Origin of the sequence: Cellulomonas pakistanensis (genome assembly GCF_016862755.1) — a bacterium.
Taxonomy (GTDB): Bacteria; Actinomycetota; Actinomycetes; order Actinomycetales; family Cellulomonadaceae; genus Cellulomonas; species Cellulomonas pakistanensis.
The window spans coordinates 112637-160230 of sequence record NZ_BONO01000006.1 but is presented as its reverse complement, the minus strand read 5'-3'; the positions used below and the strand labels follow the sequence as shown (position 1 = coordinate 160230).

Annotated in this window: 40 protein-coding genes, 2 tRNA genes and 1 pseudogene (1 of these 43 cut by a window edge); 22 read left to right on the top strand and 21 right to left on the bottom strand. The window is 75.8% G+C overall.

The annotated features are described in order from the left end of the window. Positions 1-463 (top strand): annotated as a pseudogene (locus Cpa01nite_RS06040) (hypothetical protein); the annotation flags it as partial. Positions 464-501: 38 nt separating this feature from the next. Here the strand turns inward: Cpa01nite_RS06040 and Cpa01nite_RS06035 are convergent. Both Cpa01nite_RS06035 and Cpa01nite_RS06030 read right to left on the bottom strand, forming a co-directional pair. Beyond that, the gene (locus Cpa01nite_RS06035; protein WP_203667833.1) at positions 502-1866 is read right to left on the bottom strand and encodes a M1 family metallopeptidase; all 1365 of its coding nucleotides are present in this window, start codon (positions 1864-1866) and stop codon (positions 502-504) included. Continuing rightward, positions 1863-5768: a Pls/PosA family non-ribosomal peptide synthetase gene (locus Cpa01nite_RS06030; protein WP_203667832.1), complete on the bottom strand. Its 3906-nt coding sequence runs from the start codon at positions 5766-5768 to the stop codon at positions 1863-1865. Before Cpa01nite_RS06030 ends, Cpa01nite_RS06035 begins: the two co-directional genes overlap by 4 nt. A gap of 182 nt (positions 5769-5950) precedes the next feature. On the opposite strand from Cpa01nite_RS06030, the gene valS reads away from it, so the two are divergent. The 5 genes from valS to Cpa01nite_RS06005 all read left to right on the top strand — a co-directional run bounded on the left by valS (position 5951) and on the right by Cpa01nite_RS06005 (position 13429). Next, positions 5951-8653, top strand: coding sequence for a valine--tRNA ligase (gene valS, locus Cpa01nite_RS06025; RefSeq protein ID WP_203667831.1), 2703 nt, complete (start codon positions 5951-5953; stop codon positions 8651-8653). 321 nt (positions 8654-8974) lie between these two features. After that, the gene (locus Cpa01nite_RS06020) at positions 8975-9799 is read left to right on the top strand and encodes a transporter substrate-binding domain-containing protein (protein WP_203667830.1); all 825 of its coding nucleotides are present in this window, start codon (positions 8975-8977) and stop codon (positions 9797-9799) included. A 37-nt stretch (positions 9800-9836) separates the two neighbouring features. Next, positions 9837-10646, top strand: coding sequence for an amino acid ABC transporter permease (locus tag Cpa01nite_RS06015; protein WP_373307338.1), 810 nt, complete (start codon positions 9837-9839; stop codon positions 10644-10646). Further along, positions 10643-11428 (top strand): amino acid ABC transporter ATP-binding protein, encoded by a 786-nt coding sequence (locus tag Cpa01nite_RS06010; RefSeq protein WP_203667828.1) that lies wholly within the window; start codon positions 10643-10645, stop codon positions 11426-11428. Before Cpa01nite_RS06015 ends, Cpa01nite_RS06010 begins: the two co-directional genes overlap by 4 nt. A gap of 186 nt (positions 11429-11614) precedes the next feature. Continuing rightward, positions 11615-13429: an AMP-dependent synthetase/ligase gene (locus Cpa01nite_RS06005; RefSeq protein WP_203667827.1), complete on the top strand. Its 1815-nt coding sequence runs from the start codon at positions 11615-11617 to the stop codon at positions 13427-13429. A 93-nt stretch (positions 13430-13522) separates the two neighbouring features. Here the strand turns inward: Cpa01nite_RS06005 and Cpa01nite_RS06000 are convergent, their stop codons facing one another. From Cpa01nite_RS06000 to Cpa01nite_RS05965, 8 genes are all read right to left on the bottom strand, one after another. Further along, the gene (locus Cpa01nite_RS06000; RefSeq protein ID WP_203667826.1) at positions 13523-14725 is read right to left on the bottom strand and encodes a baeRF2 domain-containing protein; all 1203 of its coding nucleotides are present in this window, start codon (positions 14723-14725) and stop codon (positions 13523-13525) included. Positions 14726-14879: 154 nt separating this feature from the next. Then, complete coding sequence (locus Cpa01nite_RS05995; protein WP_203667825.1) at positions 14880-15230, bottom strand: chorismate mutase; 351 nt, start codon at positions 15228-15230, stop codon at positions 14880-14882. A 31-nt stretch (positions 15231-15261) separates the two neighbouring features. Further along, positions 15262-16548 (bottom strand): ATP-dependent Clp protease ATP-binding subunit ClpX, encoded by a 1287-nt coding sequence (gene clpX / locus Cpa01nite_RS05990; protein ID WP_203667824.1) that lies wholly within the window; start codon positions 16546-16548, stop codon positions 15262-15264. A gap of 259 nt (positions 16549-16807) precedes the next feature. Continuing rightward, the gene (locus tag Cpa01nite_RS05985; protein ID WP_203667823.1) at positions 16808-17518 is read right to left on the bottom strand and encodes an ATP-dependent Clp protease proteolytic subunit; all 711 of its coding nucleotides are present in this window, start codon (positions 17516-17518) and stop codon (positions 16808-16810) included. A 40-nt stretch (positions 17519-17558) separates the two neighbouring features. Continuing rightward, on the bottom strand, positions 17559-18179 hold the full coding sequence (locus Cpa01nite_RS05980; RefSeq protein ID WP_147796218.1) for an ATP-dependent Clp protease proteolytic subunit: 621 nt from the start codon (positions 18177-18179) through the stop codon (positions 17559-17561). A gap of 180 nt (positions 18180-18359) precedes the next feature. Then, positions 18360-19790, bottom strand: a complete 1431-nt coding sequence (gene tig / locus Cpa01nite_RS05975) for a trigger factor (protein ID WP_203667822.1) — start codon at positions 19788-19790, stop codon at positions 18360-18362. A gap of 185 nt (positions 19791-19975) precedes the next feature. Then, positions 19976-20452: a DoxX family protein gene (locus Cpa01nite_RS05970; protein ID WP_203667821.1), complete on the bottom strand. Its 477-nt coding sequence runs from the start codon at positions 20450-20452 to the stop codon at positions 19976-19978. A 229-nt stretch (positions 20453-20681) separates the two neighbouring features. Beyond that, positions 20682-20755, bottom strand: a tRNA-Pro gene (locus tag Cpa01nite_RS05965). Positions 20756-20874: 119 nt separating this feature from the next. Here Cpa01nite_RS05965 and Cpa01nite_RS05960 point away from each other — a divergent pair. Then, a tRNA-Gly gene (locus Cpa01nite_RS05960) sits at positions 20875-20945 on the top strand. 31 nt (positions 20946-20976) lie between these two features. On the opposite strand, the gene Cpa01nite_RS05955 is transcribed toward Cpa01nite_RS05960, so the two are convergent. The 4 genes from Cpa01nite_RS05955 to Cpa01nite_RS05940 form a co-directional block, all read right to left on the bottom strand. Then, entirely contained in the window at positions 20977-21204 is a 228-nt protein-coding gene (locus tag Cpa01nite_RS05955) for a hypothetical protein (RefSeq protein ID WP_203667820.1), read from the bottom strand. Continuing rightward, entirely contained in the window at positions 21194-21610 is a 417-nt protein-coding gene (locus tag Cpa01nite_RS05950) for a hypothetical protein (RefSeq protein ID WP_203667819.1), read from the bottom strand. Before Cpa01nite_RS05950 ends, Cpa01nite_RS05955 begins: the two co-directional genes overlap by 11 nt. A gap of 110 nt (positions 21611-21720) precedes the next feature. Next, positions 21721-22953: a TIGR03862 family flavoprotein gene (locus Cpa01nite_RS05945; RefSeq protein ID WP_239068562.1), complete on the bottom strand. Its 1233-nt coding sequence runs from the start codon at positions 22951-22953 to the stop codon at positions 21721-21723. Positions 22954-22999: 46 nt separating this feature from the next. Further along, entirely contained in the window at positions 23000-25309 is a 2310-nt protein-coding gene (locus Cpa01nite_RS05940; RefSeq protein WP_203667817.1) for a putative bifunctional diguanylate cyclase/phosphodiesterase, read from the bottom strand. Between the two features lie 82 nt (positions 25310-25391). Here Cpa01nite_RS05940 and Cpa01nite_RS05935 point away from each other — a divergent pair, with 82 nt between their 5' ends. Genes Cpa01nite_RS05935 through Cpa01nite_RS05925 form a run of 3 tightly spaced genes read left to right on the top strand, consistent with a single transcriptional unit; the run spans position 25392 to position 27439 of the window. Continuing rightward, positions 25392-26111: an MSMEG_4193 family putative phosphomutase gene (locus tag Cpa01nite_RS05935; RefSeq protein WP_203667816.1), complete on the top strand. Its 720-nt coding sequence runs from the start codon at positions 25392-25394 to the stop codon at positions 26109-26111. Between the two features lie 9 nt (positions 26112-26120). Beyond that, positions 26121-26681 (top strand): DUF3090 domain-containing protein, encoded by a 561-nt coding sequence (locus tag Cpa01nite_RS05930; protein WP_203667815.1) that lies wholly within the window; start codon positions 26121-26123, stop codon positions 26679-26681. Beyond that, the gene (locus Cpa01nite_RS05925) at positions 26678-27439 is read left to right on the top strand and encodes an SCO1664 family protein (RefSeq protein ID WP_203667814.1); all 762 of its coding nucleotides are present in this window, start codon (positions 26678-26680) and stop codon (positions 27437-27439) included. The genes Cpa01nite_RS05930 and Cpa01nite_RS05925 overlap by 4 nt, the downstream gene beginning before the upstream one ends. Positions 27440-27515: 76 nt before the next feature. On the opposite strand, the gene Cpa01nite_RS05920 is transcribed toward Cpa01nite_RS05925, so the two are convergent. Together Cpa01nite_RS05920 and Cpa01nite_RS05915 are read right to left on the bottom strand one after the other, a co-directional pair. Next, complete coding sequence (locus tag Cpa01nite_RS05920) at positions 27516-29876, bottom strand: HAD-IC family P-type ATPase (RefSeq protein ID WP_203667813.1); 2361 nt, start codon at positions 29874-29876, stop codon at positions 27516-27518. 9 nt (positions 29877-29885) lie between these two features. Continuing rightward, positions 29886-30899 (bottom strand): alpha/beta hydrolase, encoded by a 1014-nt coding sequence (locus Cpa01nite_RS05915; protein ID WP_203667812.1) that lies wholly within the window; start codon positions 30897-30899, stop codon positions 29886-29888. A 530-nt stretch (positions 30900-31429) separates the two neighbouring features. Between Cpa01nite_RS05915 and cysK the strand changes: the two genes are divergently transcribed. Together cysK and epsC are read left to right on the top strand one after the other, a co-directional pair. Beyond that, positions 31430-32365, top strand: a complete 936-nt coding sequence (gene cysK / locus Cpa01nite_RS05910; RefSeq protein ID WP_203667811.1) for a cysteine synthase A — start codon at positions 31430-31432, stop codon at positions 32363-32365. 2 nt (positions 32366-32367) lie between these two features. Further along, positions 32368-33087: a serine O-acetyltransferase EpsC gene (gene epsC, locus Cpa01nite_RS05905; RefSeq protein WP_203667810.1), complete on the top strand. Its 720-nt coding sequence runs from the start codon at positions 32368-32370 to the stop codon at positions 33085-33087. An 18-nt stretch (positions 33088-33105) separates the two neighbouring features. On the opposite strand, the gene Cpa01nite_RS05900 is transcribed toward epsC, so the two are convergent. Beyond that, positions 33106-33552: a methylglyoxal synthase gene (locus tag Cpa01nite_RS05900; protein ID WP_203667809.1), complete on the bottom strand. Its 447-nt coding sequence runs from the start codon at positions 33550-33552 to the stop codon at positions 33106-33108. A gap of 227 nt (positions 33553-33779) precedes the next feature. On the opposite strand from Cpa01nite_RS05900, the gene Cpa01nite_RS05895 reads away from it, so the two are divergent. From Cpa01nite_RS05895 to Cpa01nite_RS05850, 10 genes are all read left to right on the top strand, one after another. After that, positions 33780-34814, top strand: a complete 1035-nt coding sequence (locus Cpa01nite_RS05895; protein WP_203667808.1) for an LLM class F420-dependent oxidoreductase — start codon at positions 33780-33782, stop codon at positions 34812-34814. 143 nt (positions 34815-34957) lie between these two features. Next, positions 34958-36199: a benzoate/H(+) symporter BenE family transporter gene (locus tag Cpa01nite_RS05890; RefSeq protein ID WP_203667807.1), complete on the top strand. Its 1242-nt coding sequence runs from the start codon at positions 34958-34960 to the stop codon at positions 36197-36199. A gap of 493 nt (positions 36200-36692) precedes the next feature. Continuing rightward, positions 36693-37562 carry an ABC transporter ATP-binding protein gene (locus tag Cpa01nite_RS05885; RefSeq protein ID WP_203667806.1) on the top strand — a complete coding sequence of 290 codons (870 nt, stop codon included), beginning with the start codon at positions 36693-36695 and terminating at the stop codon, positions 37560-37562. Between the two features lie 35 nt (positions 37563-37597). Further along, a complete protein-coding gene (locus tag Cpa01nite_RS05880) occupies positions 37598-38671 on the top strand; it encodes an aliphatic sulfonate ABC transporter substrate-binding protein (RefSeq protein WP_203667805.1) in 1074 nt (357 codons plus the stop codon). A 110-nt stretch (positions 38672-38781) separates the two neighbouring features. Continuing rightward, positions 38782-39669, top strand: a complete 888-nt coding sequence (locus Cpa01nite_RS05875; protein WP_203667804.1) for an ABC transporter permease — start codon at positions 38782-38784, stop codon at positions 39667-39669. Beyond that, positions 39666-41732: an acetate--CoA ligase gene (gene acs / locus Cpa01nite_RS05870; RefSeq protein ID WP_203667803.1), complete on the top strand. Its 2067-nt coding sequence runs from the start codon at positions 39666-39668 to the stop codon at positions 41730-41732. The genes Cpa01nite_RS05875 and acs overlap by 4 nt, the downstream gene beginning before the upstream one ends. Then, positions 41729-43180 carry an O-acetylhomoserine aminocarboxypropyltransferase/cysteine synthase family protein gene (locus tag Cpa01nite_RS05865; protein ID WP_203667802.1) on the top strand — a complete coding sequence of 484 codons (1452 nt, stop codon included), beginning with the start codon at positions 41729-41731 and terminating at the stop codon, positions 43178-43180. The genes acs and Cpa01nite_RS05865 overlap by 4 nt, the downstream gene beginning before the upstream one ends. After that, entirely contained in the window at positions 43180-43674 is a 495-nt protein-coding gene (locus tag Cpa01nite_RS05860) for a CoA-binding protein (RefSeq protein ID WP_203667801.1), read from the top strand. The genes Cpa01nite_RS05865 and Cpa01nite_RS05860 overlap by 1 nt, the downstream gene beginning before the upstream one ends. 37 nt (positions 43675-43711) lie before the next feature. Continuing rightward, a complete protein-coding gene (locus tag Cpa01nite_RS05855) occupies positions 43712-44272 on the top strand; it encodes a PH domain-containing protein (RefSeq protein ID WP_203667800.1) in 561 nt (186 codons plus the stop codon). Then, positions 44269-45858: a PH domain-containing protein gene (locus tag Cpa01nite_RS05850; RefSeq protein WP_239068561.1), complete on the top strand. Its 1590-nt coding sequence runs from the start codon at positions 44269-44271 to the stop codon at positions 45856-45858. The genes Cpa01nite_RS05855 and Cpa01nite_RS05850 overlap by 4 nt, the downstream gene beginning before the upstream one ends. Here the strand turns inward: Cpa01nite_RS05850 and Cpa01nite_RS18830 are convergent, their stop codons facing one another. The 4 genes from Cpa01nite_RS18830 to Cpa01nite_RS05835 form a co-directional block, all read right to left on the bottom strand. After that, entirely contained in the window at positions 45859-45987 is a 129-nt protein-coding gene (locus tag Cpa01nite_RS18830) for a hypothetical protein (protein WP_275406207.1), read from the bottom strand. A gap of 86 nt (positions 45988-46073) precedes the next feature. Next, positions 46074-46385: a nucleotidyltransferase family protein gene (locus tag Cpa01nite_RS05845; protein ID WP_239068560.1), complete on the bottom strand. Its 312-nt coding sequence runs from the start codon at positions 46383-46385 to the stop codon at positions 46074-46076. Positions 46386-46425: 40 nt separating this feature from the next. Further along, a complete protein-coding gene (locus Cpa01nite_RS05840; RefSeq protein WP_203667798.1) occupies positions 46426-46755 on the bottom strand; it encodes an MGMT family protein in 330 nt (109 codons plus the stop codon). A gap of 2 nt (positions 46756-46757) precedes the next feature. Beyond that, positions 46758-47594: the 3' portion of a PP2C family protein-serine/threonine phosphatase gene (locus tag Cpa01nite_RS05835; RefSeq protein WP_239068559.1), read on the bottom strand. The gene runs 300 nt beyond the window's last position; the window shows 837 of its 1137 coding nt (coding positions 301-1137); its start codon lies beyond the right edge, outside the window; its stop codon occupies positions 46758-46760.

Sequence of the window (47594 nt, the reverse complement as noted above, 5' to 3'; positions counted from 1 at the left end):
GGGCGCCGGGCGACCCCCGTCGGGTGCGGGCGGGGTCGGCGCCGGGCGACGCCCGTCGGGTGCGGGCGGGGTCGGCGCCGGGCGACGCCGCGCAGGCGCCGACGGCCTCGGCCACGTCGTGCTCGCGCCCGGGGAGCCGCCCGCCGCCGGGCCACACGGGCTCCTGCGCAGCTGGACTCGCACCGAGGCGGTGCTCAAGGCCGCCGGGACCGGGCTCGCCGTCGACCCCCGGGCCCTGCGGGTGTCCGACGACGACGGGCGCCCGGCGCTGCTCGTCGTCGACCCCGCGGCCCGGCCGGCGCTCGACGCCGCCCCGGGCCTGCGCTGGTGGCTGACCGACCTCGACCTCGGCGCGCGGGAACCGGGCGCGACCCACGTCGGCGCGCTCGCCGCGCTCGTGCCGGTCGGTACCGGCCCGCGGGTCGACCACCGCGCCGTCGACCTCGCCCGGCACGCCGGCTGACCGCCGGGCCGGTCCCGGCGCTCGGCCGCCCGAGCCGCTCAGCCCAGCAGCCGGTCCACCGCCCGCGCGACCCGTCCCCGCGGTGCCGCCGGCAGCGCCGGCAGCGCGGGCTCCGCGAGCCACTGGTGCAGCAGACGCCCGACGTCGCGGCCGGACACCTCGGCGACGCACGCCGCGAACAGCTCCGTCGTCACCGAGCCGTGCCGGTACCGCGCGGTCCACTCCCGGAGCACGCCGAAGAAGTCGTCGTCCCCGAGGCTGATCCGCAGCGCGTGCAGGGTGAGCGCGCCGCGCTTGTACAGCCGGTCGTCGAACATCGACTCGCGGCCGGGGTCGCCGATCACGAGGTCCTGAGGCAGGGCCGCGAGCCGGGTGCGCGCGGTGCGGGCGATCGCGTCGGCGGACCGGCCGCCGGCGTGCTCCTCCCACAGCCACTCGGCGTACGCGGCGAAGCCCTCGTGCAGCCAGATGTCGCGCCAGGTCGCCGCGGTGAGGCTGTTGCCGAACCACTGGTGCGCGAGCTCGTGCGCGACGAGGCGCTCGGTGCCGCGGTGCCCGTCGACGTGGTTGGCGCCGAACACGGACAGCCCGTGCGCCTCGAGCGGGATCTCCAGCGGGTCGTCGGTGACCACCACGTCGTACCGGGGGAACGGGTACGGCCCGAACCGGTCGACGAACAGCTCCACCATCGCCGGCTGCCGCGCGAAGTCGTGCGCCTGCTGCGCGCGCAGCCGCGGCGGCGCGACGACGTCCTGCGGCACCGGCCCGTCCGCGAGCGCCGTGCGTTCGTACCGGCCGACCTGCACCGTCGCGAGGTACGGCGCCGTGGGCTCGTCCTGGACGAACTCCCACGTCACCCGGCTCGACCGCGCCCGGCGCGACACGAGCCGTCCGTTGCAGACCACCTCGTAGCCGGCCTCGGTCGTGACGACGATCCGGTACGCGGCCTTCGCGCCCGGCCGGTCGTCGCACGGGAACCAGGACGGCGCCCCGTCGGGCTGCCCCGCGACGATCACGCCGTCCGTGAGCTCCTCCCAGCCGACCTCGCCCCAGGGGCCGCGCCGCGGCCCCGGCTGCCCCGCGTACTGCACCTCGACGACGAGCGCGCCGCCCGCCGCGACCGGGCGGGCGAGCCGCACCTCGAGCCGGCCGTCCCGCTGCGCGAACCGCGCGGGCCGGTGGCCGTCGACGAGCACGCGCGACACCTTGAGGCCCACCAGGTCGAGCGACAGCCGCTCCAGGTCGCCGGCCGCCACCGCGTGCACGCGGGCGACGGCGTCGAGCCGGTTGGTCGCGACCCGGTAGTCGAGCTCGAGCTCGTACCGGGTGACGTGCAGCCCGCCCGGCACCCGGTCGGGCAGGTACGGGTCCGGCGCCTCCGCAGGACCGGGCGCCGCGCTCACGCGGTCACCGGCGCGACCGGGTTGCCGGTCCAGCGGCTGCCCGCGGGGATGGACTCGCCGCGCAGCACGAGGGAGGCGGGTCCCACGGAGGCGCCCGCGCCGAGCCCGGCGGCGGGCAGGACCACGCCGTGCGGGCCGATGCTCGCGCCGTCGTCCAGTCGGACGGTGTCGATGCTCATCACCCGATCATGGAACAGATGCGTCTGGAGCACGCACCCGCGGTTCACCGTGGCGCCGTCGCCGAGCGTGACGAGGTCGGCCTCGGGCAGCCAGTACGTCTCGCACCAGACGCCCCGGCCGAGCCGCGAGCCGAGGGCACGCAGCCACAGGTTCATCGCCGGCGTGCCCGTCGTCGCCGGGCCGAGCCACGGCACGGCGACGACCTCCAGGAAGGCGTCGGCGAGCTCGTTGCGCCAGATGAACCCGCTCCACAGCGGGTGCTCCCCGGCGCGGATCCGGCCCACGAGCGCCCACTTCGCGACCACGGACACCGCGCACGCGACGCCGGCCGCGCCCAGCACGACGACCAGCGACCACAGCGCCGCCGCGCCCAGGCCGTCGGCGTGCGCGACCTCTCCGAGCACGAGCAGCACCCCGACGCCGATCCCGTACGCGATCACGACGGCCACCAGCCGGCACACCTCCACCAGCACCCGGGCGACGCGCAGCCGCGCCGGCGGGTCGAACGTGCGCGACGTGTCCGCGTCGCCCGGCGTGCGGCGCAGCGGCTCCGGCGGCGAGCCGAGCCAGGACGTGCCCGGCTTGGCCCGCTCGGGCGCGCCGGACAGCACGGCGACCAGCCCGCGCTTCGGCACCGCCCGGCCGGGCGCGATCATCCCGGAGTTGCCGAGGAACGCGAACTTGCCGACCTTCGCCCGCTCGACGCGCAGCCAGCCGCGCCCCAGCTCGTAGGACCCGATCAGGGTGTCGTCGGCGAGGAACGCCCCGCTGCCCACCGTGGTGAGCGACGGGAGCATCAGCACCGTCGACGCCTCCACGTCCCTGCCGATCCGCGCACCCAGCGCCCGCAGCCACAGCGGCGTCAGCGTGCTCGCGTACAGCGGGTAGAGCGTGCCGCGCGCGTCGTCCATCAGCCGCTGGGTCGCCCAGATCTGCCAGCCGACCCGGCTGCGCACCGGGTGGTGCCCCTCGACGACCCCGCGGGCCAGCAGACGCACGCCGACGAGCGTGGCGACCGCCAGCACCGCGAACGACGTCAGCGCGGCGAGCGGCACGGCCCGCAGCGCGTCGTCCCACGCGCCGCCCCACGACCCCGCGTCCCGCACGCCGGCGGCCACGACGAGCAGCCCGGCGGTCGCCGCCACCACCGGCAGCGCCGCCAGCACGGCGGCGGTCGCGCCGTAGACGGCCACCCACCGGCGGCCACGCGGTGCCCGGCGCCCGGGCCAGGCCTCCGCGGCGGGGCCGACGAACGCGGCGGGCGACCCGGCCCACAGCTCGCCCGGGGCGACCGACGACAGCACCGCGGAGCCCGCCGCGACCTGCGCGCCCTGCCCGATCCGCACGCCCGGCGCGACCGTGCTGCGGGTGCCGACCGTGGCCCGCTTGTCGATCCGGATCCGGCCGACGTGCAGCACGTCGCCGTCGAGCCAGTGCCCGCGCAGGTCGACCTCCGGCTCGACGGCGCACCGGTCGCCGAGCGTGAGGAGACCGGTCACCGGCGGCGGGGTGTGCAGGTCGACGTCCGCACCGACCGTCGCGCCGAGCGCCCGTGCGTACGCGGCGGTCCACGGCGCGGCGGACAGGTTCTCGGCGCCCGCGGCGGCGGCCCAGCTCTCGACGAACCACAGCCGCAGGTGCACCGATCCGCCGCGCGGGTACTGCCCGGGCCGCAGCCCGCGCAGCAGGGCGCGCGCGACCAGGACGGTCGTCCCCATCCGGCCGAGCGGGCTGATCAGCAGCAGCCAGCCGAGCGCGAGCCACCACCACGACCCCGCGACGGGCGTCAGCCACGGCACCAGGCCCGTGACCGCGAGCAGCTGCTCGGCGGCCAGCAGCCACGTCAGCCACCGGAGGCCGACCAGCGCCGCGAGCGGCACGCCGAGCAGCGTCTGCAGCACCTGCGCGCGCACCGGCGTCGGCCGGACGACCCGCTCGGAGGCGGGCGCCGCCGGCTCCAGCTCCTCCAGCCGTCTCGCGAGGTCGCCGAGGCGCGGGTACTCGTACACGTCCGCGACGGTCACGGTGCCGAACCGCTCACGCAGCGCGGACACCAGCTGCGCCGCCACGAGGCTGCCGCCGCCGGCCGCGAAGAAGTCGTCGTCGGGGCCGGAGACCGGCGCGCCGAGCGCCGCGGTCCACCGCTCGGCGACCCAGGCGGCGGTGGGCGTGAGCCCGGCGGCGGCGCCGGACGCCGCGCCCCCGGACCCCGCGGCGGCCGTCGCCCCCGCGCCCGGCAGCGGCCACGGCAGCGCGTCCCGGTCGACCTTGCCCGACCCGCGGGTCGGCAGCGCGTCGACGACGCCGAGCAGCGGCACCAGCGCGGCCGGCAGCACCTCCCGCAGCCGGGCCCGGGCGTCCCCGAGGTCGAGCGTCGTCCCCTCGGCCGGCACCAGGTACCCGGCGAGCACCGCGGTCCCCGCGGGCGTGCGCCGCACGGCGGCGGCCGCGCCGGCGACGTCGGGCAGCGCGCCGAGCGCCGCCTCGACCTCGCCCAGCTCGATCCGGCGCCCGCCGATCTTCACCTGGTCGTCCGCGCGCCCGACGAACAGCAGCCCCGCGCGGTCCAGCCGCACGACGTCACCGCTGCGGTAGGCCCGGTCCCAGCCGAGGCCGGGCGCCGGCGCGTACGTCGAGGCGTCCTTGGCCGGGTCGAGGTACCGCGCCAGGCCGACGCCGCCGATGATGAGCTCGCCGGTCTCGCCCTCGGCGACCGGCGTGCCGTCCTCGCCGACGACCGCGAGGTCCCAGCCGTCCAGCGCGAGGCCGATCCGCACCGGCCCCTCCCCGGTCATCTTCGCGGCGCAGGCCACGACGGTCGCCTCGGTCGGGCCGTAGGTGTTCCAGACCTCGCGGGCCGGCGTGACGAGCCGCGCCGCGAGCTCGGGCGGGCACGCCTCGCCGCCGAAGATCAGCAGCCGCACGCCGGCCAGCTCCTCGGGCCGCCAGAGGCCCGCGAGCGTCGGCACCGTCGAGATGACCGTGATGCCCTGCGCGACGAGCCAGGGACCGAGGTCCATGCCGGTGCGGACCAGCGCCCGCGGCGCCGGCACCAGGCAGGCGCCGTGCGCCCAGGCGAGCCACATCTCCTCGCAGCTCGCGTCGAACGCGACCGACAGTCCGGCGAGCACGCGGTCGCCCGGGCCCAGCGGGCGGTCCTGCAGGAACAGCCGCGCCTCGGCGTCGACGAACGCGGCCGCCGACCGGTGGGTCACGGCCACGCCCTTGGGGGCGCCCGTCGAGCCCGACGTGAAGATGATCCAGGCGTCGTCGGCGAGCCCGGGCCCGCGCACGTCGCCGGCTCCCGCGCCGCCACCGCGCCGCCGACCCGCCGCCACCAGCGCCGGCAGGTCGCCCTCGGCCAGCACCCGGTCGACCGCCGCCTCGGCGAACACGGTCCGCGCCCGCTCGTCGGGGTCGTCGACGTCGACCGGCACGTACGCGGCGCCCGCGGCGAGCACCGCCAGGATCGCCGTGTAGAGCTCCGCGGTGCCCGACGGCACCCGGACGCCCACCCGCGACCCGGGGCCGATGCCCTCCGCCTGCAGCGCGCGGGCGGCGGTGCGCACCACCGCGTCCAGCTCCGCGTACGTCAGCACGGTGGTGCCGTCGTCCACCGCCGGCGCGTCCCCGTGCGCCGCGACCGTCGCCGCCAGCACGTCCGCCAGGGTCCGCGGCGCCGCCGCGAGCCCCGACCGCAGCAGCCCGTCCGGTTCGCCCACCCGTGATCCTCCCGCCCGTCGGCCGCACCACGTCCCGGGCGGCCGACGGGCACTGTGACACAGCCTGCCCGCGACCGGCGCGACGGGCCAGGCCGGTTCACCGACGCGTCACCCGGCGTTCGCGTCCCGGCCACCGGCCGCCGCGTCGGGAGACCGGCGGACATCTGGGAAGATGTGTGACCATGACCGACCTGTCCCCCGCCGCCACGCCCGCCGCACCCCCGACGACCGCCGCCGCGGCCGTACGCGCGGTGCGCGAGGTACCGGACCGGGTGTCGCTCGACGGCGTCGAGGACCGCTGGGACGGCGCGTGGACCGAGCAGGGCACGTACACGTTCGACCGGTCGAAGACCCGCGAGCAGGTGTACTCCATCGACACCCCGCCGCCCACCGTCTCCGGCTCGCTGCACGTGGGCCACGTGTTCTCCTACACGCACACCGACGTCGTCGCCCGGTACCGCCGGATGCGCGGCGCCGAGGTGTTCTACCCGATGGGCTGGGACGACAACGGCCTGCCCACCGAGCGCCGCGTGCAGAACTACTTCGGCGTGCGCTGCGACCCGTCGCTGCCGTACGACCCCGACTTCACCCCGCCGCACGTGGGCGGCGAGGGCAAGAGCGTCAAGGCCGCCGACCAGGTGCCGATCAGCCGGCGCAACTTCGTCGAGCTGTGCGAGCGCCTGACCGTCGAGGACGAGCAGCAGTTCGAGGCGCTGTGGCGCCGGCTGGGCCTGTCCGTCGACTGGGGCATGACGTACCAGACCATCTCCGCCGAGGCGCGCGCCGTCGCGCAGCAGGCGTTCCTGCGCAACCTCGCCCGCGGCGAGGCGTACCAGGCCGAGGCCCCGGGCCTGTGGGACGTGACGTTCCAGACCGCCGTGGCGCAGGCCGAGCTCGAGGCGCGCGACTACCCGGGCGCGTTCCACAAGGTCGCCTTCCACCGCGCCGGCGGCGAGCCGGTCCACATCGAGACCACCCGCCCCGAGCTGCTGCCCGCCTGCGTCGCGCTCATCGCGCACCCCGACGACGAGCGGTACCAGGACCTGTTCGGCACGACGGTGACCAGCCCGCTGTTCGGCGTCGAGGTCCCGGTGCTCGCGCACCCGGCCGCCGAGCCGGACAAGGGCGCGGGCATCGCGATGTGCTGCACCTTCGGCGACCTGACCGACGTGCAGTGGTGGCGCGAGCTGCAGCTGCCGACCCGCTCGGTGATCGGCCGCGACGGCCGCCTGGTGCGGGACACCCCGGACTGGATCGCGAACGAGGCCGGCCGCGCGCTGTACGGCGAGCTCGCCGGCAAGACGACGTTCTCCGCGCGCGAGGCGGTCGTGGCCGGGCTGCGCGAGTCGGGCGACCTGGACGGCGAGCCGCAGGCGACCCAGCGCAAGGCGAACTTCTTCGAGAAGGGCGACAAGCCGCTCGAGATCGTCACCTCGCGCCAGTGGTACATCCGCAACGGCGGCCGCGACGCCGAGCTCCGCGAGCAGCTGCTCGCCCGCGGCGCCGAGCTCGGCTTCCACCCCGACTTCATGCGGGTGCGGTACGAGAACTGGGTCGGCGGTCTGAACGGCGACTGGCTCGTCTCCCGCCAGCGGTTCTTCGGCGTGCCGTTCCCGGTCTGGTACCCGGTGACCGAGGCCGGCGAGGTCGACCACGACCACCCGATCCTGCCGACCGAGGACCAGCTGCCGGTCGACCCCTCCTCCGACGTGCCCGCCGGCTACACCGCCGAGCAGCGCGGCGTCGCGGGCGGCTTCGTCGGCGACCCGGACATCATGGACACCTGGGCGACCTCGTCGCTGTCCCCGCAGATCGCGGGCGGCTGGCGCACGGACCCCGACCTGTTCGAGCGGGTGTTCCCGATGGACCTGCGCCCCCAGGGCCAGGACATCATCCGCACCTGGCTGTTCTCGACCGTCGTCCGCTCGCACCTGGAGCACGGCAGCCTGCCGTGGAAGGACGCGGCGATCTCCGGCTGGATCCTCGACCCCGACCGCAAGAAGATGTCGAAGTCGAAGGGCAACGTCGTCACGCCGATGGGCCTGCTCGAGGAGCACGGCTCGGACGCGGTCCGGTACTGGGCGGCGTCCGCGCGGCTCGGCACCGACGCGGCGTTCGAGGTCGGCCAGATGAAGATCGGCCGCCGCCTCGCGATCAAGGTGCTCAACGCGTCGAAGTTCGCGCTCGGGTTCGGCTCCGCCGAGCAGGGCGCCGCGGCGCTCGACCCGGCCCTGGTCACGGTGCCGCTGGACCGCGCCATGCTCGCCGGCCTGGCCGACGTCGTGGAGAAGGCCACCGCCGCCCTGGAGGCGTACGACCACACCCGCGCGCTCGAGCTGACCGAGACGTTCTTCTGGACGTTCTGCGACGACTACCTCGAGCTGGTCAAGGACCGGGCGTACGGCGCCGGTGCGGCCGACGCGGACGTGACGGCCGAGACGGCGTCGGCGCGCGCCGCGCTCAACCTCGCGCTGGACGTGCTGCTGCGGCTGTTCGCCCCGGTGCTGCCGTTCGCCACCGAGGAGGTCTGGTCCTGGTGGCGCGAGGGCTCGGTGCACCGCGCGCCGTGGCCGGACGCCGAGCCGCTGCGGGCCGCCGCCGGCGACGGTGACTACGCCGTGGTCGCCGCGGCGGGCTCGGCCCTGGCCGCGCTCCGCAAGCTGAAGTCCGAGGCCAAGGTCTCCATGCGGACCGAGATCCTCCGGGCCCGCCTGGAGGTGCCGGCCGCGCTGCTCGCCGGCGTCCAGGTGGCGCTGGGCGACGTCCGCGCCGCGGGCCGCGCCACGGGCGACCTCGACGTGGTCGAGGTGCCGGACGCCCCGGACGCGACGGTCGTCGCCCGCGACGCCGAGCTCCTCCCCCCGGAGCCGAAGCAGAAGGCCTGACGCCCGCGCGGCCGACGCCGCGCAGGTGCACGAGACACGTCGAGGGTGCCCTCACCGAGGGCACCCTCGACGTGTCTCGTGCACTCCGTGCGCCCTCGTGCACCCGCGCGCCCGCCGAGACCCACTGATTCGCGCGAGACCCCCGCGCCCGGGCGTGGGTCTCGGCCGGATCAGTGGGTCTCGGCGCAGCCGGAGCCGCGCCGTGCGGGCGCGCGGGGGCGTGGCAGGCTGGGACCCTCGTCCCCACCGGGACTGGTTATGCATACGTATCGTCGCGAATGTATAGTCTTGCGGCCGGTCATCCCCCACCAGGAGTCACCCATGCGCACCCGCACCCTCGTCGCCCTCCCCGCCGCCGTCACCGCGGCCCTCCTGCTCGCCGCCTGCGGCGGCAGCGGCGACGACACCGCCGCGTCCGAGGGCGGGGTCCAGCTCGTCACCGACGGCACCCTCACCGTCTGCACCAACCCGCCGTACGAGCCGTTCGAGTACGAGGAGGACGGTGAGGTCGTCGGCCTCGACATCGCGATCGTCAACGAGGTCGCCACCGACCTCGGCGTCACGCTCACCACCAAGGTGACCCCGTTCGAGGGCATCCAGTCCGGCGCGGACCTCAACACGAACAACTGCGACATCGTGGCCTCGGGCATCACCATCACGCCGGAGCGCCAGGAGAAGATCGACTTCTCCGACCCGTACTTCGACGCCGACCAGGGCCTGCTGGTCCCGGAGGGCTCCGACCTCGACAGCGTCGAGGCGCTCGAGGGCGCGACGATCGGCGTCCAGCAGGCGACCACCGGCGAGACCTGGGCCACGGACAACGGCCTGCAGACCGTGCAGTTCGAGGACCTGGGCCTGCAGATCCAGGCGCTCAAGACCGGCCAGGTCGACGCGGTCGTCAACGACATCGCGGTGCTCGGCCCGTACGTCTCCGAGGGCTTCGAGGTCAGCGCCAACTTCTCGACCGGCGAGCAGTACGGCCTGGGCGTGAAGCAGGGCAACACCGCGCTGCTCGACCAGGTCAACGCCACGCTCGAGCGGATCCGCGAGGACGGCACCTACGACGACCTGTACACCCAGTACATCGGCACCGCCCCGATGACCTCGGAGACCGCGTCGGCGTCCCCGAGCCCGTCGGACGGCTGACGTGACGACCACGTCGTCCGCACCGGCGCCCGGGACGCTGCCCGCGTCCCGGCGCCGGTGGAGCCCGCGCAAGCGCGCGCGGGCCTTCCGCCTGGCCCAGTACGCGCTGCTCGTCGTCGCCGTGGTGGCGGTCGCGCTCGCGATCGACTGGGAGAACGTCGGCACGAACTTCTTCAACACCGACGCGATCGCCGCGATCGCCCCGCAGCTGCCGCGGGCGTTCCTCAACACGATCACGTACACGGCAGCCGGGTTCGCCGTCGGCCTGTCGCTGGGCACGGCGCTCGCGCTGATGCGGATGTCGTCGGTCGCGCTGTACCGGTGGATCGCCGTCGTCTACATCGAGTTCTTCCGCGGCATCCCCGCGCTGCTCGTCGTGATCTCGTTCGGCTACGCCGTGCCGATCGCGTTCGGCGTCAACATCCCGTCCGTGACGACCAAGGCGGCGCTCGCGCTCGGCCTGGTGTCCGCGGCGTACATCGCCGAGACGCTGCGCGCAGGCCTGCAGGCCGTGCCGAAGGGCCAGGTCGAGGCCGCCCGGTCGCTCGGCATGTCGCACGGGCGCACGCTGCGCCAGGTCGTCATCCCGCAGGCGTTCCGGATCGTGCTGCCGCCGATGACCAACGAGGTCATCCTGCTGACCAAGGACACCTCGCTGGTGTTCCTGCTCGGCCTCGCCGTCAGCCAGTACGACCTGACGAAGATCGGCCGCGACGCCCTGAACAGCGCGCAGGGCGGCCTGACGCCGCTGTTCCTCATCGGCGCCTGCTACCTGCTCATCACCCTGCCCCTGGGCCAGCTCGCCCGGTACCTGGAGAAGCGCACCGGCGCGAGGAGCCGCTCATGACGACCGCCCCCACCACCACGGACCCGGCCGGCCCGGTCGTGCGCATCGCCGGCCTGCGCAAGGCGTTCGGCGAGCGCGAGGTGCTCACCGGGATCGACCTGGAGGTCCGCGCGGGCGAGGTCGTCTGCGTGATCGGCCCCTCCGGCTCCGGCAAGTCGACGCTGCTGCGCTGCGCGAACCTCCTGGAGGAGCCGACCGGCGGCGAGGTCGAGGTGCTCGGCGTCGACGTCACCGACCCGGACGTCGACATCGACCGGGTCCGCACCCACGTCGGCATGGTGTTCCAGCAGTTCAACCTGTTCGCGCACAAGACCGTGCTGGAGAACTGCACGATGGCCCAGCGCCAGGTGCTCAAGCGGTCCAGGGCGGAGGCGGAGCGGATCGCCCGCGCCAACCTCGAGCGCGTCGGCCTGGCGGACCGCGCGGACGCCCACCCGGCGCAGCTGTCCGGCGGGCAGCAGCAGCGGGTCGCGATCGCCCGGGCGCTGTCGATGGACCCGCAGCTCATGCTGTTCGACGAGCCGACCTCGGCCCTCGACCCGGAGCTGGTCGGCGACGTCCTCGGCGTCATGCGGGACCTGGCCGACGGCGGCATGACGATGATCGTCGTGACGCACGAGATGGCGTTCGCCCGGGACGTCGGCGACCGCGTCGTGTTCATGGACGGCGGGGTCATCGTCGAGGACGGCCCGGCCGACCAGGTGATCGGGGCGCCCCGCGAGGCGCGCACCCGGACGTTCCTGCAGCGGGTGCTCGACCCGACGCACACCGGCGCGGCCTGAGCCGAGCGACGTCGCGCGCACGCACGACCCGGACCGGGTCGTCGGGATCCCACCATCCCGGCGGCCCGGTTCTGTCGTCCCGGCTCCCGGGTGGGTGTGCGGGCGGCCGATAGCATGGCGCCCACCGGACGTCCTCGCTCGTCAGCGCGCTGCGGCCCGGTCCCCGACCCCGCACCAGGAGCACCGATGCGCGAGTTCACCGCCGACACGCCCGCCCCGCACGACCCCGCGCTCAACGTGCCCGGCCTGCTGCTGCGGCGCCTGGCCCGCGGCGCGTCGAGCGTGATCTTCGAGCGGTCGACCGGCCTGGGCGGCTCGTGGGCGCCCGTCACCGTGGCGGAGTTCGTGCGCGAGGTCACCGCGCTCGCCAAGGGCCTGGTCGCGCGCGGCCTGGAGCCGGGCGACCGGGTCGCGATCATGTCGCGCACCCGGTACGAGTGGACGCTGACCGACTTCGCCGTGTGGTTCGCCGGCGGGGTCGGCGTGCCGGTCTACGAGACGTCCTCCGCCGAGCAGGTCGAGTGGATCCTGTCGAACTCCGGCGCCTCCCTCGTGGTCGTCGAGACGGGCGCCCACGCGGCGGTCGTGGCCCAGGTGCGCGCGGCGGTGCCCGCGGTGCGGGACGTCGTGGTGATCGACGACGGCGGGCTCGCCGGCCTGGTCGCCGACGGCGCCGGCGTGGAGGACGCGGAGATCGAGCGTCGCCGGTCCCTGGCGACCGCCGCCGACCTGGCGACGATCATCTACACCTCGGGCACCACCGGCCGCCCCAAGGGCGTCGAGCTGAGCCACGGCAACTTCGTGGACAACGCCCGCAACGGCGTCGCCGCCCTGACCGAGGTCTGCGCGACCCCCGGCTCCCGGACGCTGCTGTTCATGCCGCTGGCGCACGTGTTCGCGCGGTTCATCCAGATGATCGCGATCGAGGCCGGCTCGCCGCTGGGCCACACCCCCGACACCCGCAACCTGCTGGCCGACTTCGCGTCGTTCCGGCCGACGTACATCCTGGCCGTGCCGCGGGTGTTCGAGAAGGTCTACAACTCCGCCGAGCAGAAGGCCGGGCACGGCGCGAAGCTCAAGCTGTTCCGCTGGGCCGCGAAGGTGTCGATCACGTACTCCCGCGCCCTCGAGTCCGCCTCCGGCCCGTCCGCGCAGCTCAAGGCGGCGCACGCCCTGGCGACCACCCTGGTGCTGCGCAAGCTCAAGGACGCGATGGGCGGCAACCTCCGGTACGCGATCTCCGGCGGCGCCCCGCTCGGCGAGCGGCTCGGCCACTACTACCGCGGGCTCGGCCTCGTGGTGCTCGAGGGCTACGGCCTCACCGAGACCACCGCGCCGTCCGCCGTGAACCGCCCGGGCCTGATCAAGATCGGGACCGTCGGCCCCGCGTACCCCGGCACGGCCCTGCGGGTCGACGACGACGGCAACGTGTACGCGAAGGGCCCGCACGTCTTCCGCGGGTACCACGACAACGCCGAGGCGACCGCCGAGGTGCTGGACGCCGACGGCTGGTTCGCGACCGGTGACATCGGCACGCTGGACGACGACGGCTACCTGCGGCTCACCGGCCGCGCGAAGGAGCTCATCGTCACCGCCGGCGGCAAGAACGTCGCACCCGCGGTGCTCGAGGACCGGTTCCGCGGCCACCCGCTGGTCAGCCAGGTCGTCGTCGTGGGGGACGGCCGGCCGTTCATCGGCGCGCTCGTCACCCTCGACGCGGACATGCTGCCGGGCTGGCTGTCCATGCACGGCCTGCCGCCGATGGACGTCCGCGCCGCCGCGAAGCACCCCGAGGTGCTGGCCGCGCTGGACCGCGCCGCCGAGCGCGCCAACGAGGCCGTGTCCCGCGCCGAGTCGATCCGCAAGGTGCGGGTGCTGGAGAACGACTTCACCGAGGCGAACGGCTACCTCACGCCGAGCCTCAAGGTGAAGCGCGCGCTGGTGCTGAAGGACTTCGCGGCCGACGTCGAGGAGCTCTACGTCGACACCCGGGAGCACTGACCCACCCGCACCCGTCCAGTGGAAGATCCGGCCCGACACGCCGAAGCGTGTCGGGCCGGGTCGTCCATCCGTCGGCGTCGCCGTGGCGCGGCGTCAGACCACGTCGCGGAGCCGGCGCTGGTCCTGGGACTGCGTCGGCACGGCCTCGCTCGGCGTCGAGCCGTCCGTGTAGCGCAGCACGGCGCCGACGCCGTCGACCGCCTCGACCTGGCCGTCGAGCGCGATGGTCAGGCCGGCGTCCTGGCCGAGCGCGGCGCGCAGCAGCGCCACGTCCGCGGGCATCTTCCGAGCGCCCTCCGTGACGCCGATGCCCGCGAGGTCGTCCTGGCTCGACGCGATCTGCAGCGGGTCCGGGCCCACCCACAGGTGCCGGTCGCCGAGCGCCGAGCCCGGCAGCGTGACGTCCTCGTGCAGGAGCAGCTCGCGGACCTGCCCGCGCTGCAGGACGGTCACGACGTCGTCGACCGACGTGACCGCCGCTCCCCCACGGCCGAGCTCCTCGCGGTACCGGTCGATCGCGTCCTGGCGGCGGCGCTGCCGGAACGCCTCGAGCGCCTCGGCCACGCGCTGGTGGAACACGTCCTGCTTCACGCCGTCCGCGCGCGAGCCGCCCGGCACCTCGACCACGAGGTCCTTGGTGCGCGGCGCCACCGCGTGGCAGAGCAGCGAGACCGCGCGGACGTCACCGGTGACCAGCACGACCTCGGGCTTCTTCTCGACCACCTGCTTGTCGAGCTCCGCGGCGACGGTCTCCGCGTTGCGCTCCCAGGAGTCCTCGGCGCGCATCTGCACCCGCCGGGCCCGCCAGCCGTCGCCCGTCTCCTTCACCTTGCGGAGCTCGTCGTGGTCGCCCTCGACGGACTCCTTCTGCGCGGTCCGCAGACCGGAGCCGTCGGACCACGTGAGGTCCGCGCCCTGGCGGTCGACCTCGACCAGCAGGAACCGCGTGGCCTGGTCCGCGGCGCGCACGGCGGGCAGCAGCACCGGCACGTCGTCCAGGTGCGCGGTCGACTGCGCGGGCGCCTCCTTGAGCACGCGGTCCAGCACGACGCCCTCGGCGTCCGCGACGACCACGCGCCCGTGCGGGCCGGCGACACCGGTCGGCCGGGTCACCCGCTCCTCGATCTCGTCCAGCACCGTCGCCGACGCCCCCGATCGCTCGAGCTCCCGGCGCAGGGCCCGCCACCGGCCGGCGACCTCCTCGTCGCCCGACGCGTCAGCGCGGGTGGCGTCGAGATGGATCGTCACGAACGGGGCGGGACGTCCGAGCAGGGGCTTGAGCCAGTGCAGTTCCACGAGCGACCTCCGAGGGTCCGGTTGCGTGGGTCGTGCCGGCGCAGCGTCGTCCGGGCCGCACCGACCGACCGGTCCTGACCTCTCCCACCCTCTGACAGGCCGGCGCCGTCCGCCACCCCGGAGGGTTTTCGGGTCCGCCCCGCCCGCGCCCGGGTCAGTCGGTGACCGGGTCGTCCGACGCCGTCGCCGGGGCGCGCTGCCCGTCGGGGCCGGCGGCGATCTCCTCGTGGTGCCGGATGACCTCCTCGACGATGAACGCGAGGAACTTCTCGGCGAACACGGGGTCGAGGTCGGCCTGGTGCGCGAGGTCGCGCAGCCGGGCCACCTGGCGCGCCTCGCGGCCCGGGTCGGACGCGGGCAGGCCGAGGCGTGCCTTGAGCACGCCGACCTGCTGGGTCGCCTTGAACCGCTCCGCGAGCAGGTGCACCAGCGCGGCGTCGATGTTGTCGATGCTGCCGCGCAGGCGGGCGAGCTCGGGCGGGAGGCCGGCGGGAGGAGTCGTCACGCCCCCGATCGTAGGGGGCGCGACGGGGGGCTCAGGCGCTCTTCTCGCGAGGCGTGCGCTTGGCGGGCGCCTGCCGCGGGACGAGCGTCGGGTTGACGTTCTCCAGCACCACGCCGCGATTCACGACGACGCGCTCGACGTCGTCCCGGCTCGGCACCTCGAACATCACCTGCTGGAGTACCTCCTCCATGATCGCCCGCAGGCCGCGCGCGCCGGTGCCGCGCAGCAGCGCCTGGTCCGCGATGGCCTCGACCGCGTCCTGCGTGAACTCGAGCTCGACGCCGTCGATCTCGAACATCCGCTGGTACTGCTTGACGAGGGCGTTGCGCGGCTCGGTGAGGATCCGCACGAGCGCGCCCTGGTCGAGCGGCGACACCGTGGTGATGACCGGGACGCGGCCGATGAACTCGGGGATGAGCCCGAACTTCAGCAGGTCCTCCGGCATGACGTCGCCGTAGACGTCCTTGTCGTCCGCGCTGTGCAGCGGGGCGCCGAAGCCGATGCCCTTGCGGCCCGACCGGCTCGTGATGATCTCGTCCAGCCCGGCGAAGGCGCCGGCCACGATGAACAGCACGTTCGTCGTGTCGATCTGGATGAACTCCTGGTGCGGGTGCTTGCGCCCGCCCTGCGGGGGCACCGAGGCGGTCGTGCCCTCGATGATCTTGAGCAGCGCCTGCTGCACGCCCTCGCCGGAGACGTCGCGCGTGATCGACGGGTTCTCGCTCTTGCGGGCGATCTTGTCGATCTCGTCGATGTAGATGATCCCGGTCTCGGCCTTCTTCACGTCGAAGTCGGCGGCCTGGATGAGCTTGAGCAGGATGTTCTCGACGTCCTCGCCGACGTAGCCCGCCTCCGTGAGGGCCGTGGCGTCCGCGATCGCGAACGGGACGTTGAGCATCCGCGCCAGGGTCTGCGCGAGGTACGTCTTGCCGCAGCCGGTGGGGCCGATCAGCAGGATGTTGGACTTCGCGATCTCGACCGAGTCCTCGGCCTGGACGGTGCCGACCGTGGGGGTCGCCTCGCCCGCCTGGATGCGCTTGTAGTGGTTGTAGACCGCGACCGCGAGCGACCGCTTGGCGGGCTCCTGGCCGACGATGTACTGCTCGAGGAACGCGAAGATCTCCTTCGGCTTGGGCAGCTCGACCATGCCGATCTCGGTGGCCTCCGCCCGCTCCTCCTCCATGATCTCGTTGCAGAGCTCGATGCACTCGTCGCAGATGTAGACCCCGGGCCCCGCGATGAGCTTCTTCACCTGCTTCTGCGACTTCCCGCAGAACGAGCACTTGAGAAGGTCCGCGCCGTCCCCGATGCGAGCCACGTGCGTCCCCTTCCCTCGGTGCGACCGGTCGGTCGCGAGTCACTGCGCTCCCGGGCGGGCCGGCCGCAGCCGTCCGCCCATCGGTCCATTGCACACCACCGCGGGCCCGGTGTCAGCCCGCCACGCACCGGGCGCCGGGCGTGTCGGGCGGGTTCGCCCGTCCGGCGGCGGTCCGCCCGCCCCTCCGCGGCCGCGCGCTGGCGGTCGGGAGGGGCGGGCGGGTCGCTCGTCCGGGGGCCTCAGCGGCCCCCGGGGTCGGTCACGGCTCGACGCGGGTCGCGATCGCGCCCTTGCGGCTCTCGAGCACCTGGTCGACGATCCCGTACTCGTGCGCCTGCTTGGCGGTGAGGATCTTGTCGCGCTCGATGTCCTGGCGGACCTTGTCCAGCGGCTGGCCGGTGTGGTGCGCGATGGTCTCCTCGAGCCACTCGCGCATCCGGATCAGCTCGTTGGCGTGGATCTCGATGTCGGACGCCTGGGCGTAGCCGCCGCCCTCCATCGCGGGCTGGTGGATCAGCACGCGGGCGTTCGGCAGCGCGAGGCGCTTGCCCGGGGTGCCGGCGGCCAGCAGGACCGCCGCGGCCGAGGCCGCCTGGCCCAGGCACACCGTCTGGATCTGCGGCTTGATGTACTGCATCGTGTCGTAGATCGCGGTCAGCGCGGTGAACGAGCCACCGGGCGAGTTGATGTAGAGCGTGATGATGCCGTCGGGGTCGGTCGACTCCAGGACCAGCAGCTGGGCCATGATGTCGTCCGCGGAGGCGTCGTCCACCTGCACGCCGAGGAAGATGATCCGGTCCTCGAACAGCTTGGTGTACGGGTCCTGCCGCTTGAAGCCGTAGGCGGTGCGCTCCTCGAACTGGGGCAGCACGTAGCGGGACGACGGCGAGGTCGCGACGGACCCGGCGGTGCCGCCCCAGCCGCCGGCGAGGCGCCCGGCGCGGGCGATGAACTGCGACTCGGTGCTCACGAGTTCTCCTTACGAGGTCTGAAGTGGTCGGCGAGGTCGGTCAGGCCGCGGTGCCGCCGCCGCCGGTGACGGCGCCGGCGTGGGTGACGACCTTGTCGACGAACCCGTACTCGAGGGCCTCGGGGGCGGTGAACCAGCGGTCGCGGTCCGAGTCCGCCGTGATCTGCTCGACCGACTTGCCGGTCTGCTCGGCGATCAGCTCGGCCAGCACCGTCTTCATGTGCAGGATCAGCTGGGCGTTGATGCGCACGTCGGTGGCCGTGCCGCCGATGCCGCCGGAGGGCTGGTGCATCATCACGCGGGCGTGCGGGGTGGCGTAGCGCTTGCCCTTGGCACCCGAGGAGAGCAGGAACTGCCCCATCGAGGCCGCCATGCCCATCGCCACGGTGGCGACGTCGGGCTGGATGTACTGCATGGTGTCGTAGATCGCCATGCCCGCGGTGATGGAGCCACCGGGCGAGTTGATGTACAGGAAGATGTCCTTGTCCGGGTCCTCCGCGGCGAGCAGCATCATCTGGGCGCAGATGGCGTTCGCGTTCTCGTCCCGGACCTCCGACCCCAGCCAGATGATCCGCTCCTTGAGGAGCCGGTTGTAGATGGAGTCGTTGAGGCCGAGTCCCCCGGACTCTGCCCGGGCGATGGCCGGCGTCTGGTCGTTCACGAACGCTCCCTCGATCAGGACTGGTTGCTTGTCAGCGACCCTAACGCCCGGCCCACCCGGCGTTCGTCCCGGTCCGGCCCCGTTTCGCTGTCGGCGCACGTCGGGCGCCCGGCCCGGGACGCCCGAGGGCCCCGCACCGGATCGGTGCGGGGCCCTCGTGGCGTGCGGGTGGCGCGGGGCTCAGGCCTTGGCGTCCTCGGCGGGCGCCTCGGTGGCCTCGGTCGCGTCCTCGTCGCCCTCGGCGGGCGCCTCGGTGGCCTCGGTCGCGTCCTCGTCGCCCTCGGCGGCCGCCGTCGCGGCGTCGGCGGCCGCGTCCGCTGCGTCGTCAGCGTCCGTGCCGATGTACTCCGACAGGTCGACGGCCTCGCCGGCCGGGTCGACGACCGCGACGTGGCGCAGGGCCACCGCGAGCGCCTTGGAGCGCGCGACCTCGGCGACCATGGCGGGGATCTGGCCCTGCTGGTCGATCGTCTGGATGAAGGTGTTCGGGTCCATGCCGTACTGGCGGGACGCGCTCACCAGGTAGTCGACGAGCTCGCCCTGGTTGACCTTGACCTCGAGGTTCTCGGCCAGGGTGTCCAGCAGGATCTGGTTGCGCAGCGCGGTCTGCGCCTGCTCCGTCACCTCGGCGCGGTGCGTGTCGTCCTCCAGGCGACCCTCGGACTCGAGGTGGCGGTGCACCTCGGCCTCGACGGCGCCGGCCGGGACCGGGATCTCGATCTGCTCGAGCAGCTGCTCCAGCAGCAGGTCGCGCGCCTGCACGGCCTGGTTCTGGCCCTTGACCTTGGTGGCCTGCTCGCGCAGGTCGGCCAGCAGCTCGTCGACCGTGTCGAACTCCGACGCCATCTGGGCGAAGTCGTCGTCGGCCTCGGGCAGCTCGCGCTCCTTGACGGAGGACGCGGTCACGGTGACCTCGGCCTGCTCGCCGGCGTGCTCGCCGCCGACCAGCGTGGTGGAGAACGTCGTGGTCTCGCCGGCCGACAGGCCGGTGAGCGCCTCGTCGAGGCCCTCGAGCATGTTGCCCGAGCCGATCTGGTAGGAGACGCCGGAGACCGTGTCGACCTCCTCGCCGTCGATCTTGGCGACCAGGTCGATGACCGCGAAGTCCTTGTCGGCGGCCGGGCGGTCGACGCCGACCAGGGTGCCGAAGCGCTCGCGCAGCGCGTCCAGGCGGCCCTGCACGTCCTCGTCGGTGATCTCCGAGGCGTCCACGGTCACGGACAGGCCGTCCAGCGAGGGGATCTCGATCTCCGGGCGCACCTCGACCTCGGCGGTGAACACCAGGTCGCCGTCCGTGTCGCCGGCCACGAGGCCGGGCACCTTCGTGACGTCGACCTCGGGCTGGCCGAGCGGGCGCAGCTTGTTCTCGCGGACGGCCTCGGCGTAGAAGCCGGACAGGCCCTCGTTGACGGCGTGCTCCATGACCGCCGGACGCCCGACGCGCTGGTCGATGATCCGCGGCGGGACCTTGCCCTTGCGGAAGCCGGGGATGTTCACCTGCTCCGCGATGTGGGAGTAGGCGTGATCGATGCTCGGCTTGAGCTCGTCGTACGGAACCTCGACGGTCAGCCTGACCTTGGTGGGCTCCAGGGTCTCGACGGCGCTCTTCACTTCAGTGCTCTCCAACTGCTCGGATTCGTCTGCGCCGGGGGGCCCGGCGTGGGCGCTGGGGCGGGCCGGTCGGGCGGTTCCCCGCTCTACCCCGAGGGGCGGCACGCTTCGGCGCGCGCGGGCATGGCTCGCCGCACCGGCCCACGCAGCCTACGCCACGGGCGCGCACCGCCGCCAAAGGGTGCCTAGCCCCGGCGCCGGGCCCGCCACGCGCGCCAGGCGCCGGTCGACCACAGGGACCCGGCCACCAGCACCGCCTGGAACGGCAGGCGCGCGAGCCGCTTGGCGTCCGTGTCGAGGCCGAACGCGTCGGTGCGGGTCAGGTACTGCGAGATGTTGCCCGGGAACACGGCGACGAAGAACGCCGCGGCGACCCAGCCCACCGCCGGGCGGTACCGGCGCGGGGCGGCGACGAGCGCGGCGCCCAGGGCGATCTCCACCACGCCGGACGCGAGGACGACCGGGTCCTCCGGGAACGGGATCGACTCGGGCACCTGGGCGGTGAACTCCTCGCGGGCGAACGTGAGGTGGCTGGTCCCGGCGAACGCGAGGGCACCGCCGAGCGCCACGCGGCCGACGGTGCGCAGGGCGTCGCCGGCGGTGCGGCGACCGGTCCCCCGCTCGTGCTCGTGCTGCTGCCCGCGCGCTGCTGCCCGTGCCATGCCGGCCTCCTGAGGTAGACGAGTTCGTCTACCCATCAGACCACAGGTGGGCGGTCGGCGCGTGCGGGCGACGCGGCGGGGCCGCGCGGCGTCGAGCCTGCAGAAGACGTCGGCTTCAGCGGCGCTGAACCCAGCATGTTCTGCGATCTCGGCACCGCCGAAGGCCGTGGGGGTCGGCAGAAGCCGGCGCGACGCCGGCGCTGCGGCTGCGCCGCGGGACGGCTCGGAGTCGGGATGGACGGATTCGAACCGACGACCTTCCGCTCCCAAAGCGGACGCGCTACCAACCTGCGCCACATCCCGTTGCGCCGGAGTCTAGTGGCGCCGGGTGCCCCCGCTCCCGGGGCGGTGCGGCGCGCGGGGCACGGGGTGGCCCGGCGGAACCGGTACCCTGGTCCGGCGGCCCGTCCTGGCGGGCCTGCGCGGATGTAGCTCAATGGTAGAGCCCCAGTCTTCCAAACTGGCTACGCGGGTTCGATTCCCGTCATCCGCTCCCAGCGGCCCGTCCCGGGCCGGTCACGCGCTCAGCGCGACCCGCGTGCCGCCTCCGCGGCAGCCGCGTCCTCGGCGGCGAACCGCGCCTCCAGGCGGGCGTCCCTCGCACGGATCGACGCGAGCGTCTCCGCGTCGAGCCTTCGTCGCGCGCGCCTCCGCAGCTCGACCGGGATCTCGCGCCCGGTGCTGCGGTCCACGAGCACCAGATCCGGGCCGAGTCCGTCGATCCGGAGCGGGCCCGCGTCGTCACGCATCATCGTCGGGAGCACCTTCCGTCGCCATCGCCAGCAGGTCGTTCGCCGCCCACACTAGGGCCCGTTCCGCGGGCCCGGGAGCCTGACTTTCCAGGGTGCACAGGAGTCGATCGGCCCGGTGCGGGTCGACGACGTCCAGCCGGGCCAGGGTCCACTGGTACATGCCCCACCAGCGCTCCGCCCGGGCATCCGCGAGCGCCTGGGCCCGCAGCCGGTCCGCCGCCCGGCGCGCCTCGGCGTGCTGCTCCGCGGCGAGGTCACGGTCGGCGCGGATGCGGCGTGCGGACACGACGAGGCTGATCGCCGCCGCGACGAGCGCCGCGACCCCGGCGACGGCCGGCGACGTGAGGAACTCCGCCCACCACGCCTCGCTCCAGAGCACCGACGCGTCGTCACTCGGGACGGGCATCGGCACGCCTCCTCACGTCGACCGGCGGACCGCACCGGCCCGCCGCTCCCGACCCTAGGGCCGCTCCGAGCCCGCCCGGCCGTCGTCCACAGGCCCGGTCCGCGAGCGCCTCACCGTCCCGCGAGCCACCCGAGCATCCCGCGCGCCGCGGCGACCCCGGTGCTGAACGACGCCTGCAGCAGGTACCCCCCGGTGGGCGCCTCCCAGTCGAGCATCTCCCCCGCCACGAACGTCCCCGGCAGCGCGCGCAGCATCAGCCGGTCGTCGACCTCCGACCACCGGATGCCGCCGGCGCTGGAGATGGCCTTCTCGATCGGCATCACCTCGGGCACCGCGACCGGCACCGCCTTGAGCAGCGCCGCCACCGCGGCCGGGTCGTCAGGCACGGCGTTGCCGGTCGCCTCCCGGAGCAGGCCGACCGCGACCGGGTCCAGCCCGACGGACCGCTGGAGCCACGTCGACCGCGAGTCCTTCGGCCGGCGCCGGGCGAGCCGGTCCGCCAGCCGCTCGGCGGGCGTGTCCGGCCGCAGGTCGAGCTCGAGGACGCAGCCGCCGGCGTCCAGCGCCGCGCGGACCGCCGCCCCGGTCGCGTACAGCGGCCCGCCCTCCAGGCCGGTCCGCGTCACCATCGCGTCGCCGCGCACGGCGGGCCGCCCCGAGCCGCGCACGGACACCGCCACGTGCTTGAGCGGCACGCCCTGGAACCGCTCCGCGAACCCGGCGGTCCAGCCGACGCGCACCCCGACGTTCGCCGCGCGCAGCGGCGCCGCCGCGACGCCCCGCTCCGCGAACCGCGCCACCCACGAGCCGTCCGACCCCAGCCGGGGCCAGGACGCGCCGCCGAGCGCGAACAGCACGACGTCGTGCGCGACCTCGCGACGGTCGCCGTGCACCGCGCCGCCCACGCCCGTGAGCCGCAGGGTCGCGCCGTCGTCGGCCCAGCCGTCCCAGCGCTGCCGCCGCTCGACCCGCACCCCGAGGTCGTCGAGCCGCGCCAGCCACGCGCGCACCAGCGGCGTCGCCCGGAAGGACCGCGGGAACACCCGGCCGCTCGTGCCGACGAAGGTCTCCTCGCCGAGCCCCGCGCACCACGCCCGCAGGTCGTCCGGGGTGAACGCCTCGACCATCGGCGCGAGCAGGTCGGCGGCGTCGCCGTACCGGCCCAGCAGCCGGTCGCGGGGCTCGGAGTGGGTGATGTTGAGCCCGCCGTGCCCGGCGAGCAGGAACTTGCGGGTCGGGGACGGCATCCGGTCGTACACCGTGACCGCCACGCCGGCCCCCGCCAGCACCTCAGCGGCGATCAGCCCCGCCGGGCCGCCGCCGACCACTCCCGCCGTCCGCACCGGGCGACGGTAGCCCACCGGCGCCGCCACCCGCGGCGCGCCGGTCTCAGCTCCCCCGCCGCGGCGACGGCAGCGCCGGCACGCGACCCACCGCGCGGTCGTGCTCGCGCAGCCACGCCGTCACGTCGTCGGCGGGCAGCGGGCGGCTGTGCAGGTACCCCTGCGTGCGGTCGCACCCGAGCTCGCGCAGCACCGCGGACGTGCCGGCGTCCTCGACGCCCTCCGCGATCAGCCGCAGGCCGAGGTGGTGCGCGAGGTCCACCGTGCCGGACACGATCGCGTGCGTCCGCTCGTCCGACGTCAGCCGGGCGGTGAACGACCGGTCGAGCTTGAGCTCTCGGGCGGGCAGCTCGTTGAGGTAGGTGAGCGACGAGTAGCCCGACCCGTAGTCGTCGATGCTCACACCCACGCCGCGCTCCGCCACGGCCCGGGTGACCGCCACCGCGTGCGCGGGGTCGTGCATCAGCGTGGTCTCGGTGATCTCCACGACCAGCCCCTCGGCGGGCAGCCCCGTCCGGGCGAGCACGTCGTCCACGACCTCGATCAGCCGCGGGTGCTCCAGGCAGGAGGTCGACAGGTTCACGGCGACCGGGAAGTCCCGGCCGGCCGCGCGCCACCGGGCCGCCTGCCGCGCGGCCTGGTCGAGGACCTCGGTCGTGAGCGCGAACATCACGCCGTGCTGCTCCGCGAGGTCGATGAACGCGACCGGCGGCAGCAGCCCCCGCTCCGGGTGCCGCCAGCGCGCCAGCGCCTCCATGCCGACGACGGACCCGTCGCGGCAGTCGAGCTGCGGCTGGAAGTGCAGCACCACCTCGCCGTGCCGGCCGCCTCCCCCGCCGCCGGTCAGCATGGCCCGCAGGTCGTCGGCGAGCGCCCGCTGGTCGCGCTCGTGCGCGTCGACCGCCTCGTCGTAGACACGCACCCCGCCGCCGGCCTGCTTCGCGGCGTACATCGCGGCGTCGGCCCACCGCAGCAGCTCGGGGTGGTCGCGCTCGCCCAGCTCGGTGCTGGACACCCCGATGCTGGCGTCGATCCGCACGATCCGGCCGGCCACGTCGACGGGCACCTGCACCGCGGCGCGCATCGCCTCCGCGATCGCCGCCGCCCGGGCGACGTCCGGGTCGTCCAGCACGACCGCGAACTCGTCGCCGCCGAGCCGGGCGAGCACCCCGCGCCCGGCGAGCTCCTCGCGCAGCCGGCCCGCCGTCACCCCGATCACCGCGTCGCCGGCCGCGTGCCCGTACCGGTCGTTGACCTCCTTGAACCGGTCGAGGTCGACGACCAGCAGCGCGGCGCCCCGGCGCTGGGTCCCCGCGAGCGACTCCAGGAACGCCCGCCGGTTCGCGACGCCCGTGAGCGGGTCGGTCCGGGCCTCGACCCGCGTGCTGGCGAGCTGGGCGAGGTCCCGGAGCGTCCGGAGCACGCGGGCGCAGCCGCCGAGCACCGCGAGCGTCGCCAGCACCGGGACCGCGGCCGGCCCGCCCGGGCCCAGCCCGTGCGCGAGCAGCAGGCCCGCGCCGCAGACGATCACCAGCAGCGACCCGACCGTGAGCACCTGCGACGAGGCGTACCGGACGGGGTTCGGCGCGGGGGGCAGCAGGGTCATCCACGCGGCGACCACCACCACCGAGGCCCACGCCGCCGGGACGAGCGCGGCGTCGACCGCCGGCTCGGGGCCGAGCACCAGGTGGTGCGCCCCGACCGCCTCCAGCCCGGCCATCGCCGCCAGCCCGCCCGCGAGGGTCCATGCCCGGACGTCGCGGTGCAGGCCGCTCAGCAGGGTCACGGTCAGGGTGGTGCCGACGAGGATCAGCAGCACCGACAGCCGGGTCACGTGCCCCTCGAGCGCCCACCCGGGGCCCGCGGCCGTGGTCCGGACGTGGTGCAGCACCGTGAGCACGAGGGCGGCGGCGGCCAGCAGCCAGCTCAGGCCGCCCAGCCAGTCGCCGGGCTCCGCGGCCGTGGTCCGGTACCGGTTCCAGCGCACCAGGCCCTGGTAGGCGAGGACGCAGCCGAGCACGGCGCCGACGGTGAGCGGACCGCCCGCGGCCCGGCCCGGGGCCGCCCCGTCGAGCAGCGCCGCGAGCGCCGTCTCCGCGGCCATCCCGGCCGCGACGGCCCAGCAGCCTCGGGCGACCCACCGCCACAGCTCGCGCTCGTCCACCGAGGTGTGCGGGAGGCGCGCGGTGAGCACCCCGGCCCCCGCCGCGGCGGCGAGCGCGCCCGCGGTGGTGGTCAGGCCGGGCGCCACGCAGGTGGTCTCGACGACGCCCGCGGCGGCGACGAGGAGGCCGGCGAGCAGCAGCAGCGCGCGGGGGGCGTGGGCCCGTGGGCTCCGGGTCCGGTGGGAGTTCATCACTCCTCCCATCGGCGGGCGGGGGGCGTCACCGCAGGCCGCGGGCCCGCATTCACCCGGGTCAGGTGCCTAGGCTCGGGGCATGGCCACCGTCCTCCTCGTCCGCCACGGCCGCACCACCGCCAACGCCACCGGCGTCCTCGCCGGCCGCACCCCGGGCGTGCTGCTCGACGCCGTGGGGCACGAGCAGGCGCGCGCGACCGGGGAGCGGCTCGCCGTCGTGCCCCTGGTCGCGGTCGTCACCAGCCCGCTCGAGCGCTGCCGCGAGACGGCCGACGCGCTGCTCGCCCGCCAGGCCGGCGGCCCGCCGCTGCGGGTCGAGGACCGGCTCACCGAGTGCGACTACGGCGCCTGGCAGGGCCGCCCGCTCCGCGAGCTCGCCGAGGAGCCGCTGTGGCGGACCGTCCAGGGCCAGCCGTCCGCGGCGGTGTTCCCGGGCGGCGAGTCGCTCGCCGCGATGCAGGCGCGGGCGGTCGCCGCGGTCCGCGAGCAGGACGCCGCGGTCGAGGCCGAGCACGGACCCGGCGCCGTCTGGGCCGCGGTCACGCACGGCGACCTGGTCAAGGCCGTGCTGGCGGACGCGCTCGGCATGCACCTCGACCTGTTCCAGCGGCTGAACGCCGGGCCGGCGTCGGTGGCGGTGGTCCGCTACGGCGCGCAGCGGCCCGACGTGGTCGCGGTCAACACGGACGCCGGCGACCTGTCCTGGCTCCGCACGACGGCCGCCCCGGCGGACGCGGCGGTCGGCGGCGGCGCCGGGCCGGCGGACGCCGCCCGCGACGGTGTCGGCCCGCGCTCCTAGCATGGGGGCATGGCCACCCTCCTCCACCTGCACGACTGGCCCGACCGCGCCGTCATCGGCACCGTGGGCCGGCCGGGTGCGCGCACCTTCTACCTCCAGGCGCGCACCGGCCGCCGGCTGACGAGCGTCGCGATGGAGAAGCAGTGGGCCGCGACGCTCGCCGAGAAGATCGACGAGATCCTCGACGAGCTCATGACCCTCGACGGCAACCGGTACAGCGTCCCGGCCGAGGCGTTCGCCGAGCTGCTCGACGCCGACCCGGTCGAGCAGCCGGTCGAGGAGGACTTCCGCCTCGGCCAGATGCGGCTGCACTTCGACCGGGCGACCGGGCAGGTGGTCGTCGAGGCGTTCCCGCTCGTCGAGGTCGAGTCCGAGGAGGAGGCCGAGCGCCTCGCCGCCGAGGACCCGGAGCCCGAGGAGGCGATGGTGCTGCGCATGCCCGTGGGCACCGCCCGGGCGTTCGCCGAGCGCGCCCGCCGCGTGGTCGCCCAGGGCCGGCCCGCCTGCCCGCGGTGCGGCGAGCCCGTGGACCCCGACGGCCACGACTGCCCCGCCACACCGTCCTGGTGACGGAGGTCGACCCGGACGGCGAGCTCGCGGTCGTCGGCCGGATCACGACGGCGTCGAACGCGACGTTCCTCGCCGAGCTGGCCGGGACGCGCGTCGTCTACAAGCCGGTCGCGGGCGAGAAGCCGCTGTGGGACTTCCCCGACGGCACGCTCGCGAACCGCGAGGTCGCCGCGTACCTCGTGTCCGAGGCGACCGGCTGGGGCGTCGTCCCGCGCACCTGGCTGCGCGACGGCCCGCTCGGCCCCGGCATGGTGCAGCTCTGGCAGGAGCCGGACGCCGACCAGGACCCGGTGGACGTGGTGCCGTCGGCGGCCGTGCCCGACGGCGCGCGCACCGTGCTGGAGGGCGGCGACGAGGACGGCCACCCGGTCACGCTCGTGCACGAGGACTCCCCCGCGCTGCGCCGGATGGCCGTGCTGGACGTGCTGCTCAACAACGCCGACCGCAAGGGCGGCCACGTGCTGGCGATGCCCGACGGCCGGCGGCTCGGCGTCGACCACGGCGTGACGTTCCACGTCGAGCCGCGGCTGCGCACCGTGCTGTGGGGCTGGCTGGGCGAGGACCTGACCGCGGACGAGGTCGCGGGCGTGCAGCGGGTGCGCGCGGGGCTCGACGGCGACCTGCGGCCGGTGCTCGCCGTGCTGCTCGACGCCGCCGAGGTGGACGCGCTCGCGGCGCGGTGCGAGCGGCTGCTGGCCGCGCCGCGGTTCCCCGGCCCGGAGGGCGAGATGCCGGCGGTGCCCTGGCCGCTGTTCTGACCGCGCGGCCCGTCCGGCCGCGCGGCCCCGTCCGACCGCGCGGCCCGTCCGACCGCGCGGCCCGTCCGGCCGCGCCTCAGGCCCGCTGCGCGGGGGCGGCGCGCAGCAGCACCGCCACCGCGACGCGCCGCACCACCATCCCCGCCACCCCGGCGGCCGCCGCCACGGCGAGCACCCGGGGGTCGGACGGGTCGAGCAGGAACACGCGCTGCCCGACGGGCGTCAGGACCGCGGTCGCCATCCCGGCGACCATCAGGGCCACGAGCGCGAGCTTCCACGGCCGCAGCGGGCGGGCGACCTGCACCAGCACGTCGAACGCGACCAGCACCAGGGCCAGGAACGCCGCGGTGGCCGCGGCCTCGTGCTCGTCCGGGCCGGTGCCCAGCACGGCGCGCGCCGCGAGGAACGCCGCGTACGCCGCGACCGCGACCCCGAGCCCGCCGGGCACCGCCGAGGTGAGCACCCGCCGCACGAAGCCCGGGCGCGCGCGGTCCTGGTTCGGCGCGAGGGCGAGCACGGCGGCGGGGATGCCGATGGTGAACCAGGCGATCAGCGTGACGTGCCGCGGCAGCAGCGGGAACGGCAGGCCGCTGAGGGCCACGACCAGGGCCAGCAGGACCGAGTAGACCGTCTTGGACAGGAAGAGCGTCGCGACCCGCTCGATGTTCGCGATCACCCGTCGACCCTCGGCCACCACGTGCGGCAGCGTCGCGAAGTCGCTGTCCAGCAGGACGATCCGGGCCACCGCGCGGGCGGCCGGGCTGCCGTTCCCCATGGCGACCCCGACGTCCGCGTCCTTGAGCGCCAGGACGTCGTTCACGCCGTCGCCCGTCATCGCGACCGTGCGGCCGCGCGCGGTGAGGGCCCGCACGAGCGCCCGCTTCTGCTCAGGGGTGACGCGGCCGAGCACCGTGGCGCGCTCCGCGGCGTCCGCCAGGGGCTCCGGGTCGGCGGGCAGGTCGCGGGCGTCCACGGCGTCGTGGGCCCGGGGCACGCCCACCTGCTCGGCGACCGCGGCGACGGCGACCGGCGAGTCGCCCGAGACGACCTTGACCTCGACGTCCTGGCGGGCGAAGTACGCGAGGGTCGCGCCCGCCTCGGGTCGCACCCGCTGGTCGAGCACGAGCAGCGCGGCCGGCGCGAGCCCGTCCGGCAGCCCCGCGGCCGGCAGCGCGTCCGCCGTCCGCGCCAGCGCCAGCACCCGGCGGCCCCGCGCCGACTCCTCCGCCGCCCGCTCCAGCGCGGGGTGGCCGGGCAGCACCACGTCCGGCGCGCCGAGGACCCAGGTCGCCCCGTCCTGCGAGCGCACCGCGGCCCACCGGCGCGCGGACGAGAACGGCACGACGTCGGACGTCGCCAGCGGGGCCGCGTCGCCGACGTGCTCCAGCACCGCGCGCAGGCTGGCGTTGGGCCGGGCCTCGGCGGCGCCGAGCGTCGCGAGCACCCGGTCGAGTGCGGCCGGCGGCAGCGCCGGGTCGAGAGCGTCGACGGCGCGCACCCGCATGCCGTCCTCGGTGAGCGTGCCGGTCTTGTCGAAGCACACGACGTCGACCCGGGCCAGGGACTCCATCGCGGGCAGGTCCTGCACCAGGCACTGCCGCCGACCCAGCCGGATCACCCCGACCGCCATCGCCACGGCGGTCATCAGCACCAGCCCCTCGGGCACCATCGGCACGAGCGCCGCGACCATGCCCCGGAGCGCGTCGTCCGGCGCCTGGTCGTTGACCCACAGCTGGTTGACGACCGTCAGCACGGCGACCGGCACGAGCGCCCAGGTGACGTACCGCAGGATCTGGTCGATGCCGCTGCGCAGCTCCGACGACGGTCGCCGGAACGCGGACGCCTCCCGGGCGAGCCGCGCCGCGTACGCCGCCTCGCCCACGCCCGTGGCCCGGATGCAGCCCGACCCGGCCACCACGACGCTGCCGGACAGCAGCCGGTCGCCGGTCCCCGGCACGACGGCCTCCGACTCGCCCGTGAGCAGCGACTCGTCCACCTCCAGGCCCGCGGCGTCGACCAGGGTTCCGTCGACGGGCACCTGGTCCCCGGCCGCGAGCCGCACCAGGTCGTCGACCACCACCTCGGCGGGGTCGACGACCGCCTCGCCGGCGGCGCGGACGACCGTCACCCGCGCGCGGTTCAGCAGCGCGAGGCGGTCCAGGGTCCGCTTCGCGCGCACCTCCTGGACCATGCCGACCGTGCTGTTGACGACGATCAGCAGGCCGAACAGCCCGTCCACCAGGTGCCCGGTGCTGAGCACGACCACGAACAGCACGAGGTAGATCGCGCTCACGCGGGTCAGCACGTTGCTGCGGACGATCTCCGCCCAGCTGCGGCTGGTCGCGGCGTCCACGCGGTTGACGTCGCCCCGGGCGACCCGCTCGCGCACCTGCGCCGGGGTCAGCCCGGCCACCTGGTCCCCGACGGCCGACGCCACGCCGCGACCCTACCGGCGCGCCCGACCCTGCGTACCCCCAGGTGGTGCGGCGGCCGCGGGGCCGCGCGCGAGCGTCACGTCCAGCCAGCCGACGACCTCGTCCAGGTACCGCGTCCGCGCGGGCAGCGGCGACAGCGCCAGGTCGTGCGCGCCGCCGCCCACCTCCTCGTAGGTCACGTCCGCCCCGAGCCGCGGCGCCAGCCGGCGCATGTCGGCCGGGTCGAGCACCGAGTCGGTGGTGAGCAGCCCGTCGTGCCACCGGTCGTCCGGGCCCGACGCGTCCGAGGCGAGCACGAGCACCGGTACGTCGACGTCCAGGCCCCGCGCGACCTCCGCGTGCCCGCGCCGGATCGCGCGGACGAACCCCGCGCGCACCGGGAACCCCGCGTACGGCTTCCAGGCGAGGTCGTACGACCACTCCCCGCCGCCGTCGGCGTGCAGCGCCCGCCCGTAGTGCTCGCCGAGGTGCGACACCACCAACCGCGGCGCCACCCGGCCGACGACGTGGTCCAGCGCCCAGGTGAGCACGGTGCGCTCGACGAGCGAACCGCGCAGGTCGAGCCACGGCGAGTTGAGCACGACCGCGTCGACCAGCCCGCGGCCCCGGCGGTGGTGCGCCCACAGCGCGGCGATCAGCCCGCCCGTGGAGTGGCCGAGCAGCACGACCCGGTCGTGCTCCGCCCGCACGAGCCGGACGGCGGCGTCGATCTCCTCCGCGTACACCGCGAGCGAGCGGGTGTCGTTCGGCTCCCGCCCGGCCCGGATCGACCGTCCGTAGTCGCGCAGGTCCAGCGCGTACAGGTCGTAGCCGCGGTCGGCGAGGGCGTCGGCGACGTGCGTCTGGAAGAAGTAGTCGACGAACCCGTGCACGTAGAGCACGGCCGGCCGCGCCGCGTCCTCGCCCGCGCCGCGCCGGTGCACGAGGGTCGCGACCGCGTCGCCCTGAGCGTCCGGGCGCAGGTGCAGCGTCCGCTGCACCCAGTCGCCGCCGAGCACGTCCGGAACCGCGTCGTCCACCCGCATGGTCGGATCCTGCCAGAGCCCGTCGCCGCGGGGCCCGCACCGCCGCGGGTGCGTCGCCGCTGCTCCCGGTGCTCCCGGTGCTCCCGGTGGCGGCCCACGGGGCGGTGCCGCACGGTGGGAGGGTGGCAGGCGGCCGTGGACCGGGACCGGGCGGGAGCGCCGGGACCACCCGGTCCGGGGGTCCCGGGCATCTTTGTGGGGCCGCGCGCGTTGACGCTACTGTCGGGCCTGTCGGGCCTGTCGGGCCTGTCGGGCCTGTCGGGCCGGGCGCCGACCACCAGGGAGAGGGAGCCGGGCATGCGCATCGCGTCGAGCACCGCGCGCCCCTCCGCGCGCCGCGCCGCCGCCGCGCGCCCCGCCGCCCGCACCTGTCGCTGTCGCTAGAGCGCTGGCCGCCCCGCCGCACGCCGGCGGCAGCCCGACCCGGGCCCTCGCACCGGGCCAGCGCTCGCCCTCGACCCGCGGCCGGGCGCGCGCCCGCGCCGTGACCCTGCACCGACCCACCGCCGAGACACCGAGGACGGACTGACATGGCACGCATCTACGACGACGCGACGCAGCTCATCGGCAACACCCCGCTGGTCCGGATCAACGCGCTGACCGAGGGCGTCGGCGCGACGGTCGTCGGCAAGCTCGAGTTCTACAACCCCGCCAGCTCGGTGAAGGACCGGATCGGCGTCGCGATCGTGGACGCGGCCGAGCGCTCGGGCGAGCTGCGGCCGGGCGGGACGATCGTCGAGGCGACCAGCGGCAACACCGGCATCGCGCTGGCGTTCGTCGGCGCCGCCCGCGGCTACGACGTCGTGCTGACCATGCCGGAGTCGATGTCGAAGGAGCGCCGCGCGCTGCTGCGGGCCTACGGCGCCGAGCTCATCCTCACGCCCGCGTCCGAGGGCATGAAGGGCGCCGTCAACCGCGCGAACGAGATCGTCGCCGAGCGTCCGGGCGCCGTCCTGGCCCGCCAGTTCGCCAACGAGGCCAACCCGGAGATCCACCGCCGCACCACCGCCGAGGAGATCTGGGCGGACACCGACGGCGGCGTCGACATCCTCGTCGCGGGCATCGGCACCGGCGGCACCATCACCGGCGTCGGCCAGGTGCTCAAGGAGCGCAAGCCGGGCGTGCAGATCGTCGGCGTCGAGCCGGCCGAGTCGCCGATCCTCAACGGCGGGCAGCCCGGCCCGCACAAGATCCAGGGCATCGGGGCGAACTTCGTCCCCGAGATCCTGGACACCGGCATCTACGACGAGATCGTCGACGTGGACGCCGAGACCGCCGTCGCGGTCGCCCGCCGGGCCGCGCGGGAGGAGGGCCTGCTCGTCGGCATCTCCTCCGGCGCCGCGCTGCACGCCGCGATCGAGCTCGGGAAGCGGCCGGAGAACGCGGGGAAGCTGATCGTCGTGATCATCCCGTCGTTCGGCGAGCGCTACCTCTCCTCCATCCTGTACGCCGACCTCCTGGACTGATCATGACCTCGACCACGCGACCGCCGCGCACGGACGGCACTTCACGGCCCGGGGGCCGCGGGGTGCCGACCCCGGCGCGCGCGGCCTCGGGCCCGCGCGCGGCGGCCGGCAGCCCCGGCGCCGCAGCCGGCGAGCACTGGCGCAGCCTGCGCCGGTTCGCCCGCACGCTGCGCGAGGACCTCGAGGCGGCGCAGCGCCGGGACCCGGCCGCGCGGTCGCGGGTCGAGGTCGCGCTGGCGTACCCCGGCCTGCACGCCGTGTGGGTGCACCGCCTGGCGCACCGGATGTGGCGCGAGCCGGCGCTGCGGCTGCCGGCCCGGCTGCTGTCCCAGCTGTCCCGCGCCGCCACCGGGGTGGAGATCCACCCCGGGGCGACGATCGGCCGCCGGCTGTTCATCGACCACGGCATGGGCGTGGTCGTCGGCGAGACCGCCGTGGTCGGGGACGACGTGGTGCTGTTCCACGGCGCCACCCTCGGCGGCAAGACGATGAAGCGCGGCAAGCGGCACCCGACGGTCGGGAACGACGTCGTGGTCGGCGCGGGCGCCAAGGTGCTCGGCCCCGTGTGGATCGGCGACGGCGCGCAGGTCGGCGCGAACGCGGTCGTGCTCAAGGACGTCCCCGCGGGCGCGGTGGCGGTCGGCGTCCCGGCGACGATCCGCCGGCGCCCGGCGTCGTCCCCGCCGGAGCCCGAGGTCGACGACCCGGCGATCTACATCTGATCGCGACGGCGCACGGCGTCAGACGACCGGCGCGCCGCCGTCCCACGCGCGCGGGCTGATCTCCGGGCGGCTGGTCCACGGCTCGCCGAGCATCGGCGAGGAGATCAGCATGTCCGCGGTCGCGACGTTCGCGGCCATCGGGACGTTCCACACCGCGGCGATCCGCAGCAGCGCCTTGACGTCGGGGTCGTGCGGCTGCGGCTCCAGCGGGTCCCAGAAGAAGATCAGCATGTCGATCTGCCCCTCGGCGATCTTGGCGCCGATCTGCTGGTCGCCGCCGACCGGGCCGGACAGCAGCCGGGTGACGGGGAGGCCGAGCTCGAACTCGAGCATGGTGCCCGTCGTGCCCGTGGCGTAGAGGTGGTGCCGGGACAGCGTCCCGCGGTTGAACTCGGCCCAGCGGAGCAGCTCGACCTTCTTGTTGTCGTGCGCCACGAGGGCGATGTGGTGGGCGACGCCGGGCATGGGCGGGTCCTTCCGTGCGGTGGTTCCGTGGGCGGGCAGCCGACGACGGCGGGGCGCCCGGGGCACACGATAGGGCCCGCCGGCGTCGCTCCCGTGACCAGGACCTGTGCGTCGGGGGTGAGCCGGTCGCAGGCGCGCGCCGCGTCGTCCTCGCGTCCGGTCCCGGCGCAGGGCAGCATGGGCCCGCGACGTGCTCACCGGCGAGCGCGCGACGACGAGGAGGCGGTATGCGGCTCGGCTACCACACCGGCTACTGGTCGGCGGGTCCCCCGCCCGGGGCGGCGGACGCGGTGCTCGCGGCGGACCGGCTGGGGCTCGACTCGGTGTGGACCGCGGAGGCGTACGGCTCGGACGCGTTCACCCCGCTCGCCTGGTGGGGTGCCCGGACGTCGCGGGTGCGGCTCGGGACCGCCGTCGCCCAGGTCGCCGCCCGCACCCCGACCGCCACGGCGATGGCGGCGCTGACGCTGGACCACCTATCGGGCGGCCGGTTCACCCTGGGCCTCGGGGTGTCCGGGCCGCAGGTCGTCGAGGGCTGGTACGGGCAGCCGTACCCGCGGCCGCTCGCCCGCACGCGGGAGTTCGTCGCGATCGTCCGGGACGTGCTGCGCCGCGAGGGGCCCGTGCGCGCCGGCGGGCCGTTCTACCGGCTCCCGCTGCCCGAGGACGAGGGCGCCGGGCTCGGCAAGGCGCTGCGCTCGACCGTGCACCCGCTGCGCGCGGACCTGCCGATCCACCTCGCCGCCGAGGGGCCGAAGAACATCGCGCTGTCCGCCGAGATCGCCGACGGCTGGCTGCCGCTGTTCTACACCCCGCGCCTCGACGACGAGTTCCGAGGGCTGCTCGCGGAGGGCTTCGACCGGCGGCTCGCCGGCACCCGCCCCGTCGAGGAGTTCGAGGTCACCGCCACCGTGCCGGTGGTGCTGGGCCCGGACGTCGAGGCCGCGGCCGACGCGGTGCGTCCGTTCGTCGCGCTGTACGCCGGCGGGATGGGCGCGAAGGGCGCGAACTTCCACGCGAACGCGCTCGCCCGGCTCGGGTACGCCGAGGCGTGCGCGGAGATCCAGGCGCACTACCTGGCGGGCGACCGGGCGCGCGCGGCGGCGGCCGTCCCGACCGAGCTGGTGCGGGACGTGGCGCTGGTGGGGACGCCGGACGACGTGCGCGAGCAGTCCGCGGCCTGGCGGGGCACGGCCGTGACGACGCTGCTGGTGCAGGCGGCGCCGGAGCAGCTGGACCAGATCGCGGATCTGCTGGGCTGACCGGCGGGCGCCTCGGTCCCGGCCGAGGTCGTCGGTCCCGCCCGAGGTCGCCGGTTCCGCACCCCCTCGGGTGGACGGGACCGACGACCTCGGGCGCGGACGGTGCAACGCGGCGGACACACCGCGGCGCTACCGTGCGGCGCGTGACCCCGCCCGACGACGCCCCGGCCGCGCCCGCGGCCGAGACCCCGCCCGCGCCCGCGACCGTCGACGCGACCGTCGCCGCACCACGCGACGGCGGGACGCACCTCGCCGCCGGCGCCGTCACGGCGGTCGTCGGCTTCACCAGCGCGTTCGCCGTCGTCCTCGGCGGGCTGCGGGCCGTCGGCGCCACCCCGGCGCAGGCGGCGTCCGGGCTGCTCGCCGTGACGCTCGCGATGGGCGCCGCCACGATCCTGCTCGCCTGGCGGACCCGGCTGCCGATCACGGTCGCCTGGTCGACCCCGGGGGCCGCGCTGCTCGCGACCACGGGGACCGCGGCGGGCGGCTGGGCGGAGGCGGTCGCCGGGTTCGCGCTGTGCGGGGCGCTGCTCGCGGCCGTGGGGCTGTGGCGGCGGCTCGAGCGCTGGGTCCGGCTCATCCCGGTGCCGCTGGCGAACGCGATGCTCGCCGGCGTCCTCGTCGACCTGTGCCTGCAGCCGGTGCTGGCCGTCGCCGACCGGCCGCTGCTGGTCGGGCCGGTGGTGCTGATCTGGCTGGCGCTGCTGCGGTGGGCCCCGCGCTGGGCGACGCCCGCGGCGATCGGGCTCGCGGTGGCGATCGCCGTCGCGTCGCCGGGCGTGCGGGCGCTCGACCCCGGCGACCTCGTGCCGTCGCTGACCTGGACCACGCCCGAGCCGTCCTGGTCGGCCGTCGTGTCGGTCGCCGTGCCCCTGTTCGTCGTGACGATGGCGTCGCAGAACATCCCGGGCGTCGCCGTGCTGGCCGGGTTCGGGTACGCCGCTCCCCTGCGGCCCGCGATGCTGGTCACCGGGATCGGCACGGTGCTGGCGGCGCCGTTCGGCGGGCACGCGATCAACCTCGCGGCGATCAGCGCGGCGCTCGCCGCCGGCCCCGAGGGCGGGCCCGACCCGCGGCGGCGGTGGCGCGCGGCGGTCGTCGCCGGCTGCGGGTACGTGGTGCTCGCCATCGCGTCGGCGGCGGTGGCCGCGGTGGCCCTGGCGGCGCCGGCCGGGCTGATCGCGGCCGCGGCGGGCCTGGCGCTCGTGGGGACGCTCGCGGCTGCGCTCGGCGGGGCGTTCGGCGCGGCGGGTCACCGCGAGGCGGCGGCGGTGACGTTCCTGGTCACGGTGTCGGGCGTGAGCGTCGGCGGGGTGTCGGCGGCGTTCTGGGGCCTGCTCGCGGGCATCGCGGTCCACCTGGTCCTGCGCGCCGCCCGCCGCTGACCCGGCCACCCCCCTCGCCGAGCTGGCGACTCTCGGCTGCGGCACGGCGCGCTCGCACAGCCGAGAGTCGCCATCTCGGCGCGCCCGCCGCGGGAGGCGAGGCCTGCGCGGCGGACGCCGCGGCGGCGCGGCGCGGTTGTCTCGGCGCGGGCCGGGCGCTACTGTCGGCGGTGATCCCGAGACGTGAACATTCGCGTCTCATAGAGCGAGACGGCGTGAAGGAGGCGGCCCGTGGCCCGGTCGGTGCAGCGCACGACCCAGCGCCCGCGCCTGCCCATGCCCGCGTCCTGCCGCTGTTGTCGCCGCTCGGCGAGCTGTCCGCGCGCCTGCGCCGCCTGACCGCGTCCTCCTGACGCCCACGGGCCGCGCCCCGGCAGCACCCCGCCCCGCCGCGACCCGTCCGACCCGCGCCCCGCCGCGCCGGTCGCGCCGGTCCCGGCACCCTCGCCGCCCCGCGCCGCCTCCGCAGCGGCCCGACGACCCGGGAACCCCCATGAGCCCCGCGCCCAGCACCGCCACCCGCACCGCCACCACGACCGCCGACCCGGCCGACGCCGCGACCGCCCGCCCGGTCGAGCTGCACGGCGTCGCCCGCACCTTCGCCACGCCCGCAGGGCCCCGCCCCGTGCTCGCCGGCGTCGACCTGTCGGTCGCGGCCGGCGAGATCGTCGCCGTCGTCGGCCCGTCCGGCTGCGGCAAGTCGACGCTGCTGCGCCAGGTCGCCGGCCTCGACGCCCCGGACGGCGGCCGGATCCTGCTCGGCGGCGAGCCCGTCGCCCCCTACGACGCGCGCACCGCCGTCGCGTTCCAGGAGCCCCGCCTGCTCCCCTGGCGGACGCTCGCGCACAACGTGGCGCTCGGCGTCCCCCGCGGCACGCCGCGCGCCGAGTCCCGGGAGCAGGTCGCCCGGCTGCTCGACCTGGTCGGGCTCGCCGGCTCGGCCGGGCTGCGGCCGCGGCAGGTGTCCGGCGGCATGGCGCAGCGCGCGTCGCTGGCCCGGGCGCTCGCCCGCCGGCCCGGCGTGCTGCTGCTCGACGAGCCGTTCGGCGCCCTCGACGCGCTGACCCGGCTGCGGATGCAGGACCTGCTGCTCGAGGTGCACGCCAGCCGCCCGACGACGGTGCTGCTGGTGACGCACGACGTCGAGGAGGCCCTCTACCTCGCCGACCGGGTCGTGCTGCTCGGCTCCCTCACGGCCGGAGCGGCCGACACCTCCGTCCGCTCCGTCGTCACCGTCCCCGGCGACCGGCCCCGCGACCGCGCGGACGCCCGGCTCGCCGAGCTGCGCGCCGAGCTCCTCGACGGGCTCGGCGTCCCCACGCACCACCCCGCGCACGACCCCGACGCGCACCACTCCATCTGACCCGCACCTCCCCCGACACCGACCTGGAGCACCCCATGACCGCCCTGACCACCGCCTCCCGTCGCCGGCTGCGCGGCCCGATCGCCCTCGGCGCGAGCGCCGTCGCCGCGACCCTGCTGCTCGCCGGCTGCGTGGCCGGCGAGGGCGAGGCCGCCCAGGCCGACGAGCCCGCGGACGGCGCGACCGCCGAGGGCTGGAGCGCCGACACGCTCACCGTCGACTTCGCGACCTACAACCCGCTCAGCCTGGTCATCAAGGACCAGGGCTGGCTCGAGGAGACGCTCGGCGACGACGTCACCGTCGAGTGGGTCCAGTCGGCCGGCTCGAACAAGGCCAACGAGGCGCTGCGCGCCGGCGCGGTCGACGTCGGCTCCACCGCCGGCTCGGCGGCGCTGCTCGCCCGGTCGAACGGGTCGCCGATCCGCACCATCGACATCTACGGCCAGCCCGAGTGGGCGGCGCTCGTCGTGCCGGAGGGCTCGGACATCACGGGCGTCGAGGACCTGGCCGGGCGCTCGGTCGCCGCGACCAAGGGCACCGACCCGTACTTCTTCCTGCTGCAGGCGCTCGACGAGGCGGGCGTCGACCCGGCCGACGTCGAGGTGCAGAACCTGCAGCACGCGGACGGCAAGGCCGCGCTGGAGAACGGCTCGGTCGACGCGTGGTCCGGCCTGGACCCGCTGATGGCCGCGAGCGAGGCGGAGGCCGGGTCGACGCTGGTCTACCGCAACGTCGACTTCAACACCTACGGGTTCCTCAACGCGACGCAGGAGTTCCTGGACGCGAGCCCCGACCTGGCGCAGGTCGTCGTCGACGCCTACGAGAAGGCGCGCGCCTGGGCGCAGGAGAACCCCGACGAGGTCGTGGCGATCCTCGCCGAGGTCGCCGGCATCGACCCGGCCGTCGCCGAGACCGTCATCACCGAGCGCACCACGCTCGACATCGACCCGGTCCCCGGCCAGGCGCAGCGCGACGTGCTCGAGGTCGTCGGCCCGATCTTCGTCGAGTCCGGCGACGTGGCGAGCCAGGACCTGGTCGACACCGCGCTGGACGAGCTGTTCGAGCCCACCTACGCGGAGAACGCCGACCCGACGACGATCGCCGACTGACCGAACCCCTCCTGCACCGCGCTGCCGAGTTCGGCAGTCCGCGTGCGAGGTCGGCACCTGGAGGTGCCGAACTCGCACCGGAGGTGCCGAACTCGGCGGAAGGAGACCTCATGACCGACGCCCCCGCCCCCGTGGTGACCGTCGCGGGCAGCAGCGTCCGGGCGACCGACGCCCGCGGCCGCGCGCTGCCCGGGCTGAACCCGTTCAGCCTCGGCCTCGCCGCCCGCCCCGGCGCCGGGCCGCTCGCGCGCCGGCCCGTGCGCCTCGCCCTCGGCCTCGTGGTGCCCGCGGTCCTGCTGGTCGCGTGGCAGCTCGTCACGGCGTCCGGCCTGGTCGCGCCGTACCAGCTGCCGAGCCCCGCGTCCGTCTGGACCGCGGCCGTCGACCTCGCGCAGCGCGGCCTGCTCGGCCAGTACGTCGCGATCTCGACGCAGCGCGTCGTGCTCGGGTTCCTGATCGGAGCGGCCCTCGGACTGGCTGTCGGGTCCGTCGTCGGCCTGTCCCGTCTGGCCGGCGCGCTGCTCGAGCCGACGCTGGGCGCGATCCGGGCGGTGCCGTCGCTGGCCTGGGTGCCGCTGCTGATCCTCTGGATGAAGATCGGCGAGGAGTCGAAGCTGACGCTCATCGCGATCGGCGCGTTCTTCCCGGTGTACACGACCGTCGTCGCCGCGCTGCGGCACGTCGACGCGCACCTGGTCGAGGCCGGGCGCGCGTACGGGCTGCGCGGGGCGCGGCTGCTCGGGGCCGTGCAGCTCCCCGCCGCCGTCCCGTCCGTGGTGGCGGGACTGCGGCTCGCGCTCGCGCAGTCGTGGCTGTTCCTGGTGGCCGCGGAGCTCATCGCGTCGTCGATGGGCCTCGGCTTCCTCCTGATGGACTCCGGCAACAACGGCCGCGTCGACCGGATGATCCTGGCGATCGTCCTGCTGGCGCTGCTGGGCAAGACGACCGACGCGCTGATCGGACTGGCCGAGAAGTCGCTGCTGAGAAGGTGGGCATGACGAGCACGACGAGCGCGACCATCACCGCGCTGCAGACCGAGACCCGCGCGTACCCGGCCCCGGCCGGCGACTGGAACGTGGGCCCGGAGGAGGCCGAACGCCTGCGGGCGTGGGCCGACGCCGACCACGTGGGGTTCTGGGAGGACGCCGCCCGCCGCCTGGAGTGGGCCGAGCCCTGGCACACCGCCCACACCTGGTCCCCCGCGGTCGAGGGCCCGGACGGCGAGCTGACCGTCCCCGAGGCGCAGTGGTTCGTCGGCGGCAGGCTGAACGCCGCGGTGAACTGCGTCGACCGGCACGTGGCCGCCGGCCGCGGCGACAAGGTCGCGATCCACGCCGAGGGCGAGCGCGGCGACCGGCGGTCGATCACCTACGCCGACCTGCAGCGCGAGGTGTCCCGGGCCGCGAACGCCCTGACCGACCTCGGCGTCGGCCCCGGCGACCGCGTGGTCGTCTACCTGCCGGTGATCGCCGAGACGATCGTCGTGACCCTCGCGATCGCCCGGATCGGCGCGGTGCACTCCCTGGTGTTCGGCGGGTTCTCCGCGGAGGCCGTGCGGTTCCGGGTGCAGGACACCGGCGCCAAGCTGCTGGTCACCAGCGACGGCCAGTTCCGCCGCGGGCAGGCCGTCGAGGTGAAGTCCGCCGCGGACGCCGCGGTCGACGGCCTGGACCACGTCGAGCACGTGCTGGTCGTGCGGCGCACCGGGCAGGACGTCGCCTGGACCGAGGGCCGCGACGTCTGGTGGCACGACGTCGTCGACACCGCGTCGGACGAGCACGAGGCGCAGGCGTTCGACGCCGAGCACCCGCTGTTCATCATCTACACGTCCGGCACCACCGGGAAGCCCAAGGGCCTGGTGCACACCACCGGCGGCTACCTGACGCACGCGTCCTGGACGCACTGGGCGATGTTCGACGCCAAGCCCGACGACGTGCACTGGTGCACCGCCGACCTCGCCTGGGTCACGGCGCACACCTACGAGATCTACGGGCCGCTCAGCAACGGGCTGACCCAGGTGATCTACGAGGGCACGCCCGACACCCCGCACCGCGAGCGCCACCTCGAGGTCATCGAGCGGTACGGCGTCACCGTCTACTACACCGCCCCGACCCTGATCCGGACCTTCATGACGTGGTTCCCCGAGGGCCTGCCGGCCGGGTACGACCTGTCGACCGTCCGCCTGCTCGGGACCGTCGGCGAGGCGATCAACCCCGAGGCGTGGGTGTGGTTCCGCTCGCAGTTCGGGGCCGACCGCGCGCCGGTCGTCGACACCTGGTGGCAGTCCGAGACCGGCGCGGCCGTCATCGCCCCGCTGCCCGGCGTCACCACGCTCAAGCCCGGCTCGGCCACCCGCGCGCTGCCCGGCTTCTCGGCGAAGGTGGTCGACGACGCGGGCGCCGAGGTGCCCCGCGGCTCCGGCGGCTACCTCGTGCTCGACCGGACGTGGCCCGGCATGGCGCGGACCGTGTGGGGCGACCCGGCGCGGTTCCGCGACTCCTACTGGCGGCCGCTCGCCGCGCACGGCTACTTCCTCGCCGGCGACGGCGCGTCCTGGGACGCCGACGGCGACGTCTGGCTGCTCGGCCGGGTGGACGACGTCGTGAACGTCGCGGGCCACCGGCTGTCGACCATCGAGATCGAGTCGGCCCTCGTCGCGCACCCCGCGGTCGGCGAGGCCGGCGTCGCGGGCGTCACGGACGCCGTCGGCGGGCAGGCCGTGGCCGCGTTCGTCGTCCCGGCGGTCGCGCCCGGGCCGGTCGAGGACGTCGCCGCCTGGCGGGCCGCCGCCGCGGCGCTGCGCGAGGACCTGCGCGCGCAGGTGCAGCGCGAGATCGGCCCGGTCGCCAAGCCGAAGCACGTCGTCCTCGTCCCCGAGGTCCCCAAGACCCGGTCCGGCAAGATCATGCGGCGGCTGCTGGCCGAGCTGCACGACGGCCGGCCGCTCGGCGACGTCACCTCCCTGCAGAACCCCTGGGCCGTGGACCAGGTCGCCGCGCTGCTGCGCGACGGCGTTACCCTCGCCCCGATCCCCGAGGCCGAGGAGGCCACTCGCGCATGAGCTCCGAGCACCGCTTCGGCTTCCGCACCCGCGCCCTGCACGCCGGGGCGATCCCCGACGCCGCGACCGGCGCCCGCGCCGTGCCGATCTACCAGACGACGTCGTTCGTGTTCAACGACACCACCGACGCCGCGAACCTGTTCGCGCTGCAGAAGTACGGCAACATCTACTCCCGGCTCGGCAACCCGACGGTCGCCGCGTTCGAGGAGCGGATCGCCTCGCTCGAGGGCGGCATCGGCGCCGTCGCGACCGCGTCCGGCATGGCGGCGGAGTTCATCACGTTCGCCGCGCTGGTCGGCGCGGGCGACCACGTCGTCGCCTCCGCGCAGCTGTACGGCGGCACGGTCACCCAGCTCGACGTGACGCTGCGCCGGTTCGGCGTCGAGACCACGTTCGTCGCGGGCACCGACCCGGCGGACTACGCCGCGGCGATCCGCCCGAAGACCAAGGCCGTCTACACCGAGGTCGTCGCGAACCCGTCCGGGGAGGTCGCCGACCTGGCCGGCCTGGCCGAGGTCGCGCACGCCGCGGGCGTCCCGCTCGTCGTCGACGCCACGCTGTCGACCCCGTACCTGGTGCGGCCGATCGAGCACGGCGCCGACATCGTCATCCACTCCGCCACCAAGTTCCTCGGCGGGCACGGCACCACGCTCGGCGGCGTCGTCGTCGAGTCCGGCCGGTTCAACTGGGGCAACGGCAAGTTCCCGCAGATGACCGAGCCGGTGCCGTCGTACAACGACGTGAAGTGGTGGGAGAACTTCGGCGAGTACGGGTTCCTCACCAAGCTCCGCTCCGAGCAGCTGCGGGACATCGGCCCGTCGCTGTCGGCGCAGTCGGCGTTCCAGCTGCTGCAGGGCGTGGAGACCCTCCCCCAGCGGCTCGACGCGCACCTGGCCAACGCCCGGGCCGTCGCCGAGTGGCTCGACGCCGACCCGCGCGTCACGTCGGTGCAGTGGGCGGGCCTGCCGTCGCACCCGCACCACGAGCGCGCGCGGCGCTACCTGCCGCTCGGACCGGGGTCGGTGTTCGCGTTCCGGCTCGCGGCGACCGCCGACCGCGACGGCCGCGAGGTCGGGCGCCGGTTCATCGAGAACCTGCAGCTCGCCAGCCACCTGGCCAACGTCGGTGACGCGCGCACGCTCGTCATCCACCCGGCGTCGACCACGCACCAGCAGCTGTCGGCGGAGCAGCTCGCCGTGGCGGGCGTGCCCGAGGACCTGGTGCGGATCAGCGTCGGGCTCGAGGACCCGGAGGACATCCTCTGGGACCTGGACCAGGCGCTGACGGCGGCGACGGCGCCGCGCGAGGCGTCGGACGGCGCGACCGACGGGGCCGCGGCCGCCGCCGCGCGGCCCGCCGTCCCGGCCGCCACCGCGGTCGGCGCGGCGGTCACCGGCGTCGGCGGCATCGCCGGCGGCGCGTCCTGCTCGATCCCGGAGGAGAGCTGATGACCACGACCCCCGAGCGCACCTGGCAGGGGCCGAGCGCCCCCGAGCGCCTGGCGCTGCTCCGCCGCACCCGGTCGATCGCGATCGTCGGCGCGTCCAACAACCCCGCGCGCGCGTCGTACTTCGTCACGACGTACCTGCTGTCCAGCACGCCGTACGACGTGTACCTGGTCAACCCGCGCGAGACCGAGATCCTCGGGCAGCCGGTGTACCCCTCGCTCGACGCCCTGCCGGTGGTCCCGGACCTGGTGGACGTGTTCCGCCGGCACGACGACCTGCCGACGGTGCTCGACGAGACGCTGGCCGTCGGGGCGAAGGCGCTGTGGCTGCAGCTCGGCTCGTGGCACGAGGACGTCGCGGCGCGCGGCGAGGCGGCGGGCCTGACGGTCGTCATGGACCGCTGCGTCAAGATCGAGCACGCCCGCTTCCACGGCGGCCTGCACCTCGCGGGCTTCGACACCGGCGTCATCAGCAGCAGGCGCGCCCTGGCGTAGCCGTCCGCGACGTCGGGTCCGTGTGCCACAGTGGAGCATGGACCCGACGTCCCGAACGCCGTCTCCTCCCCGCCCCGTCGAGCCGCACGACCAGTCGCCGCCCGACGGACCGCCGCTCCGGCTGCGCCCGCCGACCCACCGGGTCGACCCTCGCGCCCGCCGCTGGTGGCTGCTGCGCGGCCTGGCCGCCGCGGGCGCGCCCACGCTGGTCGTCGGCGCGGTGTGGTGGCTCTGGGAGCCCGCTCGGCCGTGGCTAGCGGTCCCGCTGGTCCTCGGCGTCCTGTGGACGGCCGCGCGCGTGCTGGTCGAGCCCCGGCTCCGCTACGCGGTGCACCGGTGGGAGACGACCGACCTCGCCGTCTACGGCCTGTCCGGCTGGCTGGTCCGCGAGTGGCGGGTCGCCCCGCTGTCGCGGGTCCAGACGGTCGACGCCGTCCGTGGCCCGCTGGAGCAGCTGCTCGGTCTGGCCACGCTCCGGGTCACCACCGCCTCGTCCAGCGGGGCGATCAGCCTCCGTGGGCTCGACGCCGAGCTCGCCGCGGAGCTCGCGGAGCGGCTGACCGCCGTCACCGAGCGCACGCCCGGGGACGCGACGTGAGCGAGTCCCCGGCCGCGCCCCGGGACGTCGCCCCGGACGCGGCCGTCGTCGAGGCCGACCGACCCGCGACCGACGACGGGACGCCGTGGTCCCGCCTCGCGCCGCGGATGATCGCGGTCGACCTCGCCCGCTCGCTGCTGTCGCTCGCCCCGACCGCGGTCGCCGTCGGCGTGTTCGGCGTCGAGGCGTCGTGGTCGACGCTGTGGCCGCTGCTCCTCATCGCCGCCTGGGGCGTGCTCGGGGCGGCGCGCGACGCCGTCCGCTGGGCGGTCACCCGGTACCGCGTGACGGACGAGTACGTCGAGCGCCGGTCGGGGCTGCTCGTGCGCCGCTATCGCTCGGTGCGGCGGGACCGGATCCGGAGCGTCGACACCACGGCACGGCTGCGGCACCGGCTGTCCGGGCTCCGGATCGTGCTGGTCGGGGCCGGGCAGCAGCTGGCGGCGGGCGAGTCCGCGCTCGCGCTGGACGCGGTGGCCCGCCGCGACGCCGAGCTGCTGCGGGCGGTGCTGCTCGACCGCGCGCCGGCCCTCGCGGCCGCTGACCAGGGCGCCGGCGCGGACGCCGGCCAGGACGCGGAGCACGTGATCGCCCGGTTCCGGCCGTGGTGGGTCGTCTACAACCTCCTGAGCATCTGGTCGTTCGTCACCGCCGCCGGCCTGCTCTGGGGCGCGTACTGGCTGCTCGACACCTTCGGGCTCGACCCGGTCGCGTGGGTCGAGGGCCTGTTGCCCTGGGAGCGGCTCGGCCGCGCGGGCACGGTCCTCGTCGGCCTCGCGCTGGTGCTCGCGGTCGGCGCGGTCGGCATGGGTGCGAACTACCTCGCCGCGTCCTGGGGTCTCGAGCTCGCCCGCGTGCCAGGCGAGGGCGGCACCCACCTGCGCAGCCGGCAGGGCCTGCTGACCACCCGGGAGGTGAGCCGCGACGACCGGCGGCTCCGGGGCATCACGGTGTCCGAGCCGGTGCTGTGGCGGTGGATGGGGATGGCGGACACGTCGGTCATCACCACCGGCCTGTCGATCTGGTCCGCCTCGCAGCCCGCGGCGGTGCTGCCCCGCGGCCCGGCCTCGGTGGCGTGGCCGGTGGCGAGCGCCGTGCTCGCGGCCGACCCGGACCCGATCGGGGCGCCCCTGCGCCGGCATCCGGCCGGGGCGCTGCGCCGCCGGCTCTGGTGGGCGACCGCGACGGCGGCGATCGTCACAGGCGCGCTCGCCTGGCTCGCCGCCACCGCCGTGCTGCCCGCCTGGGCCCCGTGGGTCGGCGCCGCCCTGTGGCCGGTCGCGCTGCTCGCCGCGGTCGTCGCGCACCGGGCGCTCGGCCACGCGGTGGTAGGCGACTACGTCGTGGTGCGCTCGGGCCTGGTGGCGCGGGCCACCTCGGCGCTGCGCCGCGACGCGGTCAGCACGATCGCGCTGCGCGAGTCGGTGCTGCAGCGCCGGCTCGGGCTGCGGACCGTCGCCGCCATGACCGCGGCCGGCTGGGGCCGGTACGACGCCCCGGACGTCGAGGCCGACGAGGCGCTGCGGTTCGCGGTCGCGGCCGCGCCGGGCGTGCTGGACCCGTTCCTGGTCCGCGACGACGGGTGATCAGCGCGCGTCGGCGAGGAGCGCCTGCTCCCCCGCGGCGGCGTCCGCCGGGCGGCCCGTCGCCAGCGGCAGGATGATCGTGTCGATCAGCCGCTCCGCGAACTCCGCGTCCATCGGCCGGTGCGCCACCACCTTGCGGTCCCGCCTCCGCGGCGATCGCGAAGGCCGCGTCGAGCTCCTCCGCCAGCGCGACGACGCATTCCGCCTTTCGGGCGTCACAGCGGGACGGTCTCGGCGCGGATCCGACCGCCCACGCCGGTCCGGCCCGCCCGCTCGAGCACCATCTCGTCGTCGACCACGTCGACCCGCACGCCGGTCGGCGACTCCGGCGCGGCGGTGAGCGCCGCGAGGTCGCGCCGGGCGTCGGGCCCGAAGTGCACGATCAGGTCGAGATCCGACTCGGCGCCGTCCTCGCCCCGGGCCACCGAGCCGAAGACCCCGGCCGCCACCACGCCGTGGTCGGCCAGCACCCGCAGCACCGCGTCGTGGTGACGCGCGAGCGCGTCCCGCGGCAGGTCTCGCCGCACGGCTCCTCCTCCGGCTCGGACCACCGGGCTGGCGACCGGGTCAGTCGTCCGGGAACCAGATCGCCCGGCGCAGCGCCACCCGGGTCCCGTCCGCCGACAGCGGCGTGCCCTCGGCGCGCAGGTGCTCCAGCGCGGTCCGGGCGTGGTGCGCGGGCGGCGCGCCGGACGCGTTCACCACCCGCCACCACGGCACCCCGGAGCCGCCGCGGGACATGACCTGCCCGACCTGCCGCGGCCCGCCGCGCGCGGGCAGGCCCTCGGCGACGAGCCGGTCGGCCACGACCTCGGCGATGGTCCCGTAGGTCATCGCCCGGCCGGAGGGGATCGCGTCGACGACGTCGAGCACCGCCTCCAGGTACGCCTCGTCCACCCTCAGCCCCTCCGCAGCAGCACGAGGGCCCGGTCGTCGCCCTCGCCGGCGCCGACCCGGGCGATGACGTCGTCGGCGTCGCCGCGCCCGGTCGACAGCACGCCCTCGACGACGCCGCGCAGCCGGTCGATCCCGAGGTCCAGGTCGCCGCCGGGCGTCTCGACCAGGCCGTCGGTGTACAGCAGCAGGGTGTCGCCGCGGTCGAGCCGCCCGGTCACCGGCGGGAAGGCGGCGCCGGCGAGGACGCCCAGCGCGGGCCCGCCGCCGGCCGGCACCAGCCCGACCAGCCCCGACCCGGCGTGCAGCTGCACCGGCGGCAGGTGCCCGGCGGACGCGACCGTGTACTCGCCGGTCGCGAGGATCAGGCTGACGTGCACGGCGGTCGCGAACCCCTCCTCCCAGTCCTGGGCGAGCAGGTACGCGTTCGCCGCCGGCAGGAAGTCCGGGGCGGGCAGCTGCCCGATCAGCCCGGCGAGCGCGCCCGACAGCTGCAGCGACCGCACCCCGGCGTCCTGCCCCTTGCCCGACACGTCCACCAGCGCGATCTCCAGCACCGACCCCGCGGACCGGGTCGCGGTCACCACGAAGTCGCCGGAGAACGCCTCGCGGTGCGCCGAGCGCAGGGCCGTCTCCACCCGCCAGCCGTCGGGCAGCGGCGGCACCACCCCGTGCGCGGCGAGCCGGTCCCGCAGGTCGACGATCATCAGCTCGCCGGGCGCGCCCTGCAGCCCCAGCCGCTCCCGGTGCGCCGCGAACGACAGCAGCGCGGCGATGGCGATCCCCTGCAGCAAGAACGTGCCGGGCGTGAACTCCCCCAGCCCGGCGAGCGGGATCGCGAC

Coding starts and splice junctions, on each gene's coding strand:
- Cpa01nite_RS05860 (WP_203667801.1), top strand. CDS start 43,180: ATGACCACGACCCCCGAGCGCACCTGGCAGGGGCCGAGCGCCCCCGAG.
- Cpa01nite_RS05955 (WP_203667820.1), bottom strand. CDS start 21,204: ATGATGCGTGACGACGCGGGCCCGCTCCGGATCGACGGACTCGGCCCG.
- Cpa01nite_RS05895 (WP_203667808.1), top strand. CDS start 33,780: ATGCGGCTCGGCTACCACACCGGCTACTGGTCGGCGGGTCCCCCGCCC.
- acs (WP_203667803.1), top strand. CDS start 39,666: ATGACGAGCACGACGAGCGCGACCATCACCGCGCTGCAGACCGAGACC.
- Cpa01nite_RS05900 (WP_203667809.1), bottom strand. CDS start 33,552: ATGCCCGGCGTCGCCCACCACATCGCCCTCGTGGCGCACGACAACAAG.
- Cpa01nite_RS05875 (WP_203667804.1), top strand. CDS start 38,782: ATGACCGACGCCCCCGCCCCCGTGGTGACCGTCGCGGGCAGCAGCGTC.
- Cpa01nite_RS05970 (WP_203667821.1), bottom strand. CDS start 20,452: ATGGCACGGGCAGCAGCGCGCGGGCAGCAGCACGAGCACGAGCGGGGG.
- Cpa01nite_RS05940 (WP_203667817.1), bottom strand. CDS start 25,309: ATGAACTCCCACCGGACCCGGAGCCCACGGGCCCACGCCCCCCGCGCG.
- Cpa01nite_RS05855 (WP_203667800.1), top strand. CDS start 43,712: ATGGACCCGACGTCCCGAACGCCGTCTCCTCCCCGCCCCGTCGAGCCG.
- cysK (WP_203667811.1), top strand. CDS start 31,430: ATGGCACGCATCTACGACGACGCGACGCAGCTCATCGGCAACACCCCG.
- Cpa01nite_RS05935 (WP_203667816.1), top strand. CDS start 25,392: ATGGCCACCGTCCTCCTCGTCCGCCACGGCCGCACCACCGCCAACGCC.
- valS (WP_203667831.1), top strand. CDS start 5,951: ATGACCGACCTGTCCCCCGCCGCCACGCCCGCCGCACCCCCGACGACC.
- Cpa01nite_RS06005 (WP_203667827.1), top strand. CDS start 11,615: ATGCGCGAGTTCACCGCCGACACGCCCGCCCCGCACGACCCCGCGCTC.
- Cpa01nite_RS05915 (WP_203667812.1), bottom strand. CDS start 30,899: ATGCGGGTGGACGACGCGGTTCCGGACGTGCTCGGCGGCGACTGGGTG.
- Cpa01nite_RS06020 (WP_203667830.1), top strand. CDS start 8,975: ATGCGCACCCGCACCCTCGTCGCCCTCCCCGCCGCCGTCACCGCGGCC.
- Cpa01nite_RS06010 (WP_203667828.1), top strand. CDS start 10,643: ATGACGACCGCCCCCACCACCACGGACCCGGCCGGCCCGGTCGTGCGC.
- Cpa01nite_RS05865 (WP_203667802.1), top strand. CDS start 41,729: ATGAGCTCCGAGCACCGCTTCGGCTTCCGCACCCGCGCCCTGCACGCC.
- Cpa01nite_RS05950 (WP_203667819.1), bottom strand. CDS start 21,610: ATGCCCGTCCCGAGTGACGACGCGTCGGTGCTCTGGAGCGAGGCGTGG.
- epsC (WP_203667810.1), top strand. CDS start 32,368: ATGACCTCGACCACGCGACCGCCGCGCACGGACGGCACTTCACGGCCC.
- Cpa01nite_RS05930 (WP_203667815.1), top strand. CDS start 26,121: ATGGCCACCCTCCTCCACCTGCACGACTGGCCCGACCGCGCCGTCATC.
- Cpa01nite_RS05880 (WP_203667805.1), top strand. CDS start 37,598: ATGACCGCCCTGACCACCGCCTCCCGTCGCCGGCTGCGCGGCCCGATC.
- Cpa01nite_RS05885 (WP_203667806.1), top strand. CDS start 36,693: ATGAGCCCCGCGCCCAGCACCGCCACCCGCACCGCCACCACGACCGCC.